Raw genomic sequence first — 55,724 nt, 5'->3', positions numbered from 1 at the left:
CAGAGGGTGCGATCGACGCATCAAACATACTTAAACCGGCCCTTGCCCGCGGTGAGCTTCAATGTATCGGAGCGACAACGCTGGATGAGTACCGTAAATATATTGAAAAAGATGCAGCGCTTGAGCGCCGTTTCCAGCCGATCACAGTTAATGAGCCAACTAAAGATGAAAGTACACAGATTTTGCAAGGTCTTCGCGACCGATATGAAGCGCATCACCGCGTCACGATTACCGATGATGCCATCGAAGCGGCTGTAACGCTGTCTGACCGTTACATCTCCGATCGTTTCCTCCCGGATAAAGCGATTGACCTCATAGATGAAGCGGCGTCGAAAGTAAGACTGCGTTCCTATACCGCACCGCCAAACTTAAAGGAGCTTGAACTTAAGCTTGAAGAAGTACGCAAGGAAAAGGATGCAGCTGTTCAAAGCCAAGAGTTTGAAAAAGCAGCTTCCCTAAGAGATACGGAACAGCGTCTGCGTGAGGAACTTGAGAAAACAAAGAATGTATGGAAAGAGAAACAAGGACAGGAGAATACAGAGGTTACTCCAGAGGATATCGCGCAAGTGGTCTCCAGCTGGACCGGTGTACCTGTCTCCAAACTGGCTGAAGAAGAAACCGAACGCCTCTTGAAGCTGGAAGAGATTCTTCATAACCGAGTGATCGGGCAAAACGAAGCGGTTCAGTCGATCTCAAAAGCGATCCGCAGAGCCCGTGCCGGCTTGAAGGATCCGAAGCGTCCAATCGGTTCGTTTATCTTCTTGGGGCCTACAGGTGTAGGTAAAACGGAGCTCGCCCGTGCAGTGGCAGAATCTCTGTTCGGTGATGAGGATGCAATCATCCGTATTGATATGTCCGAGTACATGGAGAAACATACGACATCAAGACTCGTAGGTTCACCTCCAGGCTATGTAGGACATGAAGAAGGCGGGCAGCTGACAGAGAAAGTTCGCCGTAAGCCTTATTCTGTTATCCTGCTTGATGAAATCGAAAAAGCGCATCCTGAAGTATTCAACATTCTGCTTCAGGTACTTGAAGACGGACGCCTGACAGATTCCAAAGGCCGTACGGTCGACTTCCGAAACACTGTCGTCATCATGACGTCCAATGTCGGAGCCAGCACCCTTAAGCGCAACAGTTCTTTAGGGTTTACGGTTCACACGGAAGATCAGCAGTACAACGATATGAAAACGAAAGTGATGGCCGAGCTGAAAAAGGCTTTCCGTCCTGAGTTCTTAAACCGTATAGATGAGATCATCGTCTTCCATGCTTTGGAGAAAACACATCTCAAACAGATCGTTACCTTATTGGCAGATTCTCTGATCAAACGTTTGAGAGACCAGGGCATCGAAATCGAGCTTACTGACGCGGCACTCGATAAGATTACGGATGAAGGCTATGATCCGGATTACGGAGCGCGTCCATTGCGCAGGGCCCTTCAGCGTAAGATTGAAGACCGTCTGTCAGAAGAATTGCTGAGAGGAAACATCAGCAAAGGCAATACCGTGAAAATCGATGTGGATAACAATGACTTTGTCGTTGAAACGGTCGGAGCCAGCTCGTAAATGATGGGATTTAGTCCAATCGTATAGAAATAAATACAAAAACCCGGGAGGCAGTCACGTCTTCCGGGTTTTTGTCGAATTGTTTTCTGTATTTTATCCAAATTCCAGATGCCCCCATTGGAAAGGGAACCCGCTTTTTTGATAAGATAAAGGCAGCGAATGAAAAAAGAAAGAATTGCCGGCTGAGAAAAAGCAGCCTGGAAATAGAGGAGAAAGAGATGGCCAAAAACAAATCTGTTTTTATGTGCCAGGAATGCGGATATGAATCACCGAAATGGATGGGGAAATGTCCCGGATGCAACCAATGGAATACCATGGTGGAAGAAGTCATCAAGCGTGACAGCCAAACGAGAGGCCTGACGGCTTCCTCGGCTTCAGGCACCCAGCAAAAACCTCAATCCATCGTTGACATAAAAAGTGAACAAGAGCCGCGCATCAACACTCATACGATTGAGCTTAACCGCGTCCTCGGGGGAGGGATCGTCCCTGGTTCATTGGTGCTCGTTGGGGGTGATCCTGGAATCGGGAAATCCACCCTGCTGCTGCAAACCTCGGCAAAACTCGCCCAGCACGGGCAAAAGGTTCTTTATATATCAGGTGAGGAATCGGTCAAACAGACGAAACTCCGGTCGGACCGCCTGAATATCTCAGCCGGAGATCTTTTTGTCCTGGCTGAAACGGACCTTGATTTGATTGAGAAAGCTGTTACGGAGATCAATCCTTCGGTGGTCATTATTGACTCCATACAGACGGTCTACCGTCCGGAAGTGACAAGCGCCCCAGGAAGTGTGTCACAGGTCAGGGAGTGTACGTCGCATTTTATGAGAATCGCCAAGACAAAAGGGATTGCCATTTTTATCGTTGGTCACGTGACGAAGGAGGGTGCGATCGCTGGTCCGAGAATGCTTGAGCATATGGTGGATGCGGTGCTCTACTTTGAAGGAGAACGGCATCACACGTACCGGATTCTGCGAGCGGTCAAAAACCGATTCGGTTCAACCAATGAAATCGGTGTGTTTGAGATGAAGGAGCTCGGGCTTTCCGAAGTTCTTAACCCTTCTGAAATTTTTCTTGAGGAACGTTCAAAAGGAGTGGCGGGATCAACGGTTGTTGCTTCATTAGAAGGAACGAGGCCCATGCTTGTAGAAATACAGGCATTAGTATCTCCCACAAGTTTTGGAAATCCGAGAAGGATGGCAACTGGCATCGATCACAATCGAGTCTCATTGCTCATGGCTGTACTAGAAAAAAGGGTAGGCCTCCTGCTACAGAATCAGGACGCTTATTTAAATGTCGCCGGTGGAGTGCGTCTGGATGAACCGGCCGTTGATCTGGCTGTTGCTGTAAGCATAGCGTCAAGCTTCCGGGATGCTCCGACCCGCCCTACGGATGTCATGATCGGGGAAGTGGGGCTGACTGGAGAAGTACGAAGGGTCTCAAGGATCGACCAACGGATCCATGAAGCGGCAAAGCTTGGATTTGAACGGGCGATTATCCCGGATAAGAACCTCGGGGGATGGACCATCCCTAAGGGAATCGAAGTGATTGGTGTGTCTACAGTTGAAGAGGCATTGCACTATACTTTGGGAGGATAAGGCATGGATCATATATTAAGAGAAGCGATCATCAGCAACATGCTCCAGCTCGTTGCACCAGGAACACCCCTCAGAGAGGGTATAGACAATGTACTCCGCGCCAATACCGGCGGCCTCATTGTTGTCGGCTATAACGATAAGGTTACACAGATTGTTGACGGAGGGTTTTCCATCAACTGTAAATATTCCCCGGCCTCGCTATATGAGCTTGCTAAGATGGATGGAGCCATTATACTGAGCGAAGATGCCTCTCGAATACTTTATGCGAATACACAATTGGTGCCTGACACGTCCATTCCATCTACTGAAACCGGGATCCGGCACAGGACCGCTGAGCGTGTGGCGCGGCAGACAGGAAATCTTGTCATATCGATTTCACAGCGCCGTAATGTTATCACTCTCTATCAAGGGGTGATCCGCTATTCACTGAAAGACATCGGCGTTATTTTGACAAAAGCGAACCAGGCGATTCAGACCCTGGAAAAATACAAGGTAGTGTTCGACCAGAGTGTTACGAACCTTGGTGCTCTTGAATTTGAAGAGCTCGTAACGTTCCAGGAGGTCTCTCAGGTCATCCACCGTATTGAAATGGTTCTAAGAATAAAGAACGAAATCATAAAATATGTTAATGAATTGGGTGTAGAGGGAAGATTAATAAGGATGCAGATGGAAGAACTTGTCGCCAACATAGAAGATGAGGCTGTTCTTTTAATTAAAGATTACGTAAAAGATAGAAAACATGACCCTGCACACATTCTCCGTCAGCTTAAAAAGCTTTCAAGTGACGAGCTGTTTGATGAAAATGTCATCGTAAAGCTGCTGGGGCACTCACCTACTTCCAATGTACAGGAAGAGACGGTCCATCCCCGCGGGTACCGTATCCTTTCCAAAATTCCAAGGCTCCCGGCGCTTATCGTGGAAAACTTAATCGGTACTTTCGACAGTCTTCCGAGCATTTTGCGGGCGTCCATCAAAGAGCTGGATGAGGTGGAAGGCATCGGGGAGATTCGCGCCAAGAAAATTAAAGAGGGTCTTAAACGTATTCAAGAGCAGCTTTTTGTAGACAGGCATATATAAATGGTTAATTTTTATAGATTTTATGAAAAGTGCACGTTTCAAAACAGACAATTTGTAAATAATGGTTAAGGGAGGTGAAGTGCATGCTTAAAAGATTTGTACAGCTGTTTTTTGTTGTTGTGGGAGGCATGCTTGGTTTTATCTATGTCCCTGACATTATCCGTATTCTCAATTTGGGTGATCTGCCGTCAGAATTGACCTCATCTTATGCGGGCGCCGTCTTAGGGGCACTTATATTCTTTTTATCTACATTTTGGGTGACTGATTATATCGTAGGTTTGATCCGCTGGGTTGAAGAAACTGTTGTGAAGGCTCCAGTCACTGATGTCCTTTTTGGAACGATGGGACTTATTTTCGGACTTATAGTTGCTTTTTTTGTACAACTTCCTCTTAATAACATCAATATTGTGGTATTCAGCTCCGTTTTACCCATATTCTTAACGTTATTATTAGGTTATCTGGGATTCCAGGTTGGTTTTAAAAAGCGGGATGAGCTGATTAATCTGTTCTCTATCAACCGCTCAGGAAAAGAACGGAAAAAGGATATGGAAGAAGAAAAGCTTAAAGGGAAATACAAGATTCTTGATACGAGCGTCATCATCGACGGCAGGATCGCTGATATCTGCCAGACCGGGTTCCTTGAAGGGCCGCTTATTATTCCTCGCTTTGTTCTGGAGGAGCTTCAGCATATTGCCGACTCTTCCGATGTATTGAAACGGAACCGCGGAAGACGTGGCCTTGATATTCTGAACCGCATTCAGAAGGAACTTTCCATCAAGGTGGAAATTTACGAAGGCGATTTTGAAGAAGTGAGCGAAGTGGACAGCAAATTAGTGAAGCTCGCCCAGCTTCTGTCCGGAATCGTTGTGACGAACGATTTTAACTTAAACAAAGTGTGCGAACTTCAAAATGTGTTAGTATTGAACATAAATGACCTGGCCAACGCGGTTAAACCAGTCGTACTGCCCGGGGAAGAATTGATCGTACAGGTGATTAAGGACGGCAAGGAGCATAACCAGGGAGTCGGCTATCTTGATGACGGAACAATGATCGTTGTGGAAGAGGGCCGAAACTATATCGGCAAGACCATAGATGTCCTTGTGACGAGTGTTCTGCAGACTTCTGCAGGACGGATGATTTTTGCGAAGCCGAAACTTCTGGAGAAGGCTTTATAATTAAAGAGCTTACAAGAGAGCCATTGTTTTCTCTGTACGCGGTATAGTGTGGTGGAGAAGGGTGTTGGAATATAGTGTAGTCATTCCTGCAGCAGGCCAGGGAAAAAGGATGAACGCAGGAAAGAACAAACAATGGATCGAACTGAACGGCAAACCGCTGATCGCTCATACACTTTCTGTATTTGAAGAGGATCCGTGGTGCCGGGAAATCATCCTGGCTGTGAATCGTCTGGAACAGGTTCAATTTCAGGAATTGGCTGAAAAAGGACGTTTTCAAAAGATTTCCCGGATTGTAGTAGGCGGGGCCGAACGGCAGCACAGTGTCTTTGAAGGCTTAAAAGCGGTACAGCAAACGGAACTGGCGCTGATTCATGATGGTGCTCGTCCCTTTGTTGAAAGAGAAAACATTCATGAACTTGTATCGAAGGCGAATGAAACAGGAGCGGCCATCCTGGCTGTCCCGTTAAAAGATACAGTGAAAAAAGCAACAGGCGGAACCGTGGATGAAACGGTAGACCGTGCGAGCTTGTGGGCTGTCCAGACCCCACAAGCTTTTCGTCTGCCTGTCGTACTGGACGCTCACCGGATGGCGGCCGAAGCCGGCTATCTTGGTACTGACGATGCCAGCCTCGTAGAACAGATGAACTACCCGGTATCGATCGTCGAGGGAGATTATTTAAACATCAAATTAACAACTGTGCATGACATACTATTCGCCAATGCCATATTGGCGCAAAGGGAGAGAGAAACATGATTCGAGTAGGACAAGGCTATGATGTGCACCAGCTCGTCGAAGGGCGCCCTCTGATAATCGGAGGCATCACCATCCCTTATGAAAAGGGGCTGCTCGGCCATTCTGACGCGGATGTTTTGCTGCACGCTGTTACGGACGCATTGCTCGGTGCAGCAGGTGAAGGCGATATCGGCAAGCATTTTCCGGACACGGACGAAGCGTTTAAAGATGCGGATTCAAAAAAACTGCTGCAGGAGTCCTGGAATTTTGTTAAGAATAAAGGTTATGTTCTAGGGAATGTCGATTGCACGATCATCGCCCAAAAGCCGAAGATGGCACCATACATTGAAGAGATGCGAAGTGTAATCGCCGGAATTTTCGGAGCTGAAACGGAACAGATTAATGTCAAAGCAACAACGACTGAGAAACTGGGTTTTACCGGCCGCAGTGAAGGGATTGCCGCAAACGCAGTCATCCTTATTACAAAAAAGTAGACAAAGTGTTACAATGGAAAAAGTAAAAAAATATCGAGGTGGAATTGAAAATGTCAAACGAAGTAAGGGTACGGTATGCACCTAGCCCAACAGGACATTTACATATAGGGAATGCAAGAACAGCATTGTTTAACTATTTGTTTGCCCGCCACAATAACGGCAAGCTCATCATCCGTATTGAGGATACCGACCAAAAACGTAACATCCAAGGCGGAGTGGAAAGCCAGCTGACGTATTTAAAATGGCTGGGCATCGATTGGGACGAAAGCATTGATGTTGGCGGTGAGTATGGCCCTTATACTCAGATGGAACGTTTGGACATCTACCAAAAACACTACGAGGACTTGTTAGACCGCGGCTTGGCTTATCCTTGCTACTGTACAGAGGAAGAGCTTGAAGCATCACGTGAGGAACAGGTCGCAAATAATGAAACTCCGCACTATTCAGGAAAATGCCGCCATTTGACGGAAGATGAGCGCAAGGCACTTGAAGCGGAAGGAAGAAAGCCGAGCATTCGTTTTGCTGTGCCGGCAGACCATACCTACGCGTTTGATGATATGGTAAAAGGACATGTTTCGTTTGATTCCAATGGGATCGGCGACTATGTTATCGTAAAAAAAGACGGGATTCCCACTTATAACTTTGCAGTAGCCATTGATGACCACTTAATGAAGATTTCTCATGTGCTGCGCGGGGATGATCATATCTCCAATACACCGAAACAGCTTATGGTCTATGAAGCATTTGGCTGGGAGCCGCCGGTGTTTGGCCATATGACGCTGATTTTTAATGAAAACCGCAAGAAACTGAGCAAACGTGATGAGTCCATCATCCAGTTTATTGAACAGTACGAACAGCTGGGATATATTCCTGAAGCATTGTTTAACTTTATTACTCTGCTTGGATGGTCACCGGTTGGAGAAGAGGAGATCTTCACGAAGGAAGAGTTCATTGAAATCTTTGATCCCACCAGACTTTCAAAAGCACCGGCTATTTTTGACAAACAGAAACTGCTTTGGGTAAACAACCAATACATGAAGAAGCAGGACCTTGAAACTGTAATGGAACTCACCCTTCCACATCTTATTGAGGCTGGAAGATTAAAAGAGGACATGTCCGCAGAAGACCGCTTATGGGCGGCTAAGCTTGTTGCGCTCTATCAGGAAAAATTGAGCTATGGCGCTGAGATCGTGGAACAGACGGATGTTTTCTTTAAGGATCAGATTGAATATGAAGAAGAGGCACTGGAAGTTTTGAAAGGCGAAACGGTTCCTGAAGTCATCGCTTCTTTTAAGGGACAAGTGGAAGCGATCACGGATTTTTCAGCAGAGGAAGTAAAAGCTGCGATAAAAGCGACACAAAAGGAAACAAAGCAAAAAGGGAAAAACTTGTTTATGCCGATTCGCGTATCGACAACGGGTCAGACACATGGCCCTGACCTTCCACAGGCCATCGCATTGTTCGGCAAGGAAGAAATCCTAAAACGCTTGGATACAACAGCATCTCGCTTATCTTAAATTTTTACCAGGCAAAATTAGTTAACATTTTGCCCGTAATGTAATATATTAAAAGAAATTAATTACAGCGACAGCAAGGATGAGGAGAGTAAGTTATCCATTTTCCTATCAGAGAGAATCGCCATGGGCTGAGAGCGGTTTAGGAAAAGGAAACTGAAATGCACCTCGGAGCCTTTTATCGAACCGATAGAGTAGATAAAAGCGGCACTCCACGTTACGGAGTTTAAGGAGAACAGCAACCATGCTGTTAAACAGAGTGGAACCGCGCAAAAAGCGTCTCTGTGCATACGCACAGGGGCGCTTTTTTTGATGGCCCGGGGCGTTATGGATAAGTTTACCGGCGAAATGGGGGATCACGGTAAATTGGAAGCTCCGCAGTCAACAGGACGATAAAGAACCTTCGTCTTAGGACGCATTAGCTTTTCTCGGTCCAGCTTCAGCAGGCAGGGCCTCGGCCGCTTCACTCTCCCACCTCAACACAAAAAGCGTGTTGCTGTGGGAGTATTTCACCATCTTTCGGCCCTAAAAGCCTGCTTCAGCTTTTCTAACTAAGGGGGGATTACAATGTGGAAACGCATCAAGGAGGATATACAGGTTGTCTTTGAGAACGATCCGGCAGCGCGAAGCAAGCTGGAAGTAGTACTTACCTATTCTGGCCTGCATGCCATATGGGCGCATCGGCTGGCACATAAGCTATTTAAACGAAATTTTTTGTTTTGGGCCCGTTTGGTTTCGCAGATCAGCCGTTTCTTTACTGGAATTGAGATTCATCCGGGTGCACAGATCGGACGCCGGTTTTTTATAGACCATGGGAGTGGTGTAGTGATAGGGGAGACCTGTATTATCGGCAATGATGTTACCTTGTATCAGGGAGTAACACTTGGTGGTACTGGTAAAGAAAAAGGGAAACGCCACCCGACCATTGAGGATCATGCGTTAATTGCAACAGGTGCAAAAGTATTGGGATCCATCACAATTGGGAAACATTCTAAGGTAGGAGCAGGATCTGTTGTTTTGCGGGATGTACCTCCGAATTCGACAGTTGTTGGTATTCCCGGGCGAATCGTTATCCAGGATGGAATTAAGGTTGGCAAAGAACTGGATCATTGTAACTTGCCTGATCCGGTGGCCGTTCAGTTCCGAGAGGTTCAAGAAGAGCTGGAACGACTGCAAACAGAGATTGAACGTTTACGAAAGGGAAGTGAAGTACGATGAGTTTAGTTATTTATAATACGTTGACGCGGCAAAAAGAAGTATTCAAACCCCTCGAGGAAGGGAAAGTAAAGATGTATGTATGCGGGCCTACCGTCTACAATTATATTCACATCGGGAATGCGCGTCCGGCCATCGTCTTTGATACCGTAAGACGTTATCTCGCGTATCGCGGCTATGATGTAAACTTTATCTCTAACTTTACGGATGTCGATGACAAGCTCATTAAGGCTGCAAAAGAACTCGGTACCGATGTGCCGACTGTTGCAGAGCGTTTTATTCATTCCTATCATGAGGATGTTTGCGCGTTAGGTGTGCAAAAAGCAGATCATCACCCGAGAGTGACAGAGACCATGCCGGAAATTATTGATTTTATCGGCAGGCTCATTGAAAAAGGGTATGCTTATGAAGCCCAAGGCGATGTTTATTTTAAGACAAGGGCGTTTGAGGGCTATGGCAAACTTTCTCATCAGTCGATCGATGACCTCCGATCCGGAGCACGCATCGAGGTGGGTGAGATCAAGAAGGATCCTCTGGATTTCGCTTTATGGAAAGCAGCAAAAGAAGGGGAAATCTATTGGGAAAGTCCATGGGGCAACGGACGTCCGGGATGGCATATCGAGTGCTCGGCCATGGCTAAAAAATACCTCGGCGATTCCATTGATATTCATGGCGGCGGCCAGGATCTTACCTTCCCGCATCACGAAAATGAGATCGCCCAGTCTGAAGCATTGAACGAGGCGCCGATGGCCAGGTATTGGATGCATAATGGCTATATTAATATCAACAACGAAAAGATGTCCAAGTCGCTGGGGAATTTCGTTCTTGTCCATGACATGATTAAAGAATATGACCCTCAGGTGATTCGCTTTTTCATGATGGCGGTGCATTACCGCAATCCGATCAATTTCAGTGATGAGCTGCTCCAGAGTGCACAGGCGAGCTTGAACCGCATTCGTACTGCTTATGATAACCTGAAACACAGACAGGGAATCAGTGCGGATCTTGCAGAGGACGCAGAGATTTGGGAAGCAAAAGTGAATCAATTCAAACAGAGCTTTACTTCTGAGATGGATGATGATTTTAATACGGCGAACGCCATTGCTGTTTTGTTCGATGCTGCAAGGGATGCGAATGTATACCTGCAGTCGGAAAACACATCGAAAAGTGTGCTGACGGCATTCATTACACTCTTTGAAGAACTTACTGGAGTGCTCGGTCTGACACTCACGGCAGAAAAGGAACTGCTGGATGAGGAGATCGAAGCATTGATCGAAGAACGAAACCAGGCAAGAAAAGAACGCAATTTTGCAAGAGCCGACGAAATCCGCGACCAGCTGAAGGATATGAACATCATCCTGGAAGATACGCCACAGGGCGTTCGCTGGAAGAGGCAATAAATGAGCAGACAGATTTCACGTTCGGATATTAAACAGCTAAACGGGATGACGCTTGCGTATATGGGAGATGCCGTACTCGAAACCTTTGTGCGGCATCATCTCATCCATACCGGCCAGGTGAAACCAAACCGGCTCCATACGCTGGCAACCAAGTATGTATCTGCCAAGGCCCAGGCAGCTGTGGTTCTTCGTTTGCTTGACGAGAGCTTTTTTGACGAAGAAGAAGTCGGTGTGATCATGCGGGGCAGAAACGCAAAGCAGGGCTCCGTACCAAAGAACACAGATGTACAAACCTACCGTTATGGGACAGGCTTTGAGGCAATTATTGGCTACCATTATCTGCTTGGAAACGAAGAGCGGTTACAGGCCATTTTTGAAAAAGTAGCATCTTTCGTCGAACAGGCGGGAGAGGGAGGAAAACGATGAGCGAAGAATTTATTATTGGCAGAAACCCTGTACTCGAAGTACTGCGTGCAGGGAGGGATATAAACAAAATATTTGTTGGTGAAGGCTCACAGAAAGGGCCCGTCAGCCAAGTGATCCACATGGCAAAGGAAAACAATGTGCTCGTGCAGTTTGTTCCGAAGCGAAAGCTGGATCTGCTGAGTGACGGAGGCAACCACCAAGGGGTGATCGCAGCAGTTGCCGCTTACGAATATGCAGAGATCGATGACTTATTTAAAAAAGCCGAGGAAAAAGGGGAAGAACCTTTTTTCATCCTGCTGGATGAGATTGAAGATCCTCACAACCTTGGATCCATCATGCGTACGGCTGATGCCGCGGGTGCCCATGGCATCATTATTCCTAAGAGGAGAGCGGTCGGGCTGACAGCGGCGGTAGCGAAGGCCTCCACAGGAGCGATCGAATATATTCCGGTCGTGCGTGTGACCAACATCGTACAAACAATGAAAGAGCTTAAGGAGCGCGGCCTTTGGTTTGTAGGTGCTGATATGAAAGGCAAAGAGGATTACCGGGAAGCCAAGCTTGATATGGCGATCGGCCTTGTCATCGGAAGTGAAGGCAAAGGCATGGGCAGACTGGTGAAAGATACGTGTGATTTTCTTGTACGCCTGCCGATGGAAGGAAAAGTTACTTCCCTCAATGCTTCAGTGGCAGCCGGCCTTTTATTATATGAAGTTTACCGCAAACGCCATCCGCTTTCATCCTGATGGAAACGATCTTAATCGTTGATGGCTATAATGTCATAGGCGCCTGGCCTGAACTCCGGTCATTAAAAGAAGCGGACTTTGCAAAAGCCCGGGATCTTCTGATAGAAAAAATGGCTGAGTATCAGGCTTTCACAGGCTGCCGGGTCATCATCGTATTCGATGCCCATATGGTCGCGGGAATTGAAAAGAAAGCAAAGAACTATAAAGTAGAAGTTATTTTCACGAAGGAAAATGAAACGGCGGATGAAAGGATCGAAAGGCTGGCTTCAGAGTACAAGAGCATAAACACGCGAATCTTTGTAGCTACCTCAGATTATACGGAACAATGGGTAGTTTTTGCCAAAGGCGCCCTAAGAAAGTCATCCCGTGAGCTCAAAGTCGAAATGGAAGATATTGAAAAAAGGATAGAGCGCAAAGTCAAGAAAGCAAGAGAACGCAACTTTTCAAGCATCTCCCTGTCTGAGGAAGTAGCCGAAATATTCGAAAAATGGAGAAGAGGCCAAAAATAAACAATCTTGACGCTTTTTCCTGACATGCTGTATAATATTGTTATATTTTGCCTTGCATTCAGGCTCTGACGGGGGGATTGTCGTGAGCATTTACCTCAAAGAAATGACGGTTCTGGAGTATGAACAGATTGAAGATGAAAGCCTGGTTGAACATGTCCATGAAGGAGACAGTGCTGCACTTGAATTTTTAATCAACAAGTATAAAAATTTCGTACGCGCCAAAGCCAGATCTTACTTTTTGATCGGAGCTGACCGGGAAGATATCATCCAGGAAGGCATGATCGGCCTTTATAAAGCCATCCGGGATTATAAAGAGGACAAGCTTTCATCCTTTAAGGCTTTTGCCGAACTGTGCATCACACGGCAAATGATAACGGCTATTAAGACAGCCACAAGGCAGAAACATATTCCGCTTAATTCGTATGTATCACTGGACAAGCCGATTTATGATGAAGAATCGGACAGGACACTGATGGATGTGATTTGCGGAACCAAGGTTACCGATCCGGAAGAATTGATCATTAACCAGGAAGAGTTTGATGACATTGAACTGAAAATGGGAGAGATATTGAGTGACCTTGAACGGAAGGTGCTGATGCTCTACCTGGACGGAAGATCGTATCAGGAGATTTCCATCGACTTGGACAGGCATGTCAAATCGATCGATAATGCATTGCAGCGCGTGAAAAGGAAGCTCGAAAGATATCTTGAACTAAGAGAAATAACATTATAAGCAGGGATATCCCTGCTTTTCTTTTTTTATTTCGGCAAAATTTTTTAAAGGGCGGCGGAACGGTTCTCCGACTTTGAGCCGTTCCGACCTTTATTGACAAGCCTTTTGGGCTGTGATAATGTGGTAAAAGTAGTATAGATATCGTGGATGAGTGGGTTTTAACGCACGGAAGGTGTTATTATGCGAAAAAAAGTTATTTTAGCCTGCGGTCAATGCAACAGTCGAAATTATACCACCATGAAAAACCAGGCACAGAATCCTGAACGTATCGAGGTTAAAAAGTTTTGCAGTCATTGCAATGCTCACACTACCCACAAAGAAACGAAATAAGGGGCCGGCTAGCCGGCAGTTTACGCATATATCATAGGTAATGGGGGTAACATGATGGCTGACATTGCTGAAAAAACAAGAAAGTCACCTGCAAAATTCTTATCCGACGTTAAGAAGGAAATGAAAAAGGTTAGCTGGCCGAAGCGTGATGAGCTGATTCGCTATACAGCCGTAACGATCCTGACAGTTGTTTTGATGGCAATCTTTTTCTGGGCAGTTGACCTTGGCATTTCTAAGCTTATTGAGCTCATTTTAGACTAGGTTGATTATATAGAAACATAACTGGATACAATGCTAGAGTATATCCGTTTAGGAGGGAAAGGACACGGGTTGTCCCGATAAATATGGAAAAAAACTGGTATGTCGTTCATACTTATTCAGGGTATGAAAACAAAGTGAAAACGAACCTGGAAAAGCGCGTGGAATCGATGGGAATGTCGGACAAGATTTTCCGTGTATTGGTTCCTGTTGAAGAAGAAACCGAAATCAAGAACGGCAAAACAAAAACAGCTATGAAGAAGGTCTTCCCTGGATATGTCCTGACTGAAATGGTCATGACGGATGATTCATGGTATGTCGTACGAAACACGCCGGGTGTTACAGGATTCGTCGGATCTGCAGGAGCGGGTTCCAAACCGACTCCGCTTTTGCCTGAAGAGGTTGAGCACATTCTTAAAGGCATGGGCATGGAAGAGCCTCGAATTGAAGTGGATTATGAGTTGAAGGAAGCGGTCAAAGTAAAAGAAGGCCCGTTTGCTGATTTTGTCGGAACGATCGAAGAAATCGACCCTGCGAAACGAAAACTCAAAGTTCACGTGAATATGTTCGGCCGTGAAACGCCGGTTGAATTGGACTTCAATCAGGTCGTCAAGCTTTAATTTTTCAACTAATTTCAAAAACACTTGTAATCCAACTTAAAAAGTGATAGACTTTTTAATGTTTGATATTTCTAAACAACTGCTTTCTCCTAAGCAAGGGGGAAGCGTATTTTTGAGTGGGAGGGTATTGCACCCATATACCACATCACGGACTTAAGGAGGTGTGTCGCGTGGCTAAAAAGGTTATTAAAATGGTAAAGCTTCAGATCCCTGCTGGTAAAGCAAATCCGGCACCACCGGTTGGACCTGCACTAGGACAAGCTGGTGTTAACATCATGGGATTCTGTAAAGAGTTTAACGCTCGTACTGCTGATCAAGCTGGTTTAATCATTCCGGTTGAAATCACGGTTTTTGAAGACCGTTCATTTACATTCATCACTAAAACTCCTCCAGCTGCTGTTCTACTTAAAGTAGCTGCTGGAATCGAGTCAGGTTCAGGTGAGCCAAACAAGAAAAAAGTTGCAACTGTAAAACGTGATAAAGTTCGCGAAATTGCAGAAACAAAAATGCCTGACCTAAACGCTGCAAACGTAGAGTCTGCAATGCGTATGGTTGAAGGTACAGCGCGCAGCATGGGAATTGTTATCGAAGACTAATCCTGATGCTTAAAAAAGGTTGCGAGTAAAGGAGACATCCTGCCGGAAACGGTTCGCAACCTTTATTAATGGAACAAAAGCCTGACGGAACGCTTGAGAATTTTCGGCGTTCCCAAAAGGCGCGGCGGCCTCAAAATCTCGAGAGACCGCTTAAGTGGGAGGAATATCCGCTAAACCACATAAGGGAGGAAATTTTTACAATGGCTAAAAAAGGAAAGAAATACCAAGAAGCGGCTAAATTAGTAGACCGCCAAAAATCTTATGAAGCTGCTGAAGCAATCGAGCTTGTTAAAAAGACGGCGACAGCTAAATTTGATGAGTCTGTAGAAGTAGCGGTACGCCTTGGGGTAGACCCTAAGAAAGCGGACCAGCAAGTTCGTGGTGCTGTAGTGCTTCCGCACGGTACTGGTAAAACTCAGCGTGTGCTGGTTTTCGCTAAAGGCGAAAAAGCGAAAGAAGCAGAAGCTGCCGGAGCTGATTTCGTAGGCGATACTGACTACATCAACAAGATCCAACAAGGTTGGTTTGACTTTGATGTAATCGTAGCAACACCTGACATGATGGCTGAAGTTGGCCGTCTTGGACGCGTATTGGGGCCAAAAGGTTTAATGCCTAACCCTAAAACAGGTACTGTAACATTTGAAGTTGAGAAAGCGGTTAACGATATTAAAGCTGGTAAAGTAGAATATCGTGTAGACAAAGCCGGAAACATTCACGTGCCGATCGGTAAAGTTTCTTTCGACAACGAAAAGCTGGCTGAAAACCTTGGTACAATCATCGAAACATTGCTTAAAGTGAAACCGGCGGCTGCAAAAGGGACTTATGTTCGTAACGTAGCCATTTCTTCAACTATGGGACCTGGAATCAAAGTTAACCCGTCTAACTTTACACTTAAAAAATAGTTGACAAACATTATTTAAACTGATATAGTTTTTGATGTTGTAAATAAATATCTATGTCATGCCGTAGACAGCGGGGGCTTAACGCTTAATAATCCTGCCGAGGTGTGTAGCACAGAAAAGATCAATTTTGATTGCTTGATTTCTGACACTACGCCTTCATGTCTAACATGAAGGCTTTTCTTATGGCTACGGTATGAAGATGACTAAACTATTCTACAGGAGGTGTAAGGATGAGCAGCATTCTTGAAACAAAGAAGCAAATAGTTTCTGACATCGCTGGACAATTGCGCGACAGCAAATCAACAATTCTTGTTGACTACCGCGGTCTTAGCGTAGCAGCAGTAACTGAACTTCGTAAACAACTTCGTGAAGCTGGTATCGAGTTCAAAGTATACAAAAACTCAATGACTCGACGTGCAGCTGACGAAACTGGCTTATCTGAGCTTAACGAGCATTTGGTTGGTCCTACAGCGATTGCGTTCAGCAATGACGATGTAGTAGCTCCAGCTAAAATCCTTAACAACTTTGCTAAGGAAAACGAAGCTCTTGAAATCAAAGCGGGTGTAATTGAAGGCCGTATCGCAACACTTGAGGAAGTAAAAGCTCTTGCCGATCTTCCGTCACGCGAAGGACTTCTTTCTATGGTACTCAGCGTGCTTCAAGCGCCAATCCGCAACTTTGCGTTGGTTACTAAAGCAGTTGCAGAACAAAAAGAAGAACAAGGCGCATAAGCTTTTCGTTTTAAATCAAATTAGATTCAACTAACTAAGGAGGAAATTATAATGTCTAAAGAAATCATTGAAAGCTTAAAAAATATGACAGTTTTAGAACTTAACGACCTAGTTAAGGCAATTGAAGAAGAGTTTGGTGTTACTGCTGCTGCTCCTGTAGCCGTAGCTGGTGGAGCTGCTGGCGGAGAAGCTGCTGCAGAGAAAACTGAATTTGATGTAGTTCTTACTGGCGCTGGCGCTTCTAAGATTAAAGTTATCAAAGTAGTTCGTGAGCTTACTGGCCTTGGTCTTAAAGAAGCTAAAGAACTAGTTGACGGCGCTCCAAGCAATGTTAAAGAAGGCGTTGCTAAAGAAGAAGCTGAAGAAATGAAAGCTAAACTTGAAGAAGTTGGAGCTTCTGTAGAAGTTAAGTAACTTTAAATCAAAAATGGGGTTCGCCAACAGGCGGACCTTTTTATTTGAAGTCAATCCTGGTCATACTGTTAACAGGAGTTCCTTTAACAGAAAGGAAGATGGACATGAGTGGTCACTATTACTCTGAACGGCCGGACGTTAAAAGCGACCCGAAAACCTGGACGTTCACACTTAGAAACCATGAATTCAAATTTACGTCTGATTCCGGTGTCTTTTCAAAGAAAGAAGTAGATTTCGGAAGCAGGCTGCTGATTGAAGAATTTGTTTTTCCTGGAGTTGACGGTGATTGTTTGGATGTGGGCTGCGGGTATGGGCCGATTGGGCTCGCGATTGCTAAAGAGAATCCAGGCCGGCGTGTACTCATGGTGGATGTTAACGAGCGTGCCCTGGAATTATCGGAAGAAAACGCGAAGAAAAACGGGATCTCAAACATTGAGGTTCGAAAGAGCAGCCTGTTTGAAAATGTTCAAGAATCAAGCTTTGCCGCCATACTTTCAAACCCGCCAATCCGCGCCGGGAAAAAGGTCGTGCATCAGCTTTTTGAAGAATCGTTTGATAAATTGCAGGCGGACGGTGAGTTATGGATCGTCATCCAAAAGAAACAGGGTGCTCCTTCTGCCATTGAAAAACTCCAATCCGTTTTTATGGAAGTGGAGACTGTTTCAAAAAGCAAGGGGTACTATATTATTCGAGCGATAAAACGTTGACTCTGCATGGAGTCTATGCTAATATTATAAAATGCCAATGAATTCACATTTTCTGCCTTTCTGTTCAAATGCGGAAAAAACCTCGATATTATAACCTTTTAGGGTATATCAAGAGAAGAATTTGGACAAAATTATATAATCTGTTGCTCGATTGAAATTGCGGTTTTTATAAAAACCCTTTTTCTTTTTGTCTTTCTGACATTCGATAATAGAATGTTAGAGTATATAGGAACAAGAAAAAACGCTGGATTTGAGGGGTGAATCAGTTGACAGGTCAACTAGTTCAGTTTGGACGCCACCGCCAACGAAGAAGTTACGCAAGAATTAGCGAAGTCCTTGAGTTACCGAACTTAATCGAAATTCAAACGGCTTCCTATCAATGGTTTCTTGATGAGGGACTGCGTGAAATGTTCCAGGACATTTCGCCGATTGAAGATTTCACTGGGAATCTCGTGCTAGAGTTTATTGACTATAGCCTCGGAGAGCCAAAGTATCCCGTGGAAGAATCAAAAGAGCGTGATGTAACTTATGCTGCGCCGCTTCGTGTAAAGGTGCGTCTCATTAATAAAGAGACTGGCGAAGTGAAAGAGCAAGAAGTATTTATGGGAGATTTCCCGTTAATGACAGATACAGGCACGTTTGTGATCAACGGTGCTGAACGTGTAATTGTTTCCCAGCTTGTTCGTTCACCAAGTGTCTACTACAGTGAAAAGATTGATAAAAACGGTAAAAAGGGTTTCACTGCCACTGTTATACCAAACCGAGGCGCCTGGCTCGAATTCGAAACAGACGCCAAAGATATAGTATATGTGCGCATTGACCGCACTAGGAAAATTCCTATTACCGTATTGCTTCGTGCATTAGGGTTTGGGTCTGATCAAGAAATCATCGACTTACTAGGAGAAGATGAGTATTTAAGAAATACCCTTGATAAAGACAATACAGAAGGTACGGAAAAAGCACTCCTAGAAATCTATGAGCGCCTTCGCCCCGGCGAACCTCCTACTGTTGATAACGCCAAGAGTTTGTTAGACTCCCGCTTCTTTGATCCGAAGCGTTATGACCTGGCGAGTGTTGGACGTTATAAAATCAACAAAAAGCTTCATATTAAAAACCGCTTATTCAACCAGAAGCTGGCTGAGACCTTAGCTGATCCAGAAACGGGAGAAGTGCTTGCGGAAGCAGGAACTTTATTAGACCGCCGTACGCTGGACAAGATACTTCCTTATCTTGAAAACGGCATCGGTTTCCGTCATGTAACTCCGGCAGGCGGTGTAGCTGAAGATCAGGATATCCCGCTTCAGTCTATTAACATTTATGCTCCGGATGACGCTGATGGTGAGCGAATCATTAAAGTAATTGGCAATGCCAATGTCGAGAAGTCTGTGAAGAACATCACGGTTTCAGACATCATCGCATCTATCAACTACTTCTTCAACTTGCTTCATAGTGTCGGTAACACCGATGATATTGACCACCTTGGAAACCGCCGCTTGCGTTCTGTAGGTGAGCTTCTCCAAAACCAATTCCGTATCGGTTTGTCCCGTATGGAGCGTGTAGTGCGTGAACGTATGTCTATCCAAGACACGAACGCGATCACACCACAGGCACTGATCAATATTCGTCCTGTTATTGCCGCGATTAAAGAGTTCTTCGGGAGCTCTCAGCTTTCTCAATTCATGGATCAGACTAACCCTCTGGCCGAGCTTACACATAAGCGCCGTCTGTCCGCTCTAGGACCTGGTGGCCTTACACGTGAGCGCGCCGGGTTTGAAGTCCGTGACGTTCACTACTCCCACTATGGCCGTATGTGTCCGATTGAAACGCCTGAGGGGCCGAATATCGGTTTGATCAACTCCTTGTCAAGCTATGCAAAAGTAAACGAATACGGTTTTATCGAAACGCCATATCGCCGTGTCGATCCTGAAACTGGTAAAGTTACAGGCCGAATCGATTACCTAACTGCTGATGAAGAGGATAACTATGTAGTAGCACAAGCGAACTCCCTTCTGGGGGAAGACGGAGAATTCCTGAACGAAGACGTTATCGCACGCTTCCGCGGTGAAAACACCATCGTCAAACGAGATCGAATCGACTATATGGACGTATCACCGAAGCAGGTCGTTTCCGCCGCTACAGCTTGTATCCCATTCCTTGAAAACGATGACTCCAACCGCGCCCTTATGGGTGCGAACATGCAGCGTCAAGCGGTTCCTCTAATGGTACCGGAAGCGCCGGTCGTCGGAACAGGAATGGAGCACGTGTCTGCAAAAGACTCCGGTGCAGCTGTTATCTGTAAGTATGAAGGAATTGTTGAGAAGGTTACTGCAAAACAAGTCCAGGTACGCCGCATTGAAATGGTGGACGGAAAAGAAGTAGAAGGTCCGCTTGACCGTTACAACTGCCTTAAATTTATTCGTTCCAACCAAGGAACGTGCTATAACCAGCGTCCAATCGTCAGCAAAGGCGACCGTGTAGTTAAAGGAGAGATCCTTGCAGACGGACCATCCATGGAAAAAGGAGAACTTGCTCTCGGGCGAAACGTTCTTGTCGGCTTCATGACATGGGAAGGCTATAACTATGAAGATGCGGTCATCATGAGCGAACGTCTGGTAAAAGATGATGTTTATACATCCATCCATATTGAAGAATATGAATCGGAAGCACGCGATACAAAGCTTGGGCCAGAAGAAATTACAAGAGATATTCCGAACGTAGGGGAAGAAGCTCTTCGAAATCTGGATGACCGCGGAATCATTCGTGTCGGTGCGGAGGTAAAAGATGGAGACATCCTCGTAGGTAAAGTTACTCCTAAAGGGGTTACTGAACTAACGGCTGAAGAACGCCTCCTTCACGCCATCTTTGGTGAAAAAGCGCGTGAAGTTCGTGATACATCTCTTCGTGTACCTCACGGCGGGGATGGAATCATTCTCGATGTTAAAGTGTTTAACCGTGAAGACGGCGACGAGCTTCCTCCTGGAGTGAATCAGCTTGTACGTGCTTATATCGTACAGAAACGTAAGATTCACGAAGGAGATAAGATGGCGGGACGCCACGGAAACAAAGGTGTTATCTCCCGCATCATGCCGGAAGAAGATATGCCGTTCCTTCCAGATGGAACACCGATTGATATCATGTTGAACCCTCTGGGTGTACCTTCGCGTATGAACATCGGTCAGGTGCTTGAGCTTCACCTTGGTATGGCTGCAAGACAGCTTGGCCTTCACATGGCAACGCCGGTATTTGACGGCGCGCGTGAAGAAGATGTTTGGGAAACCATCGAAGAAGCGGGAATGGCCCGTGATGGTAAGACCGTTCTCTATGATGGAAGAACAGGAGTTCCGTTTGACAACCGTGTTTCAGTTGGTGTCATGTATATGATCAAACTGGCCCACATGGTCGATGACAAACTTCACGCACGTTCTACTGGACCGTACTCCCTTGTTACCCAGCAGCCGCTTGGCGGTAAGGCGCAGTTTGGTGGACAGCGTTTCGGTGAGATGGAGGTTTGGGCGCTTGAAGCCTACGGTGCCGCTTATACTCTTCAAGAAATTCTTACCGTCAAATCCGATGACGTTGTGGGCCGTGTGAAAACATACGAAGCCATCGTCAAAGGTGAGAACGTACCGGAACCTGGAGTTCCTGAATCATTCAAAGTATTGATCAAAGAACTTCAGTCACTCGGAATGGACGTTAAGATCATGTCCGGTGACGATACGGAAATCGAAATGCGCGAGCTTGATGATGAAGAAGATCAAGCGAATGAAAAGCTTAATTTAAATCTTGAATCTTACACTGTGAGTGAATAAAAACAGGATATCATAAGGGAGGTTTGCTCCTTGATAGACGTAAACAATTTTGAGTATATGAAAATAGGCCTGGCTTCTCCTGATAAGATCCGTTCTTGGTCAAGAGGAGAAGTGAAAAAACCAGAAACGATCAACTATCGTACATTAAAGCCTGAAAAAGACGGTTTGTTCTGTGAACGTATTTTCGGACCTCAAAAGGACTGGGAATGCCATTGCGGAAAATACAAACGTGTCCGCTATAAAGGTGTCGTATGTGATCGCTGTGGCGTAGAAGTAACTCGTGCAAAAGTTCGACGTGACCGTATGGGTCACATCGAGCTTGCTGCACCTGTTTCGCACATTTGGTATTTCAAAGGAATACCAAGCCGTATGGGTCTTGTACTCGATATGTCTCCAAGAGCACTGGAAGAAGTTATTTACTTTGCATCTTACGTGGTGACAGATACGGGTGAAACGCCGCTGGAGAAAAAACAGCTGCTTTCTGAAAAAGAATACCGTTCCTACCGTGAAAAATACGGTCAGGGGTTCACTGCACAGATGGGTGCTGAAGCCATCAGACGCCTTCTTGAAGACATCGACCTTGTCAAAGAAGTCGATCAGCTGAAAGAAGAGCTTAAAACTGCGCAGGGTCAGCGTCGTACCCGCGCGATTAAACGCCTGGAAGTTCTTGAAGCGTTCCGTCATTCCGGAAACGAACCATTCTGGATGATCCTAGATGTTCTTCCTGTTATTCCGCCGGAGCTTCGTCCTATGGTGCAGCTTGACGGAGGACGCTTTGCGACATCTGACTTGAATGATCTTTACCGCCGTGTTATTAACCGTAATAACCGTTTGAAGCGCCTTTTGGATTTAGGTGCGCCGAATATCATCGTGCAGAATGAAAAACGTATGCTTCAAGAAGCGGTAGATGCTCTTATCGACAACGGACGCCGCGGCCGTCCAGTAACTGGTCCTGGTAACCGTCCGCTTAAATCTCTTTCTCATATGCTTAAAGGGAAACAAGGCCGTTTCCGTCAGAACCTTCTTGGTAAGCGTGTTGACTATTCTGGCCGTTCCGTTATCGTAGTAGGACCTCACCTTAAGATGTACCAATGCGGTCTTCCTAAGGAGATGGCACTTGAGCTGTTCAAGCCTTTCGTTATGAAAGAGCTTGTTGCCAAAGGCCTTGCTCATAACATTAAGAGCGCGAAACGCAAGGTTGAACGTGTTCAGCCTGAAGTATGGGATGTACTTGAAGATGTTATTCGAGAGCATCCAGTATTGCTGAACCGTGCCCCTACTCTTCACAGACTTGGGATCCAGGCGTTCGAGCCTACTCTCGTAGAGGGGCGCGCGATCCGTCTTCACCCGCTCGTATGTACAGCATACAACGCTGACTTTGACGGTGACCAAATGGCGGTCCACGTACCTTTATCTGCAGAAGCGCAAGCTGAGGCACGCCTTCTTATGCTGGCTGCACAAAACATCTTGAACCCGAAAGATGGTAAACCGGTTGTTACACCATCTCAGGATATGGTATTGGGTAACTACTACCTTACGATGGAACGTGCAGGTGCGATTGGTGAAGGATCAGTGTTTAAAGATGCGAACGAAGCAATCGTGGCATATGAAAATGGCTATGTTCATCTTCACACGCGTATTGCGGTTCCGGTAACCACTTTAAACAAGCCGTCATTTAAAGAGCACCAGCAAAACATGATGTTGATGACGACTGTCGGGAAACTTCTCTTTAACGAGATTCTTCCTGAGTCATTCCCATACATCAACGAACCGACAACTGCCAACCTGCAGATCGAAACACCAGAAAAGTATTTCCTTCCGCAAGGAGCCAACATTAAGGAAGAAATCGCTAAACACGATGAAGTTGCTCCGTTCAAGAAGGGGATTCTCGGTAAGATCATCGCAGAAGTGTTCAAACGATTTAAGATTACTGAAACCTCCAAGATGCTGGACCGCATGAAAGACCTTGGATTTAAATACTCCACCCGGGCAGGGATTACGGTTGGTGTCTCTGACATCGTCGTATTGCCTGAGAAGCAGGTCATCCTAGCGGCAGCTGAAGAAAAAGTTACAACGGTAACGAAACAGTTCCGCCGCGGTTTGATTACAGAAGACGAGCGTTATGAGCGCGTCATCAACATCTGGAGCCAGGCGAAGGATGAAATCCAGCAAAAATTAATGCTTACCCTTGATAAGAGAAACCCGATCTTCATGATGAGTGACTCTGGTGCCCGTGGTAACGCATCTAACTTTACACAGCTTGCCGGTATGCGTGGTCTCATGGCCAACCCGGCTGGTAAAATCATCGAATTGCCGATCAAGTCCAGCTTCCGTGAGGGTCTGACGGTACTCGAGTACTTTATCTCTACACACGGTGCGCGTAAAGGTCTTGCCGATACAGCACTTAAAACAGCGGACTCAGGTTACTTGACCCGCCGTCTTGTAGACGTAGCCCAGGACGTTATCGTCCGTGAAGATGACTGTGGAACTGACCGTGGTCTTAAAGTTGCGGCTATTAAAGAAGGCAATGAAGTAATCGAGAACTTATACGAGCGTTTAGTCGGCCGTACAGCGTTCAGAACGGTGTACCATCCGGAAACAAACGAAGTTCTAGTCAGCAAAAACGAGCAAATTACGGAAGATTCTGCACAACTGGTCGTTGATGCTGGCATTGAAGAAGTAACCCTTCGTTCCGTATTCACTTGTGACACTCGTCACGGTGTATGTAAGAAATGTTACGGCCGCAACCTGGCGACAGGCTCTGACGTTGAAGTCGGTGAAGCGGTTGGTATCATCGCTGCCCAATCCATCGGGGAACCGGGAACACAGCTTACAATGCGTACGTTCCATACAGGTGGGGTAGCAGGAGACGATATCACTCAAGGTTTACCGCGTATCCAGGAGTTGTTTGAAGCACGTAACCCGAAAGGTCAAGCATTAATCTCTGAGCTTGAAGGAACCGTCATCAGCATCAACGAGTCCAAAGAGAAGCGTGAAATCCTTGTTCAAGGCGAGATTGAAACCCGATCTTACACTGTACCATACGGTGCCCGCATTAAAGTTGCTGAAGGTGACGCAGTGGTAGCAGGTCAAGTTCTTACTGAAGGTTCAATCGATCCTAAAGAATTGATCAAAGTTAAAGGTGCGGAAGGCGTTCAAGAATACCTTCTTCGTGAAGTTCAGAAAGTATACCGTATGCAAGGGGTAGAAATCGGAGACAAACACGTAGAGGTAATGGTTCGCCAGATGCTTCGCAAAGTCCGTATCATCGATGCAGGCCATACCGACGTATTGCCTGGAGCATTGATGGATATTCATAACTTTACCGATGTAAACAGAAAGGTTCTCCTTGAAGGAGGCATCCCTGCTACAGGGCGTCCTGTGCTGCTAGGTATTACCAAAGCATCTCTTGAAACAGAATCCTTCTTGTCTGCAGCATCATTCCAGGAAACAACTCGTGTCTTGACCGATGCAGCAATCAAAGGTAAACGTGATGAATTGCTCGGATTGAAAGAGAACGTAATCATCGGTAAGCTGATCCCGGCTGGTACCGGAATGTCCGTCTACAGAAATGTGGGAATGGATTCTCCAATAGCAACAGAAGAAGGCGAAACCGCTGATAACGCTGCAACAGAACTAGTCCCGCAAGATTAACAAGAGAAGTGTTGACATTGGGAGCACAACAGTGATATCATATCTGAGTGCTCCTAAGAAATGTTACTTTGGAGGATATAACGATGTCTTATGAAAAAGTGACACAGGCTTCTGATTTTATCGTAGGAACTAAGCAAACCATTAAGGCTTTGCAAAACGGGGAAGTGAAAGAGCTCGTCGTTGCCGATGATGCTGATCCTCGTGTGACCGGTAAGGTTTTACAGATCGCACAGGAAAAACTTGTCCCGATTACGAGAGTTGATTCCATGAAAAAGCTTGGTAAAGCTTGCGGAATTGATGTTGGAGCCGCAACTGTTGCTATAAAAGGATAAAATAAATGTTTTTGCGACGTCACCCGCGTGGCCTCTCGCAAAAACTTTCTTTTGTCCAAAGATGAACCACCTGGTTCAGTGGTCTTAGAAAAAACGTAAGGAAAGGAGGAAAAAACAAATGCCTACAATTAATCAATTGGTTCGTAATGGCCGTGAGTCAAAAGGTAAAAAATCTGACTCTCCAGCTCTTAACAAAGGCTACAACAGCTTCAAAAAAGCTCAAACCAACGTTTCTTCTCCGCAAAAACGTGGAGTATGTACTCGTGTTGGTACGATGACACCGAAGAAACCGAACTCGGCTCTTCGTAAATATGCTCGTGTACGTTTAACAAACGGAATTGAAGTGACTGCTTACATCCCTGGGATCGGGCACAACCTTCAAGAGCATAGCGTAGTGTTGATCCGTGGCGGACGTGTAAAAGACTTACCAGGGGTACGTTACCACATCGTTCGCGGTGCGCTTGATACTGCTGGTGTTAACAACCGTATGCAAGGCCGTTCTAAATACGGAACTAAACGTCCTAAAGCTGCTAAAAAGTAAGCTTTTGAATATTGCGTAATCAAATAGGAGAAAGGAGGGGACACAATGCCTCGTAAAGGACCTGTATCTCGTCGTGATGTGTTACCTGATCCAATTTACAAGTCTAAGCTTGTAACTCGTCTGATCAACAAAATTATGATTGACGGTAAAAGAGGAGTAGCACAAACCATTCTTTATAATGCATTTGACATTATTAAAGAACGTACAAACACAGAACCTATGGAAGTATTCGAACAAGCTCTTAAGAACATCATGCCTGTTCTTGAAGTTCGCGCTCGCCGTGTGGGTGGTGCCAACTACCAAGTTCCAGTTGAAGTTCGCCCTGAGCGCCGTACGACTCTAGGACTTCGTTGGTTAACTAACTACGCTCGTCTTCGTGGCGAAAAGACAATGGAAGAACGTCTTGCTAACGAAATCATCGATGCTGCTAACAATGCTGGAGCATCAGTGAAGAAGCGTGAAGACATGCACAAAATGGCAGAAGCGAACAAAGCGTTTGCTCACTACCGCTGGTAAAAAACACAAGAGACAGTTTCTTAGCTGTCTCTATCACACTATAAAAAATTATTTCCTATGTATAGGAAGGAGAGAAATTCATGGCAAGAGAATTCTCCTTAAAAAATACGCGTAACATCGGCATCATGGCTCACATCGATGCTGGTAAAACAACAACTACAGAACGTGTACTATACTATACAGGTCGTATCCATAAAATTGGTGAAACTCATGAAGGAGCTTCCCAAATGGACTGGATGGAGCAGGAGCAAGAGCGCGGAATCACAATCACTTCCGCTGCAACTACTGCTCAGTGGAAAGGTCACCGTATCAACATCATTGATACTCCTGGACACGTAGACTTTACAGTAGAAGTAGAACGTTCATTGCGTGTATTAGACGGAGCTGTAGCTGTACTCGATGCACAGTCTGGGGTAGAACCGCAAACTGAAACAGTATGGCGTCAAGCAACAACTTACGGGGTTCCCCGTGTAGTATTCGTTAACAAAATGGACAAGATCGGTGCTGACTTCCTTTACTCTGTAAAGACTCTTCATGACCGTCTTGGTGCAAACGCACATCCAATTCAGCTTCCTATCGGTGCTGAAGATCAATTCGAAGCCATCATCGACCTAATCGAGATGAAAGCTGTATTCTACGGAAACGACCTTGGTACTGATATTGAAGTAGGTGAAATCCCTGCTGATTATCAAGAGCAAGCGGAAGAGTACCGTGGAAAGCTTATCGAAGCGGTAGCTGAGCTTGATGAAGAGTTGATGATGAAGTACTTAGAAGGCGAAGAGATTACAAACGAAGAAATCAAAGCAGCCATCCGTCAAGGAACTGTAAACGTTGATTTCTTTCCTGTAATCTGTGGATCTGCATTTAAGAACAAGGGTGTTCAGCTTATGCTGGATGCAGTTCTTGACTACTTGCCAGCTCCAACCGATGTAGAAGCAATCAAAGGTACACTACCTGATTCTGAAGAAGAAGTAACTCGCGAATCCAGCGACGAGGCTCCTTTCTCTGCATTGGCATTTAAAGTTATGACTGACCCTTATGTCGGTAAACTTACATTCTTCCGCGTATACTCAGGAACATTGAACTCTGGTTCTTATGTACAGAACTCTACAAAAGGTAAGCGTGAGCGCGTAGGACGTATCCTTCAAATGCACGCTAACCACCGTGAAGAGATCTCTATCGTATACGCTGGTGATATCGCAGCTGCTGTAGGTTTGAAAGATACTACAACTGGTGATACTCTCTGTGATGAGAAGAACCAGGTTATCCTTGAATCTATGGTATTCCCAGAGCCTGTAATCCACTTGTCCATCGAGCCTAAATCTAAGGCCGACCAGGACAAAATGGGTATGGCCCTTGCGAAACTTGCTGAGGAAGATCCTACCTTTAGAACTGAAACGGATGAGGAAACAGGACAAACGATCATCGGCGGAATGGGTGAACTTCACCTGGACATCCTAGTTGACCGTATGAAACGTGAATTCAAAGTTGAAGCTAACGTAGGTGCTCCACAGGTTGCTTACCGTGAAACCATCCGCCAAGCGGCTAAAGTTGAAGGTAAGTTCGTTCGTCAGTCCGGTGGTCGTGGTCAATACGGTCACGTTTGGATCGAGTTCGAGCCAGGTGAAGAAGGATCTGGATTCGTATTCGAAAACAAAATCGTCGGTGGTGTTGTTCCACGTGAATACATCCCAGCGGTACAAGCCGGTATCGAAGAATCAATGAAAAATGGTATGCTTGCAGGCTTCCCAATGCTTGACCTTAAAGCGAAAATCGTTGACGGTTCATACCATGACGTTGACTCCAACGAAATGGCGTTCAAAATTGCCGGATCCATGGCACTTAAAAACGCGAAATCAAAATGTGACCCTGCTATCCTTGAGCCGATCATGAAAGTTGAAGTGGTTGTTCCTGAGGAGTACATGGGAGACATTATGGGTGACGTAACTTCCCGACGCGGACGCGTTGAAGGTATGGAAGCTCGCGGTAATGCTCAAGTTGTTAAAGCGATGGTTCCACTTGCTGAAATGTTTGGTTATGCAACATCACTTCGTTCTCGTACACAAGGACGTGGAACTTACTCCATGCACTTTGACCACTACGAAGAAGTACCGAAATCAATTTCAGAGGAAATCATTAAAAAATCAACTGGCCAATAATAGTTGACAGTTGTAAGAAACTAGCTTTTCATGTAATCTAAAATAGGCAGACAACCTGTCTGTTTTAAATATAAAAATTAAACTTTTACACATATTAAGGAGGAATCTTTCTCATGGCTAAAGAGAAATTTGATCGTTCCAAAACGCATGCGAATATTGGTACAATCGGACACGTTGACCACGGTAAAACAACTTTAACAGCTGCAATTACATCTGTACTTGCTAAGAAATCTGGTAAAGGCCAAGCTATGGCTTACGACCAAATCGATGGTGCTCCAGAAGAGCGTGAGCGTGGTATCACAATCTCAACTGCACACGTTGAGTATGAAACTGACACTCGCCACTATGCACACGTTGACTGCCCAGGACATGCTGACTATGTTAAAAACATGATCACTGGTGCTGCACAAATGGACGGAGGGATCCTAGTAGTATCTGCTGCTGACGGCCCAATGCCACAAACTCGTGAACACATCCTTCTTTCTCGTCAAGTAGGTGTACCTTACCTAGTTGTATTCTTGAACAAATGTGACATGGTAGATGACGAAGAACTTCTTGAACTAGTTGAAATGGAAGTTCGTGACCTTCTTTCTGAGTACGATTTCCCAGGAGACGATGTTCCTGTAATCAAAGGTTCTGCTCTTAAAGCTCTTGAAGGAGATGCTGAGTGGGAAGCTAAAATCATCGAACTTATGGACGCAGTTGACGAGTACATCCCAACTCCTCCACGTGACACTGATAAACCATTCATGATGCCTGTTGAGGACGTATTCTCAATCACTGGCCGTGGTACAGTTGCTACTGGACGTGTTGAGCGTGGACAAGTTAAAGTTGGTGACGTTATCGAGATCCTTGGTCTTACTGAAGAGCCAAAATCAACTACTGTAACAGGTGTTGAGATGTTCCGTAAACTTCTTGACTATGCTGAAGCTGGTGACAACATCGGTGCACTTCTTCGCGGGGTTTCCCGTGACGATGTTGAGCGTGGACAAGTTCTTGCAAAACCAGGAACTGTTAAAGCTCACACAAAGTTCAAAGCTGAAGTTTATGTTCTTTCAAAAGAAGAGGGTGGACGTCACACTCCATTCTTCTCTAACTACCGTCCTCAGTTCTACTTCCGTACAACTGACGTAACTGGTATCATCCAACTTCCAGAAGGAACTGAAATGGTTATGCCAGGAGACAACATCGAAATGACTGTTGAACTAATCGCTCCAATCGCGATCGAAGAAGGAACTAAGTTCTCTATTCGTGAAGGTGGACGTACTGTAGGTGCTGGAGTAGTAGCTACTATCCAAGAATAGTTCATCGTTTATAAAAAGCATCCCTGATTGGGATGCTTTTTTGTTTGCATTCAGTTGCTTATTTATATAGAAGAAACTCGACTTAGAAGTGATGTCTGGCTTCAGCGCCTGAGTCCTCGATGTCGGCCTTGATCAAGGCACTTCCGTTTTTCTTTTGGTAAATCCTGATTCGGCTTGCTATTACACGGTTATGCCTCTATAATAGAAAAAGTGTGCGGCCGACGAAAATATTTATAAGAATAGCTTGCATTGGGCAGCTGTTTTTACTATAATAAGTAATGTTGGTCATTCATTTGCGATGATCCGGAAGGTTGCTGACACACCCGGCCCCATTGCCATGGCGGATGTCTGTCAGGTTAAATTTCCGTGGGAGTAATGTCTGTTTATCAAAATGGGCGAATAAAGGAGGGAAAATAATGGCAAAGCAAAAGATTCGTATTCGATTAAAAGCATATGATCACAGAATTCTTGATCAATCTGCTGAGAAAATTGTTGAGACTGCAAAACGTTCTGGTGCAAAAGTATCCGGACCGATTCCGCTTCCAACTGAGAAAGCTGTTTACACAATCCTACGTGCGGTGCACAAGTATAAGGATTCTCGTGAGCAGTTCGAAATGCGTACGCATAAGCGTTTGATCGATATCATCGAGCCAACGCCGCAAACTGTTGATTCATTAATGCGTTTGGATCTTCCATCTGGCGTTGACATTGAAATCAAACTATAAGAAATAACATATAAAAAAACTCAAACATTTAATAGGAGGTGTGACTAATGGCCAAAGGAATCTTAGGTAAAAAAGTTGGAATGACTCAAGTATTCGCAGAAAACGGTGAACTAATCCCAGTTACTGTCGTTGAAGTTACTCCAAACGTTGTTCTTCAAAAGAAAACTGCTGAAAACGACGGTTACGAAGCAATCCAATTGGGATTTGATGATAAGAAAGAAAGCCGTGTGAACAAGCCTGCAAAAGGGCATGCTGCTAAAGCTAACACAAACCCTAAGCGCTTCGTGAAAGAATTCCGCAATGTAGAAGGCGCGGATTTTGAAGTTGGTCAGGAAGTCAAGGTAGATATTTTCGCAGAAGGTGACATCGTTGATGTAACCGGAACATCAAAAGGTAAAGGATTCCAAGGTGTTATCAAACGCCACGGACAATCCCGCGGACCTATGAGCCACGGTTCCCGTTACCACCGTCGTCCCGGTTCTATGGGTGCAGTTGACCCTAACCGTGTATTCAAAGGTAAAAACCTACCTGGACGTACAGGCGGAGATACAATTACTGTTCAAAATCTAGAAGTTGTTAAAGTTGATGCTGAGCGCAACGTACTTCTAATCAAAGGTAACGTACCTGGTGCGAAAAAGAGCTACGTTACAATCAATGCAGCTGTAAAAGCTAAAGAAGCTAAATAAGAAGGGAGGATACATCGATGCCTAAAGTAGCTATTTACAAACAAGATGGTTCTCAAGCTGGCGATATCGAGCTTAATGCTTCCGTTTTCGGTATTGAACCAAACCAAAATGTATTATTTGATGCTGTTGTCATGCAGCAAGCGTCACTTCGTCAAGGTAACCACGACGTGAAAAACCGTTCTGAAGTTGCCGGTGGTGGACGCAAACCATGGAGACAAAAAGGAACTGGACGTGCTCGTCAAGGTTCAATCCGTTCTCCACAATGGGTAGGCGGTGGAACAGTTTTCGGACCAACGCCAAGAAGCTATTCTTACAAATTGCCTAAGAAAGTTCGACGTTTAGCTATTAAATCTGCACTTTCTTCCAAGGTAATCGATAATAACCTAGTAGTACTTGACGCTCTTTCTTTTGATGCTCCAAAAACAAAAGATATGAAACAAGTACTGACAAATCTATCCGCAGATCGCAAAGCACTTGTTGTAACAGGTGACTTTAACGAATTTGTTGCGTTATCTGCTCGTAACATCCCTGGTGTAACTGTTGTTACAGCAACTGGTGTTAACGTGCTTGATGTGCTTAACCACGACAAGCTTGTTATGACAAGAGACGCTGTGGAAAAAGTAGAGGAGGTGCTTGCATAATGGATGCACGTGATATTATTAAGCGCCCCGTAATTACAGAGCGTTCTACTGAAATTATGGCTGACGGAAAATACACTTTCGAAGTGGACACTCGCGCGACTAAGACTCAAATCAAAACTGCGCTGGAAGAAATTTTCGGAATTAAAGTTGCATCAGTAAACACTGCGAACTACAAAGGGAAATTCAAGCGTGTAGGTCGTCATACTGGCTATACTTCAAAACGTAAAAAAGCAATCATTACTTTAACTCCAGGAAGCAAAGAATTGGACTTCTTTGAAGGAGTTTAAGATCAACAGGTAAAGGAGGGAAACACAAATGGGTATCAAAAAGTTTAAACCGATCACTAACGGTCGTCGTAACATGACTCAGCTTGACTATGCTGAAATCACTACAGACAAACCAGAAAAATCATTGCTTGCACCACTAAGCAAAAAAGCCGGACGCAACAACCAAGGTAAACTTACTGTTCGTCACCAAGGCGGTGGACACAAGCGTAAATACAGAATCATCGACTTTAAACGTAACAAAGATGGAATACCAGGACGCGTTGCTACAATCGAGTATGATCCGAACCGTACTGCAAACATCGCACTAATCAACTATGTTGACGGTGAAAAACGTTACATCCTTGCTCCAAAAGGACTTAAAGTAGGCCAAGAAATCATGTCCGGCGTTGACGCTGACATTAAAGTAGGGAATGCACTTCCGCTTGCGAACATTCCTGTAGGTTCTACAATCCACAACATCGAGCTGAAACCTGGTAAAGGCGGACAGCTAGCTCGTTCAGCTGGTGCTGAAGCTCAGCTTCTTGGTAAAGAAGAAAAATATGCGCTAGTTCGTTTGGGTTCCGGAGAAGTTCGTATGATCCTTCTCACTTGCCGTGCAACAATCGGTCAAGTAGGTAACCTCGAGCATGAGCTTGTAAACGTAGGTAAAGCAGGACGCTCTCGCTGGATGGGTATCCGTCCAACAGTTCGTGGTTCTGTAATGAACCCTAACGATCACCCGCACGGTGGTGGTGAAGGACGCGCTCCAATCGGACGTAAATCACCAATGTCACCATGGGGCAAACCGACTCTTGGCTACAAGACTCGTAAGAAAAACAATCCAACTGACAAGTACATCGTACGTCGTCGTAAAAAATAACGTGTTTGTTCTACGGTTCAATCGAACCGTAGCGCAATCGCGAAGGGAGGTTCACGTATGGGTCGCAGTTTGAAAAAAGGACCTTTTGTTGATGACCACTTAATGAAAAAAGTTGAAGGCTTGAACGAAACAAATGACAAAAAAGTTATTAAAACTTGGTCTCGCCGTTCAACAATTTTCCCGGAATTCATCGGACACACATTAGCAGTATATGATGGCCGTAAGCATGTGCCGGTTTATGTTACAGAAGACATGGTCGGACATAAGTTAGGTGAATTTGCACCAACTCGTACTTACAAAGGTCACGCCGCTGATGATAAGAAAACAAGACGTTAATTTGAGGGGAGGTACACAAAATGCAAGCAAAAGCTGTTGCTAAACAAGTGCGTATTGCTCCTCGTAAAGCTAGAATTGTTATCGATCTGATTCGAGGTAAGCAAGTAGGCGAAGCACTTGCGATCTTACGCCTAACACCAAAAGCTGCTTCTCCAGTGATTGAAAAGGTGTTAAAGTCTGCTATCGCAAACGCGGAACACAACTATGAAATGGAACCAAACAACCTTGTGGTATCATCTGCATTCGTAGATGAAGGCATTACGTTAAAACGTTTCCGTCCTCGCGCAATGGGACGTGCAAGCCGTATTAACAAGCGTACTAGCCACATCACTATCGTTGTTTCTGAAAAGAAGGAGGGATAAGACGTGGGTCAAAAAGTAAATCCGGTAGGACTACGTATTGGCGTCATCCGTGACTGGGAGTCAAAGTGGTACGCTGACAAAGACTATGCTGATCTTTTACACGAAGATCTTAAAATTCGTAAATATATCGAAAAACGTTTAAAAGACGCGGCTGTATCTGGTGTTGAAATCGAACGTGCAGCTAACCGCGTAAACATCACGATCAAAACTGCTAAGCCTGGTATGGTTATTGGTAAGGGTGGTACTGAAGTCGAAGCACTTCGTAAAGCTCTTAACGAACTAACTGGCAAGCGAGTACACGTAAACATCTTTGAAATCAAGCAAGCGGATGTAGACGCTAAGCTTGTTGCAGAAAATATTGCTCGTCAATTGGAAAACCGTGTGTCTTTCCGCCGTGCAATGAAGCAAGCGATCCAACGTTCTATGCGTGCTGGAGCAAAAGGTATCAAAACAGAAGTATCTGGCCGTCTTGGCGGAGCAGATATCGCTCGTTCAGAATCTTACAGTGAAGGAACTGTTCCTCTTCATACCCTTCGTGCAGATATCGACTACGGAACTGCAGAAGCTGACACTACTTACGGTAAACTTGGTGTGAAAATCTGGATCTACCGTGGGGAAGTCCTTCCAACAAGAGGAACGAAAAAAGAGGAAGGAGGCAAATAATTATGTTATTGCCAAAACGTGTTAAATACCGCCGTGAACACCGCGGGAAAATGCGCGGACGTGCAAAAGGCGGAGCTGAAGTAGCATTCGGTGAATATGGTCTTCAAGCTGTTGAAGCATCTTGGATCACAAACCGTCAGATCGAAGCAGCGCGTATCGCGATGACTCGTTACATGAAGCGTGGCGGTAAAGTATGGATTAAAATTTTCCCATCTAAGCCTTACACAGCTAAACCTCTAGAAGTTCGAATGGGTTCCGGTAAAGGGGCGCCTGAAGGTTGGGTTGCTGTAGTAAAACCAGGAAAAATCATGTTTGAAATCGCTGGTGTATCCGAAGAAGTAGCTCGTGAAGCTCTTCGTCTTGCTGCACACAAGCTTCCTGTGAAATGTAAATTTGTAAAACGCGAAGAAGTGGGTGGTGACACTAATGAAGGCTAATGATATCCGTAACTTGACCACTGCTGAAATTGAACAAAACGCTAAGTCATTGAAAGAAGAGCTTTTCAATCTTCGTTTTCAACTAGCTACAGGTCAATTAGAAAACCCTGCCCGCATTCGTGAAGTTCGTAAAGCAATTGCTCGTGCAAAAACTGTTTTACGTGAAAGAGAGCTAGGGATTACTAACGCTTAACATTGAGAGGAGGTTCGCACAATGAGTGAACGTAACCAGCGTAAAGTTTATGTTGGCCGTGTTGTATCTGACAAGATGGACAAAACAATCACTGTGCTTGTAGAGACTTACAAAAAACACCCTTTATATAACAAGCGTGTTAAGTACTCTAAGAAATTTAAAGCTCATGATGAAAACAACACTGCAAAAATGAATGACATGGTAAGAATCATGGAAACTCGTCCGCTTTCTAAAGACAAACGTTTCCGTTTAGTAGAAGTGGTTGAAGAAGCAGTAGTTATTTAATATATGTTCGGATCGAAAATGTATCCGAAAGGAGGTCAATTCGCATGATTCAACAAGAGACTCGTTTAAAAGTAGCTGACAACTCAGGTGCTCGTGAGTTACTTTGCATTAAAGTTCTTGGTGGTTCTGGACGTAAATACGCTAACGTTGGTGACATCATCGTCTGTTCTGTAAAATCTGCAACACCAGGCGGCGTTGTTAAGAAAGGTGATGTCGTTAAAGCGGTTGTTGTTCGTACAAAACGCGGAATGCGCCGTAACGATGGATCTTCCATCCGTTTTGACGAAAACGCAGCAGTAATCGTTCGTGATGACAAGGGTCCTCGTGGTACTCGTATTTTTGGACCAGTTGCTCGTGAACTTCGTGACAAACAATTCATGAAGATCGTATCACTTGCTCCGGAAGTACTTTAATTATCAATAGAATGCAAGACTCAAAGCAGGCTTGTAAGGAGGTGCAACACGCTCATGCCAATGCATGTTAAAAAAGGCGATAAAGTACAAGTGATTTCTGGTAAGGATAAAGGCAAACAAGGTGTGATCCTTGAAGCTTATCCGAAGCAAAATCGTGTCCTTGTAGAAGGCGTTAATATCGTTAAGAAGCACGCGAAACCGTCTCAGGCTAATCCACAAGGTGGAATCGTAAGCCAAGAAGCTCCGGTTCACGTTTCTAACGTAATGCCTCTTGATCCAAAGACTGGTGCTCCTACCCGTGTAGGTCACAAAGAAGTCGATGGTAAAAAAGTTCGTGTAGCTAAATCAGGTGAAGTTTTAGATAAATAATTGCAGTGAAAGGAGGGCATCTTGATGAACCGTCTACAAGAGCGTTATAAAAGTGAGATTGTTCCTTCTCTAGTAGAGAAGTTTAACTACACTTCTGTAATGGAAGTTCCAAAGATCGAAAAAATTGTAATCAACATGGGTGTTGGTGATGCAGTTTCCAACTCTAAAGTATTGGATACAGCAGTTGAAGAACTAACAGCTATCGCTGGTCAAAAGCCAGTAATCACTCGTGCTAAAAAATCTATCGCAGGTTTCAAACTTCGTGAAGGTATGCCGATCGGTACGAAAGTAACTCTTCGCGGAGAGCGCATGTATGATTTCTTAGACAAATTAATCTCTGTTACACTTCCGCGTGTTCGTGACTTCCGTGGTATTTCAAAAAAAGCTTTTGATGGCCGTGGTAACTACACTCTTGGTGTAAAAGAACAATTGATCTTCCCGGAGATCGATTACGATAAAGTGAATAAAGTTCGCGGTATGGACATCGTTATCGTAACGACTGCCAACACGGACGAAGAGGCACGTGAGCTATTGACTCAAGTAGGAATGCCTTTCCAAAAATAATCTTTTAGCCAAAGGAGGTAAACCCGTGGCAAAGAAATCTATGATTGCTAAGCAACAACGCCAGCAAAAGTTCAAAGTGCAGGAATACACTCGCTGTGAACGATGCGGGCGTCCTCATTCAGTAATCCGCAAGTTCAAACTATGCCGTATCTGCTTTAGAGAACTTGCTTATAAAGGTCAAATTCCTGGCGTTAAAAAAGCCAGCTGGTAATACCCTGAATAAAGGGAAGGAGGTAAATATCAATGGTCATGACAGATCCAATTGCAGATATGCTTACTCGTATTCGCAACGCTAACACTGTTCGTCACGATAAACTAGAGGTTCCTGGCTCAACGATTAAGAAAGAAATCGCAGAAATCCTCAAGCGTGAAGGCTTTGTACGTGATGTGGAATACATTGAAGATAATAAACAAGGGATGATTCGCATCTTCCTTAAATACGGTTCTAACAATGAGCGTGTAATTACTGGTCTTAAACGTATCAGTAAGCCTGGACTGCGTGTATACGCAAAATCAACTGAACTTCCACGTGTACTTGGAGGATTAGGGATTGCACTAGTATCCACTTCTAAAGGCGTTTTAACTGACAAAGAAGCTCGCCAGCAACAAGTCGGCGGCGAAGTATTAGCATACATTTGGTAAAAATTAAGCAGCGAATGGAGGTGTCATTATGTCTCGCGTAGGTAATAAACCTGTAGAAATCCCAAGTGGTGTAACAGTTGATTTGAAGGAAAACAACCTTGTCACTGTTAAAGGACCTAAAGGTGAACTAACTCGTAAATTCCACAACGATATCAAAATCAATGTGGCTGATAGCACAATCACTTTTGAACGCCCGAGCGATCACAAAGAACACCGTGCTTTACACGGAACAACTAGAAGCGTACTTAACAACATGGTTGTTGGTGTTACAACTGGATACGAAAGAGCACTAGATATCATTGGTGTAGGTTACCGTGCATCTAAGTCTGGTAACAAATTGATCCTTAACGTTGGATACTCTCACCCAGTAGAAATCGTTCCTGAAAAAGGAATCGACATTGATGTTCCTTCTAACACGAAAGTAATCGTTAAAGGTATCGATAAAGAACGCGTTGGCGAAATCGCAGCAAACATCCGTTCCGTACGTGCTCCTGAGCCTTACAAAGGTAAAGGAATCCGTTATGAAGGTGAGTTTGTACGACGCAAAGAAGGTAAGACTGGTAAATAAGGCCGTTAAGAAGTTAGCGGAAAGGAGTGCATAAGATGATCACTAAAGCGGATAAAAATGTCGCTCGTAAAAAAAGACATGGTCGTGTACGCCGCACTGTAATCGGAACAGCACAACGTCCTCGTTTAAACGTATTCCGTTCTACTAAGCACATTTATGCTCAGTTGATCGATGATCAAAACGGAGTTACAATTGCATCTGCCTCTTCATTAGATAAAGGCGTTGATGTTAAAAACGGCGGTAACGTTGATGCTGCTAAAGCAATTGGCGAAGCTATTGCTAAACGCGGTGCAGAAAAAGGCGTTAAATCAGTAGTATTCGACCGTGGCGGATATTTATATCATGGACGTGTAAAAGCATTAGCTGATGCAGCCCGTGAGGCTGGGTTAGAATTTTAATAGAAGGAGGGAAACTGATGCGTATCGACCCTAATAAACTTGAACTTGAAGAACGTGTCGTAACGGTCAACCGTGTAGCGAAGGTTGTAAAAGGTGGACGTCGTTTCCGCTTTGCTGCAGTCGTTGTCGTTGGTGACAAAAATGGTCATGTCGGATTTGGTACTGGTAAAGCGCAAGAAGTACCAGATGCAATCCGTAAAGCAATTGAAGATGCAAAGAAAAATCTTATTACAGTACCAGTTGTTCGAACAACTATCCCTCACCAAATTACAGGACGATTTGGCGCAGGAAGCGTATTGCTTAAGCCTGCTTCTGAGGGTACTGGAGTAATCGCGGGCGGACCTGTCCGTGCGGTACTAGAACTTGCTGGTGTTGGCGACATTCTTTCTAAATCTCTTGGATCTAACAACCCTATTAACATGGTGCGTGCTACGATCGAAGGATTAAGAAATCTTAAACGTGCTGAGGACGTTGCGAAACTTCGCGGCAAATCAGTAGAAGAGCTTTTAGGTTAAGGAGGGAATTATAGATGGCTAAGAAATTAGAAATCACCCTCACACGCAGTGTTATCGGTCGTCCTGAGAATCAGCGTGTAACTGTTAAGACTTTAGGTCTTAGAAAAATGCATCAAACGGTTGTTCACGAAGACAACCAAGCTATCCGTGGAATGGTTAACAAGGTATCTCACCTTGTAACTGTTAATGAAATCGACGCGTAAAACGTTAAATAAATCATGAGGAGGTGCTCAGATGAAACTTCATGAGTTGAAACCAGCTGAAGGATCTCGTTCAACACGCAACCGTGTAGGACGTGGTATCGGATCAGGAAATGGTAAAACCAGCGGACGTGGTCACAAAGGTCAAAAAGCTCGTTCTGGTGGCGGAGTTCGTCCGGGATTTGAGGGTGGACAAAATCCATTAGCACGTCGTTTGCCGAAACGTGGATTCACTAACCCAACTCGTAAAGAGTACTCAATTGTTAATCTTGAAAAACTTGCTCGTTTTGAAGAAGGTACAGAGGTAACTCCGGAACTTCTTATCGAAACTGGTGTAGTAAGCAAAGAAAATAGCGGTATCAAAGTTCTAGGAAATGGCAAGTTAGGAGTTAAGCTTACGGTTAAGGCCCACAAATTCTCTGCTTCTGCTAAAGAAGCTATTGAAGCGGCCGGCGGAAAAACTGAGGTGATCTAATGTTCCGGGCAATCTCCAACATTATGCGTGTGGGTGATCTGAGAAACAAGATTTTATTTACACTCTTGATGCTGATCGTTTTCAGGATCGGAACATTTATTCCTGTTCCAGGTGTAAATCGCGAAGTTCTCCAGTTTGGCACTGAAAATAACGCAAGTATTTTTGGATTCTTGAACACGTTCGGTGGTGGGGCATTAAAAAACTTCTCCATCTTTGCAATGGGTATCATGCCATACATTACAGCATCAATCATTGTTCAGCTGCTTCAGATGGATGTGGTTCCTAAGTTTACAGAGTGGAGTAAACAAGGGGAAGTGGGCCGACGCAAGCTGGCTCAGTTCACCAGGTACGGGACGATTATCCTCGGCTTTATCCAAGCCGTAGGGATGTCAATAGGTTTTAACAACCTATTCCCTGGACTGATCTCAGATCCGGGAATCATGACGTATTTGTTTATTGCGTTAGTATTGACTGCAGGAACTGCCTTTTTGATGTGGCTAGGTGAGCAGATTACCCTTAAGGGAATTGGAAATGGGATTTCCGTTCTCATTTTCGCGGGGATTGTCGCAGCTATTCCTACAGCAGTTAACCAGATATATGCAGCGCAATTCAAAGGCGCAAACGATCAGCTGTTTATGCATATTGTAACTGTACTTCTGTTACTGATCGCTATTATTTTAATTGTTGTCGGCGTTATCTTTATTCAACAAGGTTTGCGTAAAATCCCGATTCAGTATGCAAAACGAGTCGTCGGAAATAAGCCTGTTGGCGGTCAATCCACACACTTGCCGATTAAAGTCAATGCAGCAGGAGTTATCCCGGTTATCTTTGCGATTTCCTTGATTATTACTCCGCGTACCATTGCCGGCTTTTTCGAGCAAAACAGTGTAACCAAATGGATTGTCAATGCGTTTGACTACACCCAGCCAGTCGGAATGATTATATATGCGCTTTTAATTATTGGATTTTCGTACTTCTACACATTTATTCAAGTCAATCCAGAACAAATGGCAGACAACTTGAAGAAACAGGGCGGTTATATTCCTGGCATTCGTCCAGGAGCTAACACTCAGTCGTATGTTACGAAAATTTTATATCGATTAACTTTTGTAGGATCTCTATTCCTTGCGTTGATCGCTATTCTCCCGGTAATCTTTACAGCAATTCCAGGGCTTAACCTTCCGCCTTCGATCCAGATCGGCGGAACGAGCATACTGATTGTTGTAGGTGTGGCATTAGACACGATGAAGCAGATTGAAAGCCAGTTGATCAAAAGGCATTACAAAGGCTTCATTAAATAGAGGAAAGGGAAGAACCTTTTCTTCCCCAGCCCTCAGTCTATTGACTAGATTAGTGACGTATGGAGGGATTAGATGTATCTTGTATTAATGGGATTGCCTGGTGCCGGTAAAGGGACGCAGGCAGAACAAATTGTTGAGCAGTACGGAATTCCTCATATTTCTACTGGAGATATGTTTCGAGCAGCAATTAAAGAGGGTACGCCTCTCGGTCTGAAGGCAAAGTCATATATGGATTCCGGCAACTTGGTTCCGGATGATGTAACGATCGGAATTGTCCGTGAACGTCTTGCCAAAGATGACTGTGAAAAAGGATTCCTGCTTGATGGTTTTCCTCGTACTGTGGCTCAGGCTGAAGCGCTTGAGGAAATTCTTCAGGATTTAGACCGCCAGATTGATTATGTTCTCAATATTTCTGTTGATACAGAGAAATTGATGGCGCGACTGACTGGACGCCGGGTATGCCCGGTTTGCGGAGCCACTTATCATGTGATCTTCAATCCGCCAAAAGTGGATGGAAGATGTGACAAGGACGGCGCTGAATTGATTCAACGCAAAGACGATAATGAAGAAACAGTTCGTACCCGCTTAGAAGTAAACATGGAACAATCCAAACCTTTACTTGATTTCTACAAAGAAAAAGGTTACCTCAAGAACATTGACGGTGATCAGGAAATCCATAAAGTTTACACAGACATCAACAAACTTATTGGAGGGTTGGCAAAATGATTATCTGCAAAACGCCGCGAGAGTTAGAAATCATGCGGGAAGCAGGGAGAATCGTTGCCCTAACTCACCAAGAGTTAAAGAAACACATTAAACCTGGTGTGACAACGAAAGAACTGGATAACATTGCTGAGAAGTTTATTCGCAGCCAGGGTGCAATCCCTTCATTCAAGGATTATAATGGATTTACGGGAAGCATCTGTACTTCCGTGAATGAAGAGCTTGTACATGGGATCCCAGGAAAGCGTGTATTAAACCATGGCGACATTATCTCTATAGATATTGGGGCGAAATACAAAGGCTACCACGGGGACTCAGCCTGGACGTATGGAGTCGGAGAGATTTCCGAGGAATCTCAAAGGCTTCTGGATGTAACTGAGCAATCTCTATTCAAAGGATTGGAGAAAGCGAAGGCAGGTGCCAGACTAACGGACATTTCTCATGATATTCAAGTATTTGCAGAAGCTGAAGGGTTTTCTGTTGTACGGGAATATGTGGGTCATGGAGTCGGCCAGGAATTACATGAAGATCCACAGATTCCTCACTACGGACCGCCTGGAAAAGGGCCGATCCTGAAAAAAGGAATGGTATTGGCTGTTGAGCCGATGATCAATGCTGGATCTCGTTACGTTCGAACATTATCCGATAACTGGACGGTTGTCACAACGGATGGCAAATGGTGTGCTCACTTTGAACATACCATCGCTATTACGGAGGAAGGATACGAAATCTTAACAAAGATCTAAGTGAAGGTGATATAATGGTTAGCGATTCTGAATCGGCACCGCAAATAGGTCAGATGGTTCGAATCACAAAGGGAAGAGACGCTGAGAAATTAGGTGTCATTGTCAGTATCCTGGATGATCGTTTTGTGCTTGTCGCTGACGGCGATAAACGCAAATTTGATCGCGCCAAACGTAAAAACCTGATTCACTTAGAACTTCTTGATTTTATTTCTCTGGAAGTTGCAAGAAGCATTCTTGAAACAGGCCGTGTAACTAATGGCAAACTACGGTACGCAGTAGCGAAGTTTTCCGACGAGAAAGTCATTGCTCTGAAGAAGGGAGACCATATCGATGGCTAAAGACGATGTAATTGAGGTAGAAGGTACGGTAATCGAACCACTGCCAAACGCCATGTTCCGTGTGGAGCTTGAGAATGGACATAAAATTCTGGCACACGTTTCTGGTAAGATCCGCATGCACTATATTCGGATATTGCCAGGAGATAAAGTAACCGTAGAATTGTCTCCATATGACTTATCACGTGGTCGTATAACGTATCGCTTTAAATAAAAATCGTACTCCGTGACATAAGGAGGTTTAAAAGATGAAGGTTAGACCATCAGTCAAACCCATTTGTGAAAAATGTAAAGTTATTCGTCGTAGAGGTACTGTAATGGTGATCTGCGAAAACCCGAAACACAAGCAAAAACAAGGTTAATCCAAGGAGGTGCTAAATTATGGCACGTATTGCAGGAGTGGACGTTCCACGCGATAAGCGTATTGTCATTTCACTAACATATATCTTTGGAATCGGTAAAGCTAAAGCACAACAAGTTCTTGCTGAAGCTGGTGTATCTGAAGAAACTCGTGTTCGTGATCTTACAGAAGATGAATTAAACAAAATTCGTGAAGCAATCGACAAAATTAAAGTTGAAGGTGACCTTCGCCGTGAAGTGTCTCTTAACATTAAACGTCTAATTGAAATCGGCAGCTACCGTGGGATCCGCCATCGTCGCGGTCTTCCAGTTCGTGGTCAAAATACGAAGAACAACTCTCGTACTCGTAAAGGACCTCGTCGTACAGTAGCGAATAAGAAAAAGTAAGTAAAGGAGGTAAACTCTAATGGCGAAGCAACAACGTAAAACTAATACACGTAAACGTCGTGTCAAAAAGAATATCGAGTCTGGTATCGCGCATATCCGTTCTACTTTCAACAACACGATTATTACGATTACTGATACTCACGGGAATGCAATCTCTTGGGCTACATCTGGCCACCTGGGATTCAAAGGTTCTCGTAAATCAACTCCATTCGCAGCGCAAATGGCAGCTGAAACTGCTGGTAAAACTGCGATGGAAAATGGCATGAAAACACTAGAGGTTTCTGTTAAAGGCCCTGGTGCTGGCCGTGAAGCTGCAATCCGTGCCCTTCAAGCGGTAGGTTTAGAAGTAACAGCTATTCGCGATGTTACACCTGTTCCTCATAACGGATGCCGTCCTCCAAAACGCCGCCGCGTGTAACTTTAGTTACACTCTGCGGTATAAAGTATGCATAGCCTGTCTATAATGGGTATGTATACTATTAGTTTTGGTGAAGAACACTATTTAGTTGTTTAAGTCGGGAATGCCACTGGGGAATTTCGGCTGGGTACATGTCCGGTCGAGGTTCGACGTTTGAAGGAGGGTTTAGTTGAATGATCGAAATCGAAAAGCCAAGAATTGAAACGGTTGAAATCAGCGACGATGCCACATATGGAAAGTTTGTTGTTGAACCACTTGAACGTGGATATGGTACTACACTGGGCAACTCCTTACGTCGTATCCTATTATCCTCACTGCCTGGTGCAGCTGTTACATCGATTCAGATTAATGGAGTATTGCATGAATTCTCAACAGTTGAAGGTGTTGTAGAAGACGTTACTACGATCATCCTTAACTTGAAAAAGCTTGCAATGAAGATTTATTCTGATGAAGATAAAACATTGGAAATAGATGTACAAGGTGAGGGAGTCGTTACAGCTGGTGACATTACACATGACAGTGATGTGGAAATTTTGAATCCGGACCTTCATATTGCTACTCTTGCGGAAGGCGCTCATTTCCAAATGAAGCTGAATGCAAAGAGAGGCCGCGGTTATGTTCAAGCGGAAGGCAATAAGAGTGATGATCATCCAATCGGAGTCATTCCGGTCGATTCAATTTACACACCGATCTCACGTGTAAACTACCAGGTAGAAAATACCCGCGTTGGACAAGTGACCAACTATGACAAGCTTACATTTGACATTTGGACAGATGGAAGCATCCGTCCTGAAGAGGCGGTTTCTCTTGGAGCGAAGATCATTACCGAACATTTAAATATATTTGTCGGACTAACCGATCAAGCGCAAAAAGCGGAAATTATGGTTGAAAAAGAAGAAGACCAAAAAGAAAAAGTTCTTGAGATGACTATCGAAGAACTTGATCTTTCTGTTCGTTCTTACAACTGCCTAAAACGCGCTGGTATTAATACAGTTCAAGAACTTGCTAATAAATCAGAAGAAGACATGATGAAAGTTCGCAACCTCGGTAAGAAGTCTCTTGAAGAAGTTCAAGAAAAACTTGACGAGCTCGGGCTTTCCTTACGTGCTGACGATTAATCTGACAGACTAGAATTTGCTTTTTCACAGGTGACTGTTCTTGCAACAGCCCCTGTCTGCAAAAAGCACAGAAGGAGGGAATAGACATGGCATACCAAAAGTTGGGTCGTGTTTCCGCTGTTCGCCGCGCAATGCTGCGTGACTTAGCAACTGACTTAATTATCAACGATCGTATCGAAACAACAGAAGCACGTGCGAAAGAAGTACGTAAATTTGTTGAAAAGATGATCACGCTTGGTAAGCGTGGAGACCTTCACGCACGCCGTCAAGCTGCAAGTTTCGTACGAAACGAAGTAGCTAACGAAGAATCAGGACAAAAGGCACTTCAAAAACTATTTAGTGACCTTGGACCTCGTTATGCTGAGCGTAATGGTGGTTACACTCGTATCGCTAAAATCGGTCCTCGCCGTGGTGACGGTGCACCAATGGTCATCATCGAATTAGTTTAATAGTGAATAAAGGGCGGGACAGGGTCGTAAGATCGTTTCTTGCCCTTTTTTTATTTGGTGAAAAATTCACCAAATAAAAAAGTAAGCATCGAAGAAACAGTGCCAGGCACCTCTTTTAACAATCGGGTGCCTGGCACGGCAAAGAAAGCATCGAAGAAACAAAGATGCATCTCGAAATGGTGTCAGGCACCAGAGCTGAGGGGGAGAATAGCGTGAAGGAACTGATATCGGTCAATAATGTTTCCTTCCAGTACCCGAGTGAGGAGAAAACCACGCTGGCGGATTTAAGCCTCTCGGTGTACCAAGGAGAATGGCTGGCGATCGTCGGCCATAACGGGTCCGGAAAGTCTACACTGGCTAAATTGCTCAATGGGCTGCTTCTGCCTTCTTCAGGAGAGATCAAGGTAGAGGATTACACGACAACGAATGAACAAGAACTATGGGAAATCAGAAGACGGGTAGGCATCGTTTTTCAAAATCCGGACAACCAGTTCGTCGGGACGAGCGTCAGAGACGATGTGGCATTCGGATTGGAAAACTTCGGTGTACCCCGTGCGGAGATGATTTCTCGAATTGAGCGAAGCATACAGCGAGTTAAGATGCAGGATTTTGTCGAGAGTGAGCCTCACCATCTTTCAGGCGGGCAAAAGCAGCGTGTCGCCATTGCCGGCATCATTGCCCAGAGGCCGTCCATCATCATCTTGGATGAAGCGACATCCATGCTGGATCCAATGGGCAGGAAAGAAGTAATCGACACAGTGAAACAGCTGAACGAGGAAGAGGGGATTACCGTTATCTCCATCACGCATGATCTGGAAGAGGCGGTCCGCGCAGACCGGGTCATCGTCATGAAGCAAGGCTCCATCCTCACGACGGGCAGTCCAAGGGAAGTATTCCAGAACGAGGCGTTATTGCTGGATGCCGGCCTGGATCTGCCGTTCTCCCTTAAACTCGGATTGGCATTGAAAGAAAACGGTATAGACATAAAAGAACAACATTTAACACAGGAAGAGCTGGTGGGTGCATTATGGACATTAAAATCAACAACCTGACCCATCGCTACAAGCCCGGGACGCCTTTTGAGCGGCTTGCTCTGAAGGATGTTAATCTATCAGTACCATCGGGCTGTTTCCTCGCTGTCATCGGCCATACGGGCTCTGGAAAGTCGACGCTTATCCAGCACCTCAACGGCTTGCTGAAGCCTTCTGAAGGGACGATACAGGTAGGAGATCTAACGATAGCCGCCAATGAGAAAAAGAAACAGCTTAAGGCACTTCGCAAAAGGGTAGGCATCGTTTTTCAATACCCGGAGCATCAGTTATTTGATGAAACGGTTGAGAAGGATGTCATGTTCGGTCCGATGAATTTTGGAGAGAGTGAAGAAGCAGCAAGAAAAACGGCTCGGGAGATGGTTAAGCTGGTCGGGCTTCCGGATGAAGTACTGCAAAAGTCACCGTTTGACCTTAGCGGCGGACAGATGCGGCGGGTTGCAATCGCGGGTGTTCTGGCGATGCAGCCCGATGTACTGATCCTGGACGAACCAACAGCGGGTCTTGATCCAAAGGGCCGTAAAGAAATTATGGATTTGTTCCGTGCCCTTCATGATCAGCGGAACATGACGACCATCCTTGTTACCCATTCCATGGAGGATGCTGCATATTATGCCGACCGGATCGTCGTGATGGATAAAGGTGCAACCTATCTTGAAGGCACGCCATCGCAAATCTTTGAAAAACGGGATGAGCTCCAGGCGGTTGGCCTGGACGTACCGGAAACCGTGCAGTTTTTGCTCAAATGGCAGGAACTGACGAAACAATCGGTGAAACTCTCCTCTTTTACGATTGAAGAAACAGCGAAAGCGATCGCAGCTGACTTCAGAAAAGGAGGGCCATCATGCTAGATAACGTAATCATCGGCCAGTATATCCCAGGCCGTTCCGTCATTCACAAGATGGACCCGCGTGCTAAGCTGTTGAGCATCTTTTTATATATCATTATTGTCTTTTTGGCTAACAACTGGCTGACCTATGCGCTTCTCGGCATTTTTGCAGTCGTTTCTGTGCTTTCATCTCAAGTGTCGCTCCGTTATATCTATAAAGGGCTTAAACCCATTTTTCTTATTGTCATTTTTACATTCATCCTTCATATCCTGATGACCAAACAAGGTGAGGTTATCTACGGTCTGGGTTGGCTGAAGATTTACGAAGGCGGGTTGAAGCAAGGGGTATTTATATCTCTTCGTCTCGTTTATCTCGTGGTCATCACTTCATTGCTGACACTGACGACTACGCCGATCGATATAACAGACGGCCTTGAATACTTGCTGGCACCTTTTAAAAAAATCAAGCTGCCTGTCCATGAGTTTGCTCTCATGATGTCTATTTCTCTTCGCTTCATTCCTACACTTCTGCAGGAAACTGAGAAAATCATGAAGGCGCAAATGGCCCGTGGTGCAGAGTTTACAGCCGGTCCTGTAAAAGAGCGGGTCAAAGCGTTTGTTCCGCTGCTGGTTCCTTTGTTCATCTCATCCTTTAAACGTGCGGAGGACTTGGCTCTCGCTATGGAAGCACGCGGCTACCGGGGAGGAGAAGGCAGGACGAGGCTCCGCATTCTGGAATGGAAATTAAGGGATACAGCCGCTCTGCTCATCCTGCTCGCATTGGCCGCTGTACTTTTTGTATTCCGAACCCATTAATCTTAAGGGAGTTTGATCTATGCAGCGCTGGAAAGCAACCGTAAGTTATGATGGCACCTTGTTTGCCGGCTATCAGGTGCAGCCGGAAGGACGAACGGTACAAAGTGAGATAGAACGAAGCCTTGCTAAAATGCATAAAGGCGGAGAACTCCGTATCTCGGCTTCTGGCAGGACAGATGCAGGAGTCCATGCGATTGGACAGGTGTTCCACTTTGACAGCTCGCTGGCCATTGCTCCTGAGCGCTGGGTGAAAGCATTGAATGCGCTGCTGCCAGGTGATATCCGCATCACCGAAGTTGAAGCGGCTGCTCCCGATTTTCATGCACGATTCAGTGCCCAGAAAAAGGAGTATCATTACCGGCTTTTGACCTGCCCGCAGCCTGATGTTTTCCGCCGGAACTATGCCTATCATTTTCCTTATTCTTTGGACCATGGGGCTTTAGAAGACGGGATGAGGATGTTTTTGGGTACTCATGACTTCACATCGTTTTCCTCTGCGCGTTCCGCTGTTGAGGACAAGATACGCACCATCTACAGCTTTCAGATGGAAACGTCGACTGACGAGATTCTTTTTAAAGTGAGTGGGAGCGGGTTTCTGTATAATATGGTCCGGATCATGATCGGTACGCTTCTCGATGTCGGACAGGGCCGGATCAAGCCGCAGGAAATCGGAGAGATGCTGAAGAAAAAAGACAGGAGCGCTGCCGGAAAAACCGCTCCGCCACACGGATTGTACTTATATCAAGTGACCTATTAATGCTCTGAAAAAATCACCAAGTGATTTTATATGATTTTATAAAAAATCAACTGATAAATTTTGCGACACACTTGACATCGTTGTTTATATGTTATAAGATATTCTTTGGTATTTCTAAGATTATCTCCCTGCCCCGGAAGATAATTCGGTGAAATGTTTAGTAATTCAAAAATGTTCAGCGAACCGTAATTTACTGTGAGTTTGGACAGCATTCATAAAAAATTGAGCGATTTAGCGAATGAAGATACAGGAGGGAAAATTCATGCGTACGACATTCATGGCGAAAGCTTCTGAAGTAGAACGTAAATGGTTATTGATCGACGCTGAAGGCAAGACATTAGGTCGCCTGGCAAGTGAAGTTGCTTCAATCCTTCGCGGGAAACACAAGCCAACTTTCACACCACACGTTGACACTGGGGATCACGTTATCCTTATCAACGCTGAGAAAATTCACCTTACAGGTAAAAAGTTAAGTGACAAGATTTACTACCGTCACACTGGACACCCAGGTGGACTTCGTACAAGAACTGCATTAGAAATGCGTACAACTCGTCCTGAGCAAATGCTTGAACTGGCGATCAAAGGTATGCTTCCTAAGAACAGCCTTGGCCGTCAAATGATCAAAAAGCTTCACGTATATGCGGGAGCTGAGCACCAACATCAAGCACAAAAGCCAGAAAAATACGAATTACGCGGATAATAAAAGGGAGGTATTCACGTGGCACAAGTACAATATTACGGTACTGGGCGTCGTAAGCACTCCGTTGCTCGCGTACGTTTAGTTCCTGGTGATGGCCGTATCGTAATCAACGGTCGCAGCATTGACGAATATTTCGGTTTAGAAACATTAAAACTTATCGTAAGACAGCCCCTTAACGAAACAGCTACAGAAGGCAACTACGATGTTCTTGTAACTGTTCAGGGTGGAGGATATACAGGACAAGCAGGAGCGATCCGTCATGGTATCTCTCGCGCTCTTCTACAAGCTGATCCTGAGTTCCGCGGCAACCTTAAAGCTGCTGGATTCTTGACTCGTGACGCTCGTATGAAAGAACGTAAGAAATACGGTCTTAAAGGCGCTCGTCGTGCACCTCAGTTCTCAAAACGTTAATTCTCAACGTTTCGAAGGCTCTCAACCATTTTTGGTTGGGGGTCTTTTTTGTTGTTCCGGTTTAAACGATCGTTTAATTTCTTTTCAGCGGTTAGGCAAGGAAACGATCGGTTCTGTGGGTAAACTAACTAAAACCGTGAGTAAGAAACAAATATCCGTGAGTAAGTTGTGCAAAACCGTGAGTAACCTTGGTCAAACCGTGAGTAACAGTAACATAACGGTGAGTAAAAAAATTGGTTTGCTTCGAAATCAACTTTTCAGCTTTTTTTCCCATCATTTACGCAGGATGATGCTTCCCTCTTTTGCAAAAGATGTAGGTAAGGGTGAACCCAATTCTAAATAGATATAGTGATTGGCGCATCTGCGCGGGAAGAGGATAAACGATGGCGATTGTGATTACAACATTTAGGGAGAAGCAGCGTACGAAAAAAGCGGAATATGAAAGAAAAGTGCTGCGGGATCTTTCTCTGGGAAAGATCAAGAAGGAATTTCAAAGCCTTTACCAGCCGTTCTTTCAATATTCTTTACTGTATCAGCAGGACATTGAAGACGCCTGCATCGATCTGGCGATTGATGCCTACTTGCTTGGAGCGGCGTACAGCCGGTTTGCGTATCACGGGGAATCGCTTGAGGGCATTAAGAAACGCAGCCAGCAGGGAGAAAAAGAACTGACGGACAGCCTGTTCGAATATTGGCAGTTCTGGTGCTGGGGAACAGAACAGATGATGGAGTCTTTGTACATGTGCTGTGAAGTGTATATCCAGCATTGGTGGATGGAAGGGTATTGGAACGGAGAGAAAAGATACAGAATGAAGCTGCATTAAGTTATATTCATCATCTTGTCCCATATATATAGACATATAAGTCTGTTGATTAGGGGGCAAAAATGAAGAGACGGGTGAAGCAAGTTGCCTTTACCTTAGGTTTTACCCTTCTGTTATTTATCTTAACGTTTCAGTTTTCCGAAAACCGGTCATGGAAACCATGGAGCCTTCCGTTATCAGGCAAAGTCATTGTGCTTGATCCGGGACACGGCGGAATGGATGGCGGGGCAGTTGGAAGCGATGGTGTGCTCGAAAAGGACATCTCATTGGATATATCGCTTAAACTGAGGGATTATTTGCAGGAATGCGGGGCTCTCGTGATTATGACGAGAGAAAGAGATAAGGATTTAAGCGGCAGAGACTCTGGGCGAATCCGAGCCCGAAAATGGGATGATCTAAAAAAACGCAAAGAAATTATCAATAGCTCCAACGGGGATTTATATGTAAGTATCCATTTAAATGCGTTGCCTTCCTCAAGATGGAGGGGAGCACAAGTATTTTTCAATCCCGCTGATAAAGGTGGGGAAGCAGCGTCAAAATTTATTCAGAACGAGTTGAAGCGCAACCTTCAGAACACAAACCGTATTGCCAAGTCCATTGATGGGATCTATTTAATGCGGACGAGCAAACTGCCGGCCACCCTGGTTGAGGTGGGCTTTTTATCCAACCCGAGTGAGCGGGATCTGCTGAAAACAAAGTCTTATCAGCAGAAAGTGTCGGCGTCCATTTACCAAGGCATCTTACGCTACTATACAAAAGAAAAAGTACCTGATTAAGGTGTGAGCCTCTGGCTTACACCTTTTTGCATCTGATTCTGCGAAAAAAGCCTTTTATGCTATACTGAATATGAAAATGAAATCGAATATATGCCGAAGGAAGTGTCTTACCATGACAGAAGAGAAAGTAATTGAACTTTTATCTCATATTCAAGACCCTTTTCTACATAAAAGCCTGACAGAATCAGGGGCCATACAAGAAATAAAAGTAAAGGAACGCTATGTAAGCTTAAAGGTGGCTCTGCCTCAAACAGGCACTCCTGAACAGATGATGCTTCAGCAGGAGATTGTTAATGTTCTAAAAGGAGCAGGGTTTGAGTCGGTTGGCCTCCGCTTCGAACAGCGCAAATCTGGTCAGGGAAGCAAGAATGCGGCGCCTGCGCTGCTCGCTCCGGAAAGCAAAACAGAATTTATCGCGATCGCCTCGGGTAAAGGCGGTGTAGGAAAATCAACAGTATCAGTCAACCTGGCTGTTGCCCTGGCCCGTCTCGGCAAAAAGGTAGGTCTGATCGATGCGGATATCTACGGATTCAGTGTTCCGGATATGATGGGGATTACAGAACGTCCAAAAGTAGTGGGCGAAACGATTCAGCCGGTTGAGCGTTTTGGCGTAAAAGTTATTTCCATGGCGTTCTTCGTAGAAGACAATGCCCCGGTGATATGGCGTGGACCCATGCTCGGGAAGATGCTGATGAACTTCTTTAGTGAAGTCGAGTGGGGGGACCTTGACTATGTCTTGCTGGATCTGCCCCCGGGAACTGGAGATGTGGCGCTAGATGTGCATAAGATGCTGCCGAAATGCAAAGAAATCATCGTTACGACACCCCATGCCACAGCAGCGTTCGTTGCAGCAAGAGCAGGCACAATGGCATTAAAAACGGATCATGAAATCATCGGTGTTATCGAAAACATGGCCTTTTTTGAGAGCCGGCTGACCGGAGAAAAAGAATATGTATTCGGTAAGGGCGGCGGAGAGCGCCTTTCTGAAGAGCTTGGAATTCCAATGCTTGGCCAGCTTCCACTCGGACAGCCTGATATCAACGAAGATGATTTTGCACCTAGCGTCTATGCTGCCGATCATCGCCTTGGGAGGGCGTATGAAGATATTGCCCGAAAAGTCATCGACCAAGTAAAATAATGAAATCCTCGTACTGCATCCAGTACGAGGTTTTTTTCGATTATTGGCCTCCGCCTCCGCCGCCCTGCTGTTGTTGCTGCTGCTGCCCGCCGCCTTGCTGTCCTTTCTTGGATGCAGCCTGGTCAATTTCATCATGTGCTGCTTTTTGCAGCATTTGTGATATTTGGGCACGCACAATCGGGCTGTCGAAGGTTTCCATCATCACTTTCTTTACTTCTTTACGATATTGCGGGGAATTCGCAAGGTCCAATAATGCTTGACCCATTTTGGGATCTTTCATAATGTTCATGATCTGTTGCTGATAGGCAGGGTCTTTCATTAGGCCTTTCATTAATTTTTCATGTTCTGCCTTCATGCTTTTTGCATAGGCTGAAGCAAATTTCGGGTCCTTGAAGGCTTGCTTCCAAAATTGTTCGCCTTTCGGAGATAAAAGTTCTTTCTCTATTGTCTGTTTGATTAATGCTTGATCCAGCAATAGCTGCTCTTTCATTTTTTCATCAGATAGCACATCTTTAATGGCCTTTTTGCCGTCATCTGTTTTTAATATATCCACGAGCATCTTTTTTGTTGCATCATAATCGATGTTCTGGTTATTGCTTCCTTGTGCTTCATTTTGCGCACAGGCGCTTAGGGCAAAAAGAAGAAAACAGAAGAGACAGGGGATCCACGCTTTTTTCACGTCTGCTCCTTCTCCTTTCTATTAGGTCTTACCTTTAGGGTGGGTGATTTATGAAGATTTATGCAGAACAAATATAGGAAAACAGTATGGCTTTTTTGGGGGAGGATTGGTACAATCGATAACGGTTACATTCGGATTGGAGGCAATCACGTGAAGTCAAGAAACTGGGTCTTTTTATTTTTAACCACGTTGCTCTTAGGAATTGGCTGTGCGATTGTGGCGGGTTTGATCTCACAATTTCCGCAAAGCGGGGGTGTGAAAGAATTTTTCATTTATATACTCGGTCTTGTTGGCTTTGGCGCATTGTTCAGCGTGTTCAGCCAGATGGGCTTTTTTGCTTATTTAACGGTTCACCGGTTCGGTTTAGGGATATTTAAATCACAGTCCCTCTGGAATGGTGTACAGATCGTCCTTATTATCGTTGTACTTTTTGACTTGTTTTATTTGCGGTATACCGCCTTTCATAAAGCGGGACAAAGTCTTGTATCCTACAGCCTGATCCCGATCGGATTGCTGGTTCTTGGACTGGCTGTGGCTTATATTAAACAAAAGCAAACGAATAAGGGAGCCTTTGTCCCCACACTCTTCTTTATCGTTGTCGTCACGACGATAGAATGGGTCCCCGTTTTAAAAACAAATGCCCCGAGTGCCATGTGGATGGCGTTCGCCGCGCTCGGTGCCTGCAATATTTATCAGATTCTGATGCTGCACCGTCTTATTAGTGAGAATGCAGGAGCAAAATCAAAAACTTCCGCTTAAAAAGTCGGAAGCCTTGAATTACAGATATTAAATTCAGCTTCCGCCATGGCGGAAGCTTTTTTATGATTTCAATGGACCTCCTGGCTGTGAGCCTGAGTGTTGGCTATCATTTCACCGACGCTCACAAAGGAAAAGCCTTCTGATTTTAATTTACTGATGATTTCTGGAAGGGCTTTATGTGTCTGTTTCACGGAATCGGACGCATGAAGGAGAAGAATATCACCCGGCTTTACATGATCCGTTGCATTTTGAACGATTTCATCGACTCCAGGATTTTTCCAGTCTTTCGTATCGATGCTCCAATGTACGACGGAATGGTGTGTCCTTTCCGAAATCTCAAGTACGCGTTTATCAAAATTTCCGTTGGGCGGACGCAGCAGAGACGTTGTTTTACCCGACACCTTTTTTATTTTTTCCTGTGCGATTAAGATGTCTCTTCGAATTTGCGGATCTTTCCAATCGGTGTAGTTCTTGTATTGATAGCCGAGACTGGCGACCTCATGGCCGTCTTTTACGATCCGTTCCATTATTTCAGGATGTCTTTCCGCCCACGCGGCAGAAACAAAGAAGGTGCAATTTTTGATTTCTTGTTTCTTCAGGACGTCCAGGATAGGAAGAGCTCTTTTGTCTCCCCAGCTGATATCAAACGTCAGCGCGACTTTGTTGCCCTTCTCCTCACCTTTATAAATGGCCCGGGGCCCATTCTTGGATGAAAACACAGATAATTGCTCTTGTCCCATAAATGCAAGTGAAGCGGCAAAGAAAGCAGCAAACACAACGACCATATACTGCTTCACTTTTTTACCGTTTACGATCATGAAAAACTTCATACCGTCCCCCCTAATCTGTATACTGAGCCGAACCTTTTTTTGTCTCCTGAGCCAGAGCTGCTAAAAAATATATATGTCGAGGGAGGACGAGATAGACCACAGACAGGGAAGGGCTTTTTATATACATAGAAGAATAAGCGAGCGGGAACGATAGCTTAGAACAAAAAATAAAGGAAAGCTATGGTGGTCGAATGATAGGCTTAATGCTGAATCTTACGGAAGCAAAGGAATTCGAGTATCTGTTGAAAAAAGAAATGGAAGACCTCTTATTCGATCTGCAGGATGACAGGCTGGATAAGTTGGTGATGAAGGTGATGGAAGAAAGGTATCAGGTTCTTTTTAAACTGTTTTCCAGGCTTGCTGCGCCTGCAGAATGCACCCGGTTCTGCAGAAGGAAACAAAGCCATACTTAAGGTTTATTCCATTGAACTCTTTTTTTAAAAATAAAGTGTTGACACTCGAAATCAATACATGGTATATTATTTCTTGTCGCCACGAGACGGTGATGGGCAACGAAAAAACAACAAAAATAATTGTTGACATGATGGTTGTCAAAATGGTATAGTATGAAAGTCGCTAAAACGAGCGACACAAACAAAATGTTCTTTGAAAACCAAACAAAAGCCAGGTAAGTCAGGGATTTTACAAT

At 44.9% G+C, this 55,724-nt stretch carries 72 protein-coding genes and 2 other annotated features (1 of these 74 running past the window's edge); of the genes, 70 read left to right on the top strand and 2 right to left on the bottom strand.

What is annotated here, in order from left to right; genetic code table 11:
- The 68 genes from clpC to QYF49_RS24840 all read left to right on the top strand — a co-directional run.
- Positions 1-1,565, top strand: the 3' portion of a protein-coding gene (gene clpC / locus QYF49_RS25175) for an ATP-dependent protease ATP-binding subunit ClpC (RefSeq protein ID WP_290402303.1). The gene continues 868 nt to the left of window position 1, outside the view; only the last 1,565 of its 2,433 coding nucleotides appear in the window; its start codon lies off the left edge, out of view; it ends in the stop codon at positions 1,563-1,565.
- 218 nt (positions 1,566-1,783) lie between these two features.
- Positions 1,784-3,160, top strand: coding sequence for a DNA repair protein RadA (radA, locus tag QYF49_RS25170; RefSeq protein WP_290402302.1), 1,377 nt, complete (start codon positions 1,784-1,786; stop codon positions 3,158-3,160).
- A 3-nt stretch (positions 3,161-3,163) separates the two neighbouring features.
- Entirely contained in the window at positions 3,164-4,237 is a 1,074-nt protein-coding gene (gene disA, locus QYF49_RS25165) for a DNA integrity scanning diadenylate cyclase DisA (RefSeq protein WP_290402301.1), read from the top strand.
- A gap of 83 nt (positions 4,238-4,320) precedes the next feature.
- Positions 4,321-5,412, top strand: coding sequence for a PIN/TRAM domain-containing protein (locus QYF49_RS25160; RefSeq protein ID WP_290402300.1), 1,092 nt, complete (start codon positions 4,321-4,323; stop codon positions 5,410-5,412).
- Positions 5,413-5,476: 64 nt separating this feature from the next.
- Positions 5,477-6,166 (top strand): 2-C-methyl-D-erythritol 4-phosphate cytidylyltransferase, encoded by a 690-nt coding sequence (gene ispD, locus QYF49_RS25155; RefSeq protein ID WP_290402299.1) that lies wholly within the window; start codon positions 5,477-5,479, stop codon positions 6,164-6,166.
- Positions 6,163-6,639 (top strand): 2-C-methyl-D-erythritol 2,4-cyclodiphosphate synthase, encoded by a 477-nt coding sequence (gene ispF, locus QYF49_RS25150; protein WP_290402298.1) that lies wholly within the window; start codon positions 6,163-6,165, stop codon positions 6,637-6,639. Before ispD ends, ispF begins: the two co-directional genes overlap by 4 nt.
- A gap of 50 nt (positions 6,640-6,689) precedes the next feature.
- Positions 6,690-8,156 carry a glutamate--tRNA ligase gene (gene gltX, locus QYF49_RS25145; RefSeq protein ID WP_290402297.1) on the top strand — a complete coding sequence of 489 codons (1,467 nt, stop codon included), beginning with the start codon at positions 6,690-6,692 and terminating at the stop codon, positions 8,154-8,156.
- A 67-nt stretch (positions 8,157-8,223) separates the two neighbouring features.
- Positions 8,224-8,440: a binding site (T-box leader), on the top strand.
- 280 nt (positions 8,441-8,720) lie between these two features.
- Complete coding sequence (epsC, locus tag QYF49_RS25140) at positions 8,721-9,371, top strand: serine O-acetyltransferase EpsC (protein WP_290402296.1); 651 nt, start codon at positions 8,721-8,723, stop codon at positions 9,369-9,371.
- Positions 9,368-10,768, top strand: a complete 1,401-nt coding sequence (gene cysS / locus QYF49_RS25135) for a cysteine--tRNA ligase (RefSeq protein WP_290402295.1) — start codon at positions 9,368-9,370, stop codon at positions 10,766-10,768. The genes epsC and cysS overlap by 4 nt, the downstream gene beginning before the upstream one ends.
- Positions 10,769-11,194 (top strand): Mini-ribonuclease 3, encoded by a 426-nt coding sequence (locus QYF49_RS25130; protein ID WP_290402294.1) that lies wholly within the window; start codon positions 10,769-10,771, stop codon positions 11,192-11,194.
- Positions 11,191-11,937, top strand: a complete 747-nt coding sequence (gene rlmB, locus QYF49_RS25125; protein WP_290402293.1) for a 23S rRNA (guanosine(2251)-2'-O)-methyltransferase RlmB — start codon at positions 11,191-11,193, stop codon at positions 11,935-11,937. The genes QYF49_RS25130 and rlmB overlap by 4 nt, the downstream gene beginning before the upstream one ends.
- A complete protein-coding gene (locus QYF49_RS25120; protein ID WP_290402292.1) occupies positions 11,937-12,446 on the top strand; it encodes an NYN domain-containing protein in 510 nt (169 codons plus the stop codon). The genes rlmB and QYF49_RS25120 overlap by 1 nt, the downstream gene beginning before the upstream one ends.
- Before the next feature lie 82 nt (positions 12,447-12,528).
- The gene (gene sigH / locus QYF49_RS25115; RefSeq protein ID WP_290402291.1) at positions 12,529-13,179 is read left to right on the top strand and encodes an RNA polymerase sporulation sigma factor SigH; all 651 of its coding nucleotides are present in this window, start codon (positions 12,529-12,531) and stop codon (positions 13,177-13,179) included.
- Between the two features lie 180 nt (positions 13,180-13,359).
- Positions 13,360-13,509 carry a 50S ribosomal protein L33 gene (rpmG, locus tag QYF49_RS25110; protein WP_290402290.1) on the top strand — a complete coding sequence of 50 codons (150 nt, stop codon included), beginning with the start codon at positions 13,360-13,362 and terminating at the stop codon, positions 13,507-13,509.
- Between the two features lie 54 nt (positions 13,510-13,563).
- A complete protein-coding gene (gene secE / locus QYF49_RS25105; protein ID WP_290402308.1) occupies positions 13,564-13,770 on the top strand; it encodes a preprotein translocase subunit SecE in 207 nt (68 codons plus the stop codon).
- An 83-nt stretch (positions 13,771-13,853) separates the two neighbouring features.
- Positions 13,854-14,387, top strand: coding sequence for a transcription termination/antitermination protein NusG (gene nusG / locus QYF49_RS25100; RefSeq protein ID WP_290402289.1), 534 nt, complete (start codon positions 13,854-13,856; stop codon positions 14,385-14,387).
- A gap of 170 nt (positions 14,388-14,557) precedes the next feature.
- Complete coding sequence (gene rplK, locus QYF49_RS25095) at positions 14,558-14,983, top strand: 50S ribosomal protein L11 (protein WP_007203564.1); 426 nt, start codon at positions 14,558-14,560, stop codon at positions 14,981-14,983.
- A gap of 200 nt (positions 14,984-15,183) precedes the next feature.
- Complete coding sequence (rplA, locus tag QYF49_RS25090; protein WP_290402288.1) at positions 15,184-15,885, top strand: 50S ribosomal protein L1; 702 nt, start codon at positions 15,184-15,186, stop codon at positions 15,883-15,885.
- Positions 15,886-15,928: 43 nt separating this feature from the next.
- Positions 15,929-16,075, top strand: a sequence feature (ribosomal protein L10 leader region).
- A gap of 40 nt (positions 16,076-16,115) precedes the next feature.
- Entirely contained in the window at positions 16,116-16,616 is a 501-nt protein-coding gene (gene rplJ, locus QYF49_RS25085) for a 50S ribosomal protein L10 (protein ID WP_290402287.1), read from the top strand.
- 51 nt (positions 16,617-16,667) lie between these two features.
- A complete protein-coding gene (rplL, locus tag QYF49_RS25080) occupies positions 16,668-17,030 on the top strand; it encodes a 50S ribosomal protein L7/L12 (RefSeq protein WP_290402286.1) in 363 nt (120 codons plus the stop codon).
- A gap of 104 nt (positions 17,031-17,134) precedes the next feature.
- Complete coding sequence (locus QYF49_RS25075) at positions 17,135-17,737, top strand: class I SAM-dependent methyltransferase (protein WP_290402285.1); 603 nt, start codon at positions 17,135-17,137, stop codon at positions 17,735-17,737.
- A 266-nt stretch (positions 17,738-18,003) separates the two neighbouring features.
- Positions 18,004-21,546: a DNA-directed RNA polymerase subunit beta gene (rpoB, locus tag QYF49_RS25070; protein WP_290402284.1), complete on the top strand. Its 3,543-nt coding sequence runs from the start codon at positions 18,004-18,006 to the stop codon at positions 21,544-21,546.
- Between the two features lie 30 nt (positions 21,547-21,576).
- Complete coding sequence (gene rpoC / locus QYF49_RS25065; protein ID WP_290402283.1) at positions 21,577-25,200, top strand: DNA-directed RNA polymerase subunit beta'; 3,624 nt, start codon at positions 21,577-21,579, stop codon at positions 25,198-25,200.
- Between the two features lie 83 nt (positions 25,201-25,283).
- Entirely contained in the window at positions 25,284-25,532 is a 249-nt protein-coding gene (locus tag QYF49_RS25060; protein WP_290402282.1) for a 50S ribosomal protein L7ae-like protein, read from the top strand.
- Positions 25,533-25,650: 118 nt separating this feature from the next.
- Positions 25,651-26,073, top strand: coding sequence for a 30S ribosomal protein S12 (gene rpsL, locus QYF49_RS25055; RefSeq protein ID WP_061975662.1), 423 nt, complete (start codon positions 25,651-25,653; stop codon positions 26,071-26,073).
- 45 nt (positions 26,074-26,118) lie between these two features.
- Positions 26,119-26,589, top strand: coding sequence for a 30S ribosomal protein S7 (gene rpsG, locus QYF49_RS25050; protein WP_290402281.1), 471 nt, complete (start codon positions 26,119-26,121; stop codon positions 26,587-26,589).
- Positions 26,590-26,669: 80 nt separating this feature from the next.
- Positions 26,670-28,748 carry an elongation factor G gene (fusA, locus tag QYF49_RS25045; protein ID WP_290402280.1) on the top strand — a complete coding sequence of 693 codons (2,079 nt, stop codon included), beginning with the start codon at positions 26,670-26,672 and terminating at the stop codon, positions 28,746-28,748.
- 113 nt (positions 28,749-28,861) lie between these two features.
- On the top strand, positions 28,862-30,052 hold the full coding sequence (gene tuf / locus QYF49_RS25040) for an elongation factor Tu (RefSeq protein ID WP_290402279.1): 1,191 nt from the start codon (positions 28,862-28,864) through the stop codon (positions 30,050-30,052).
- 416 nt (positions 30,053-30,468) lie between these two features.
- Positions 30,469-30,777 (top strand): 30S ribosomal protein S10, encoded by a 309-nt coding sequence (gene rpsJ, locus QYF49_RS25035; protein WP_007203552.1) that lies wholly within the window; start codon positions 30,469-30,471, stop codon positions 30,775-30,777.
- Between the two features lie 47 nt (positions 30,778-30,824).
- Complete coding sequence (rplC, locus tag QYF49_RS25030) at positions 30,825-31,463, top strand: 50S ribosomal protein L3 (protein WP_290402278.1); 639 nt, start codon at positions 30,825-30,827, stop codon at positions 31,461-31,463.
- 17 nt (positions 31,464-31,480) lie between these two features.
- Entirely contained in the window at positions 31,481-32,104 is a 624-nt protein-coding gene (rplD, locus tag QYF49_RS25025) for a 50S ribosomal protein L4 (RefSeq protein WP_290402277.1), read from the top strand.
- Entirely contained in the window at positions 32,104-32,391 is a 288-nt protein-coding gene (gene rplW / locus QYF49_RS25020; RefSeq protein ID WP_290402276.1) for a 50S ribosomal protein L23, read from the top strand. Before rplD ends, rplW begins: the two co-directional genes overlap by 1 nt.
- Before the next feature lie 28 nt (positions 32,392-32,419).
- Entirely contained in the window at positions 32,420-33,250 is an 831-nt protein-coding gene (gene rplB, locus QYF49_RS25015; RefSeq protein ID WP_290402275.1) for a 50S ribosomal protein L2, read from the top strand.
- Between the two features lie 57 nt (positions 33,251-33,307).
- Positions 33,308-33,586, top strand: coding sequence for a 30S ribosomal protein S19 (gene rpsS, locus QYF49_RS25010; protein WP_290402274.1), 279 nt, complete (start codon positions 33,308-33,310; stop codon positions 33,584-33,586).
- A 20-nt stretch (positions 33,587-33,606) separates the two neighbouring features.
- The gene (gene rplV / locus QYF49_RS25005; RefSeq protein WP_007203546.1) at positions 33,607-33,948 is read left to right on the top strand and encodes a 50S ribosomal protein L22; all 342 of its coding nucleotides are present in this window, start codon (positions 33,607-33,609) and stop codon (positions 33,946-33,948) included.
- 3 nt (positions 33,949-33,951) lie between these two features.
- Positions 33,952-34,611, top strand: a complete 660-nt coding sequence (gene rpsC / locus QYF49_RS25000) for a 30S ribosomal protein S3 (RefSeq protein ID WP_290402273.1) — start codon at positions 33,952-33,954, stop codon at positions 34,609-34,611.
- 2 nt (positions 34,612-34,613) lie between these two features.
- On the top strand, positions 34,614-35,048 hold the full coding sequence (rplP, locus tag QYF49_RS24995; RefSeq protein ID WP_053356191.1) for a 50S ribosomal protein L16: 435 nt from the start codon (positions 34,614-34,616) through the stop codon (positions 35,046-35,048).
- Positions 35,038-35,241, top strand: coding sequence for a 50S ribosomal protein L29 (gene rpmC, locus QYF49_RS24990; protein ID WP_053356190.1), 204 nt, complete (start codon positions 35,038-35,040; stop codon positions 35,239-35,241). Before rplP ends, rpmC begins: the two co-directional genes overlap by 11 nt.
- Positions 35,242-35,262: 21 nt before the next feature.
- A complete protein-coding gene (gene rpsQ / locus QYF49_RS24985) occupies positions 35,263-35,526 on the top strand; it encodes a 30S ribosomal protein S17 (protein WP_290402272.1) in 264 nt (87 codons plus the stop codon).
- Between the two features lie 44 nt (positions 35,527-35,570).
- Positions 35,571-35,939, top strand: a complete 369-nt coding sequence (rplN, locus tag QYF49_RS24980; RefSeq protein WP_053356188.1) for a 50S ribosomal protein L14 — start codon at positions 35,571-35,573, stop codon at positions 35,937-35,939.
- 60 nt (positions 35,940-35,999) lie between these two features.
- Positions 36,000-36,308, top strand: coding sequence for a 50S ribosomal protein L24 (gene rplX, locus QYF49_RS24975; protein ID WP_053358406.1), 309 nt, complete (start codon positions 36,000-36,002; stop codon positions 36,306-36,308).
- 24 nt (positions 36,309-36,332) lie between these two features.
- Entirely contained in the window at positions 36,333-36,872 is a 540-nt protein-coding gene (gene rplE / locus QYF49_RS24970; protein WP_290402271.1) for a 50S ribosomal protein L5, read from the top strand.
- A gap of 25 nt (positions 36,873-36,897) precedes the next feature.
- Positions 36,898-37,083: a 30S ribosomal protein S14 gene (rpsN, locus tag QYF49_RS24965; protein WP_007203538.1), complete on the top strand. Its 186-nt coding sequence runs from the start codon at positions 36,898-36,900 to the stop codon at positions 37,081-37,083.
- Positions 37,084-37,115: 32 nt separating this feature from the next.
- Entirely contained in the window at positions 37,116-37,514 is a 399-nt protein-coding gene (gene rpsH / locus QYF49_RS24960) for a 30S ribosomal protein S8 (protein WP_290402270.1), read from the top strand.
- Positions 37,515-37,542: 28 nt separating this feature from the next.
- Complete coding sequence (gene rplF, locus QYF49_RS24955; protein WP_290402269.1) at positions 37,543-38,082, top strand: 50S ribosomal protein L6; 540 nt, start codon at positions 37,543-37,545, stop codon at positions 38,080-38,082.
- 35 nt (positions 38,083-38,117) lie between these two features.
- A complete protein-coding gene (gene rplR, locus QYF49_RS24950) occupies positions 38,118-38,480 on the top strand; it encodes a 50S ribosomal protein L18 (RefSeq protein WP_290402268.1) in 363 nt (120 codons plus the stop codon).
- 14 nt (positions 38,481-38,494) lie between these two features.
- Entirely contained in the window at positions 38,495-38,995 is a 501-nt protein-coding gene (gene rpsE, locus QYF49_RS24945; RefSeq protein ID WP_290402307.1) for a 30S ribosomal protein S5, read from the top strand.
- Positions 38,996-39,009: 14 nt separating this feature from the next.
- A complete protein-coding gene (rpmD, locus tag QYF49_RS24940; RefSeq protein WP_061975703.1) occupies positions 39,010-39,198 on the top strand; it encodes a 50S ribosomal protein L30 in 189 nt (62 codons plus the stop codon).
- 31 nt (positions 39,199-39,229) lie between these two features.
- Positions 39,230-39,670, top strand: coding sequence for a 50S ribosomal protein L15 (gene rplO, locus QYF49_RS24935; protein ID WP_053356181.1), 441 nt, complete (start codon positions 39,230-39,232; stop codon positions 39,668-39,670).
- Positions 39,670-40,971, top strand: a complete 1,302-nt coding sequence (secY, locus tag QYF49_RS24930) for a preprotein translocase subunit SecY (RefSeq protein WP_290402267.1) — start codon at positions 39,670-39,672, stop codon at positions 40,969-40,971. Before rplO ends, secY begins: the two co-directional genes overlap by 1 nt.
- 72 nt (positions 40,972-41,043) lie before the next feature.
- Complete coding sequence (locus QYF49_RS24925; RefSeq protein ID WP_290402266.1) at positions 41,044-41,697, top strand: adenylate kinase; 654 nt, start codon at positions 41,044-41,046, stop codon at positions 41,695-41,697.
- On the top strand, positions 41,694-42,440 hold the full coding sequence (map, locus tag QYF49_RS24920) for a type I methionyl aminopeptidase (RefSeq protein WP_290402265.1): 747 nt from the start codon (positions 41,694-41,696) through the stop codon (positions 42,438-42,440). Before QYF49_RS24925 ends, map begins: the two co-directional genes overlap by 4 nt.
- A 14-nt stretch (positions 42,441-42,454) precedes the next feature.
- Positions 42,455-42,778: a KOW domain-containing RNA-binding protein gene (locus tag QYF49_RS24915; RefSeq protein ID WP_290402264.1), complete on the top strand. Its 324-nt coding sequence runs from the start codon at positions 42,455-42,457 to the stop codon at positions 42,776-42,778.
- Entirely contained in the window at positions 42,771-42,989 is a 219-nt protein-coding gene (gene infA, locus QYF49_RS24910; protein ID WP_007203527.1) for a translation initiation factor IF-1, read from the top strand. The genes QYF49_RS24915 and infA overlap by 8 nt, the downstream gene beginning before the upstream one ends.
- Positions 42,990-43,023: 34 nt before the next feature.
- Entirely contained in the window at positions 43,024-43,137 is a 114-nt protein-coding gene (gene rpmJ, locus QYF49_RS24905) for a 50S ribosomal protein L36 (RefSeq protein WP_007203526.1), read from the top strand.
- Between the two features lie 19 nt (positions 43,138-43,156).
- Positions 43,157-43,522 carry a 30S ribosomal protein S13 gene (rpsM, locus tag QYF49_RS24900; RefSeq protein ID WP_053356176.1) on the top strand — a complete coding sequence of 122 codons (366 nt, stop codon included), beginning with the start codon at positions 43,157-43,159 and terminating at the stop codon, positions 43,520-43,522.
- A gap of 19 nt (positions 43,523-43,541) precedes the next feature.
- Positions 43,542-43,940 carry a 30S ribosomal protein S11 gene (gene rpsK, locus QYF49_RS24895; protein WP_290402263.1) on the top strand — a complete coding sequence of 133 codons (399 nt, stop codon included), beginning with the start codon at positions 43,542-43,544 and terminating at the stop codon, positions 43,938-43,940.
- A gap of 173 nt (positions 43,941-44,113) precedes the next feature.
- Positions 44,114-45,058 carry a DNA-directed RNA polymerase subunit alpha gene (locus tag QYF49_RS24890; protein WP_290402262.1) on the top strand — a complete coding sequence of 315 codons (945 nt, stop codon included), beginning with the start codon at positions 44,114-44,116 and terminating at the stop codon, positions 45,056-45,058.
- An 86-nt stretch (positions 45,059-45,144) separates the two neighbouring features.
- Positions 45,145-45,507: a 50S ribosomal protein L17 gene (gene rplQ / locus QYF49_RS24885; protein ID WP_061975721.1), complete on the top strand. Its 363-nt coding sequence runs from the start codon at positions 45,145-45,147 to the stop codon at positions 45,505-45,507.
- Positions 45,508-45,683: 176 nt separating this feature from the next.
- Entirely contained in the window at positions 45,684-46,559 is an 876-nt protein-coding gene (locus tag QYF49_RS24880) for an energy-coupling factor ABC transporter ATP-binding protein (RefSeq protein ID WP_425589641.1), read from the top strand.
- On the top strand, positions 46,535-47,407 hold the full coding sequence (locus tag QYF49_RS24875) for an energy-coupling factor ABC transporter ATP-binding protein (protein ID WP_290402260.1): 873 nt from the start codon (positions 46,535-46,537) through the stop codon (positions 47,405-47,407). Before QYF49_RS24880 ends, QYF49_RS24875 begins: the two co-directional genes overlap by 25 nt.
- Positions 47,401-48,201 carry an energy-coupling factor transporter transmembrane component T family protein gene (locus QYF49_RS24870; protein WP_290402259.1) on the top strand — a complete coding sequence of 267 codons (801 nt, stop codon included), beginning with the start codon at positions 47,401-47,403 and terminating at the stop codon, positions 48,199-48,201. The genes QYF49_RS24875 and QYF49_RS24870 overlap by 7 nt, the downstream gene beginning before the upstream one ends.
- 19 nt (positions 48,202-48,220) lie before the next feature.
- Entirely contained in the window at positions 48,221-48,958 is a 738-nt protein-coding gene (truA, locus tag QYF49_RS24865; RefSeq protein WP_290402258.1) for a tRNA pseudouridine(38-40) synthase TruA, read from the top strand.
- A gap of 262 nt (positions 48,959-49,220) precedes the next feature.
- The gene (rplM, locus tag QYF49_RS24860) at positions 49,221-49,658 is read left to right on the top strand and encodes a 50S ribosomal protein L13 (protein ID WP_290402257.1); all 438 of its coding nucleotides are present in this window, start codon (positions 49,221-49,223) and stop codon (positions 49,656-49,658) included.
- A gap of 18 nt (positions 49,659-49,676) precedes the next feature.
- A complete protein-coding gene (gene rpsI / locus QYF49_RS24855) occupies positions 49,677-50,069 on the top strand; it encodes a 30S ribosomal protein S9 (RefSeq protein WP_061975732.1) in 393 nt (130 codons plus the stop codon).
- A 383-nt stretch (positions 50,070-50,452) separates the two neighbouring features.
- Positions 50,453-50,893, top strand: coding sequence for a DUF2521 family protein (locus QYF49_RS24850; protein ID WP_290402256.1), 441 nt, complete (start codon positions 50,453-50,455; stop codon positions 50,891-50,893).
- A gap of 62 nt (positions 50,894-50,955) precedes the next feature.
- Positions 50,956-51,669 (top strand): N-acetylmuramoyl-L-alanine amidase CwlD, encoded by a 714-nt coding sequence (gene cwlD, locus QYF49_RS24845; RefSeq protein ID WP_290402255.1) that lies wholly within the window; start codon positions 50,956-50,958, stop codon positions 51,667-51,669.
- Between the two features lie 112 nt (positions 51,670-51,781).
- The gene (locus QYF49_RS24840) at positions 51,782-52,807 is read left to right on the top strand and encodes an Mrp/NBP35 family ATP-binding protein (protein WP_290402254.1); all 1,026 of its coding nucleotides are present in this window, start codon (positions 51,782-51,784) and stop codon (positions 52,805-52,807) included.
- Between the two features lie 40 nt (positions 52,808-52,847).
- Here the strand turns inward: QYF49_RS24840 and gerD are convergent, their stop codons facing one another.
- Entirely contained in the window at positions 52,848-53,486 is a 639-nt protein-coding gene (gene gerD, locus QYF49_RS24835) for a spore germination lipoprotein GerD (RefSeq protein WP_290402253.1), read from the bottom strand.
- Between the two features lie 150 nt (positions 53,487-53,636).
- Here gerD and QYF49_RS24830 point away from each other — a divergent pair, with 150 nt between their 5' ends.
- Positions 53,637-54,245 (top strand): KinB-signaling pathway activation protein, encoded by a 609-nt coding sequence (locus tag QYF49_RS24830; RefSeq protein WP_290402252.1) that lies wholly within the window; start codon positions 53,637-53,639, stop codon positions 54,243-54,245.
- Between the two features lie 68 nt (positions 54,246-54,313).
- Here QYF49_RS24830 and pdaB read toward each other — a convergent pair whose 3' ends face one another.
- Positions 54,314-55,075 carry a polysaccharide deacetylase family sporulation protein PdaB gene (pdaB, locus tag QYF49_RS24825; RefSeq protein WP_290402251.1) on the bottom strand — a complete coding sequence of 254 codons (762 nt, stop codon included), beginning with the start codon at positions 55,073-55,075 and terminating at the stop codon, positions 54,314-54,316.
- A 191-nt stretch (positions 55,076-55,266) separates the two neighbouring features.
- Between pdaB and QYF49_RS24820 the strand changes: the two genes are divergently transcribed.
- Entirely contained in the window at positions 55,267-55,488 is a 222-nt protein-coding gene (locus QYF49_RS24820; protein WP_290402250.1) for a hypothetical protein, read from the top strand.
- Positions 55,489-55,724 lie beyond the last annotated feature (236 nt).

It is taken from the genome of Fictibacillus terranigra, from assembly GCF_030412265.1.
In the GTDB taxonomy this organism is placed as follows: Bacteria; Bacillota; Bacilli; order Bacillales; family Fictibacillaceae; genus Fictibacillus_C; species Fictibacillus_C terrinigri.
This window is presented reverse-complemented; position numbering and strand designations above follow the sequence as displayed.

Excerpts from the sequence above, each read along its gene's own strand:
- radA (WP_290402302.1), top strand. The coding sequence starts at position 1,784 with ATGGCCAAAAACAAATCTGTTTTTATGTGCCAGGAATGCGGATATGAA.
- disA (WP_290402301.1), top strand. The coding sequence starts at position 3,164 with ATGGATCATATATTAAGAGAAGCGATCATCAGCAACATGCTCCAGCTC.
- QYF49_RS25160 (WP_290402300.1), top strand. The coding sequence starts at position 4,321 with ATGCTTAAAAGATTTGTACAGCTGTTTTTTGTTGTTGTGGGAGGCATG.
- ispF (WP_290402298.1), top strand. The coding sequence starts at position 6,163 with ATGATTCGAGTAGGACAAGGCTATGATGTGCACCAGCTCGTCGAAGGG.
- gltX (WP_290402297.1), top strand. The coding sequence starts at position 6,690 with ATGTCAAACGAAGTAAGGGTACGGTATGCACCTAGCCCAACAGGACAT.
- epsC (WP_290402296.1), top strand. The coding sequence starts at position 8,721 with ATGTGGAAACGCATCAAGGAGGATATACAGGTTGTCTTTGAGAACGAT.
- cysS (WP_290402295.1), top strand. The coding sequence starts at position 9,368 with ATGAGTTTAGTTATTTATAATACGTTGACGCGGCAAAAAGAAGTATTC.
- QYF49_RS25130 (WP_290402294.1), top strand. The coding sequence starts at position 10,769 with ATGAGCAGACAGATTTCACGTTCGGATATTAAACAGCTAAACGGGATG.
- rlmB (WP_290402293.1), top strand. The coding sequence starts at position 11,191 with ATGAGCGAAGAATTTATTATTGGCAGAAACCCTGTACTCGAAGTACTG.
- QYF49_RS25120 (WP_290402292.1), top strand. The coding sequence starts at position 11,937 with ATGGAAACGATCTTAATCGTTGATGGCTATAATGTCATAGGCGCCTGG.
- rpmG (WP_290402290.1), top strand. The coding sequence starts at position 13,360 with ATGCGAAAAAAAGTTATTTTAGCCTGCGGTCAATGCAACAGTCGAAAT.
- secE (WP_290402308.1), top strand. The coding sequence starts at position 13,564 with ATGGCTGACATTGCTGAAAAAACAAGAAAGTCACCTGCAAAATTCTTA.
- nusG (WP_290402289.1), top strand. The coding sequence starts at position 13,854 with ATGGAAAAAAACTGGTATGTCGTTCATACTTATTCAGGGTATGAAAAC.
- rplA (WP_290402288.1), top strand. The coding sequence starts at position 15,184 with ATGGCTAAAAAAGGAAAGAAATACCAAGAAGCGGCTAAATTAGTAGAC.
- rplJ (WP_290402287.1), top strand. The coding sequence starts at position 16,116 with ATGAGCAGCATTCTTGAAACAAAGAAGCAAATAGTTTCTGACATCGCT.
- rplL (WP_290402286.1), top strand. The coding sequence starts at position 16,668 with ATGTCTAAAGAAATCATTGAAAGCTTAAAAAATATGACAGTTTTAGAA.
- QYF49_RS25075 (WP_290402285.1), top strand. The coding sequence starts at position 17,135 with ATGAGTGGTCACTATTACTCTGAACGGCCGGACGTTAAAAGCGACCCG.
- QYF49_RS25060 (WP_290402282.1), top strand. The coding sequence starts at position 25,284 with ATGTCTTATGAAAAAGTGACACAGGCTTCTGATTTTATCGTAGGAACT.
- rpsL (WP_061975662.1), top strand. The coding sequence starts at position 25,651 with ATGCCTACAATTAATCAATTGGTTCGTAATGGCCGTGAGTCAAAAGGT.
- rpsG (WP_290402281.1), top strand. The coding sequence starts at position 26,119 with ATGCCTCGTAAAGGACCTGTATCTCGTCGTGATGTGTTACCTGATCCA.
- fusA (WP_290402280.1), top strand. The coding sequence starts at position 26,670 with ATGGCAAGAGAATTCTCCTTAAAAAATACGCGTAACATCGGCATCATG.
- tuf (WP_290402279.1), top strand. The coding sequence starts at position 28,862 with ATGGCTAAAGAGAAATTTGATCGTTCCAAAACGCATGCGAATATTGGT.
- rpsJ (WP_007203552.1), top strand. The coding sequence starts at position 30,469 with ATGGCAAAGCAAAAGATTCGTATTCGATTAAAAGCATATGATCACAGA.
- rplC (WP_290402278.1), top strand. The coding sequence starts at position 30,825 with ATGGCCAAAGGAATCTTAGGTAAAAAAGTTGGAATGACTCAAGTATTC.
- rplD (WP_290402277.1), top strand. The coding sequence starts at position 31,481 with ATGCCTAAAGTAGCTATTTACAAACAAGATGGTTCTCAAGCTGGCGAT.
- rplW (WP_290402276.1), top strand. The coding sequence starts at position 32,104 with ATGGATGCACGTGATATTATTAAGCGCCCCGTAATTACAGAGCGTTCT.
- rplB (WP_290402275.1), top strand. The coding sequence starts at position 32,420 with ATGGGTATCAAAAAGTTTAAACCGATCACTAACGGTCGTCGTAACATG.
- rpsS (WP_290402274.1), top strand. The coding sequence starts at position 33,308 with ATGGGTCGCAGTTTGAAAAAAGGACCTTTTGTTGATGACCACTTAATG.
- rplV (WP_007203546.1), top strand. The coding sequence starts at position 33,607 with ATGCAAGCAAAAGCTGTTGCTAAACAAGTGCGTATTGCTCCTCGTAAA.
- rplP (WP_053356191.1), top strand. The coding sequence starts at position 34,614 with ATGTTATTGCCAAAACGTGTTAAATACCGCCGTGAACACCGCGGGAAA.
- rpmC (WP_053356190.1), top strand. The coding sequence starts at position 35,038 with ATGAAGGCTAATGATATCCGTAACTTGACCACTGCTGAAATTGAACAA.
- rpsQ (WP_290402272.1), top strand. The coding sequence starts at position 35,263 with ATGAGTGAACGTAACCAGCGTAAAGTTTATGTTGGCCGTGTTGTATCT.
- rplN (WP_053356188.1), top strand. The coding sequence starts at position 35,571 with ATGATTCAACAAGAGACTCGTTTAAAAGTAGCTGACAACTCAGGTGCT.
- rplX (WP_053358406.1), top strand. The coding sequence starts at position 36,000 with ATGCATGTTAAAAAAGGCGATAAAGTACAAGTGATTTCTGGTAAGGAT.
- rplE (WP_290402271.1), top strand. The coding sequence starts at position 36,333 with ATGAACCGTCTACAAGAGCGTTATAAAAGTGAGATTGTTCCTTCTCTA.
- rpsH (WP_290402270.1), top strand. The coding sequence starts at position 37,116 with ATGGTCATGACAGATCCAATTGCAGATATGCTTACTCGTATTCGCAAC.
- rplF (WP_290402269.1), top strand. The coding sequence starts at position 37,543 with ATGTCTCGCGTAGGTAATAAACCTGTAGAAATCCCAAGTGGTGTAACA.
- rplR (WP_290402268.1), top strand. The coding sequence starts at position 38,118 with ATGATCACTAAAGCGGATAAAAATGTCGCTCGTAAAAAAAGACATGGT.
- rpmD (WP_061975703.1), top strand. The coding sequence starts at position 39,010 with ATGGCTAAGAAATTAGAAATCACCCTCACACGCAGTGTTATCGGTCGT.
- rplO (WP_053356181.1), top strand. The coding sequence starts at position 39,230 with ATGAAACTTCATGAGTTGAAACCAGCTGAAGGATCTCGTTCAACACGC.
- secY (WP_290402267.1), top strand. The coding sequence starts at position 39,670 with ATGTTCCGGGCAATCTCCAACATTATGCGTGTGGGTGATCTGAGAAAC.
- QYF49_RS24925 (WP_290402266.1), top strand. The coding sequence starts at position 41,044 with ATGTATCTTGTATTAATGGGATTGCCTGGTGCCGGTAAAGGGACGCAG.
- map (WP_290402265.1), top strand. The coding sequence starts at position 41,694 with ATGATTATCTGCAAAACGCCGCGAGAGTTAGAAATCATGCGGGAAGCA.
- QYF49_RS24915 (WP_290402264.1), top strand. The coding sequence starts at position 42,455 with ATGGTTAGCGATTCTGAATCGGCACCGCAAATAGGTCAGATGGTTCGA.
- infA (WP_007203527.1), top strand. The coding sequence starts at position 42,771 with ATGGCTAAAGACGATGTAATTGAGGTAGAAGGTACGGTAATCGAACCA.
- rpmJ (WP_007203526.1), top strand. The coding sequence starts at position 43,024 with ATGAAGGTTAGACCATCAGTCAAACCCATTTGTGAAAAATGTAAAGTT.
- rpsM (WP_053356176.1), top strand. The coding sequence starts at position 43,157 with ATGGCACGTATTGCAGGAGTGGACGTTCCACGCGATAAGCGTATTGTC.
- rpsK (WP_290402263.1), top strand. The coding sequence starts at position 43,542 with ATGGCGAAGCAACAACGTAAAACTAATACACGTAAACGTCGTGTCAAA.
- QYF49_RS24890 (WP_290402262.1), top strand. The coding sequence starts at position 44,114 with ATGATCGAAATCGAAAAGCCAAGAATTGAAACGGTTGAAATCAGCGAC.
- rplQ (WP_061975721.1), top strand. The coding sequence starts at position 45,145 with ATGGCATACCAAAAGTTGGGTCGTGTTTCCGCTGTTCGCCGCGCAATG.
- QYF49_RS24880 (WP_425589641.1), top strand. The coding sequence starts at position 45,684 with ATGGTGTCAGGCACCAGAGCTGAGGGGGAGAATAGCGTGAAGGAACTG.
- QYF49_RS24875 (WP_290402260.1), top strand. The coding sequence starts at position 46,535 with ATGGACATTAAAATCAACAACCTGACCCATCGCTACAAGCCCGGGACG.
- QYF49_RS24870 (WP_290402259.1), top strand. The coding sequence starts at position 47,401 with ATGCTAGATAACGTAATCATCGGCCAGTATATCCCAGGCCGTTCCGTC.
- truA (WP_290402258.1), top strand. The coding sequence starts at position 48,221 with ATGCAGCGCTGGAAAGCAACCGTAAGTTATGATGGCACCTTGTTTGCC.
- rplM (WP_290402257.1), top strand. The coding sequence starts at position 49,221 with ATGCGTACGACATTCATGGCGAAAGCTTCTGAAGTAGAACGTAAATGG.
- QYF49_RS24850 (WP_290402256.1), top strand. The coding sequence starts at position 50,453 with ATGGCGATTGTGATTACAACATTTAGGGAGAAGCAGCGTACGAAAAAA.
- cwlD (WP_290402255.1), top strand. The coding sequence starts at position 50,956 with ATGAAGAGACGGGTGAAGCAAGTTGCCTTTACCTTAGGTTTTACCCTT.
- QYF49_RS24840 (WP_290402254.1), top strand. The coding sequence starts at position 51,782 with ATGACAGAAGAGAAAGTAATTGAACTTTTATCTCATATTCAAGACCCT.
- pdaB (WP_290402251.1), bottom strand. The coding sequence starts at position 55,075 with ATGAAGTTTTTCATGATCGTAAACGGTAAAAAAGTGAAGCAGTATATG.
- QYF49_RS24820 (WP_290402250.1), top strand. The coding sequence starts at position 55,267 with ATGATAGGCTTAATGCTGAATCTTACGGAAGCAAAGGAATTCGAGTAT.